Source organism: Segatella copri, assembly GCF_019249655.2.
Lineage (GTDB): Bacteria > Bacteroidota > Bacteroidia > Bacteroidales > Bacteroidaceae > Prevotella.
Genome location: NZ_CP137557.1, coordinates 570,687 through 628,357, shown reverse-complemented (window position 1 = coordinate 628,357; position 57,671 = coordinate 570,687). Strand labels below are relative to the sequence as shown.

The window sequence follows — 57,671 nt, the reverse complement described above, 5'->3', positions numbered from 1 at the left end:
CTCTGCGAGATAGCGCTTCTTGGTTACCTCGTCCAATGGCTTCCAGAGTGTATCGTAAGCACGGAGGAAACTCTCGGCGATGTAGGCTGCATCTACCAGGTTCTGACCACCGATACCCCAGCAGAGATAGTCTGGATTCTGAGGGTCAACGGCATTCTTGTAGGAAGCCAAGGCCCACTCGCGGAGCTGCTTGCGCTGCTTGCCCTCGGCTGTGGCATCATCCGGAAGGGTGAGCCATGGAGCCACACCTGCCATCAGTCTGCCGAAGCACTCCATATAGAGCACCTTCTTGTTGCGGTTGTCGAAGCTAGGACTGAACTCAGTCTGCATGTTCTTCTGCAACTCGCCCTTAGCCATGTTTTCGAGCACTGGCTGAGCCATCTTGTAGGCCAGCGAGCACCAATATTGGCGGTCGCTCTGCTGCATTACTTTCTTCTTGGCATTTACTCCCATGAAAGGAGCCACAGCCAAGACTACCATGATGATCGTTCTATATATATAATTCATAGACAGTTGTTGTTTGTTGTTTAATGTTTGTTGTTTTGTTTGTTCTGTTTACATTTGGTGGCACATAGATGCCAACATTTAATGAGTGTTTGCAAATATTTTGCAAATATAATCAAAAATAGTTAGAAACAAGCAGAGCGACCGTATTTTTTATTGTTTTTTCAACACTGGAGCACCATTTTCCCAAGAAATAGGCACCCAGAGATGCCGACTGTCACTTAATTGCTTTGGATTCCAAATATCTGCCATGAACACATAGTCGGCACCCTGGAACATCTTCTTCTGTGCGGCAGTTTCCACCTTATAGATAAAGGTACCCTGTCCACCGAAGGTTTTGTTGGCACCCTCGCCGCGGCAAGGGTTTGCCAACTGTTCCCAAGGACCATAGATATTCTTCGCCTTGAACATACGGGCTGCATTTGGAGCCCAACCGGTACATCCGCTGGTAATCATCCAGTAGGTACCATCCTGCTTGAAGATGGTTGGAGCCTCGTTCTGGCCACCAGCCGCAACACGAACATAGCTTCCGTTGTGCTGCATGTAGTCATCCGTCAATTGTGCGATTTGGAGCGTTAAGTTATCCTCTGATGAATAGATGTGGTATGCTTTACCATCATCATCGATGAAAATTGTCATGTCTCTCGACATCTGTCCTCCCTCAAAGTCTCTCATCCAGAACATGCCGCGCTCTATCTGCTTGCGCCATTCTGGAGTCCACCATGCCTTCAGTTCTGGGAATAGAAGCTGATGCTTGAGGTCGGTGGTATCTGGTTTTGAGAATCCCACAGGATAGATTCCTGGATTCACTCTACCTGAGCGAATGAACTTGAAAGGTCCGAAAGGAGTATCGCTGGTTGCCACGCTATAGCGGGCAGCACCATAGCCCCTACCCTTCAATTCGAGATGGAACCACATGACGAACTTCTTGGTCTTCTTATTGTAGAGAACCTTAGGGCGCTCGATGATGCAACCACCTTCGATGTCGCTGCCTGGCTCATCTGTTACAGGAAGTACCAAGCCATGATTGGTCCATTTCTTGAGATCCTTCGAGGTGAAGCAGCTTACACCCAATGAGCTGTAAGGTTTGCCATCAGCCGAACGGCTCTCGCCATACCAATAGTAGGTACCTTTGTAATTGAAGATGTTGCCACCATGCGCATTGATATGCTTGCCGGTATTGTCTTTCCATACACCGCCGTCCATCGGAGCTTGAGCCAATGAAGGCAGACAAGACAGCATCCACAACATCAGTAATGTGAATAGTTTATTCATTTGCGTTGAATTTATTATTAAGTTTGTAATACTCTAACTGTTCGTTGCTGGGTGCAAAATTAGAGATTTAAGCCTACTTTATAGGGCAGAATTCGGTAAAATAAGGATTCAAATCGTTAAAAACTGCATTTTAGGCACTTTTTTGGCAGATTCTTTATACCTTTGCAACGAATTTTGGAATTTAACTAACAATAAATAATAGACATGAAATCTGCCATATTACGCATCCTCGTCTGTCTGATATGCTTTGCCGCCTCGGTAAAAGCACAAAACTTCCCATATCGTTACCTTCCGCCCATCCCGATTGCACCCACCGAAGAGGTGAGCTGCATGTTCTTTGCAAGCAACGGCATCATGTGGGTAGGAACCAATGCCGGCGTGAAATCCTACGACGGATACGTGGCCAAAACCTATAAGTCGAGTGCCTACCAGCCAGGCATCCTGCCCAACAATACCATCCGCTCCATAGCCGAAGACCATCAGGACAACCTCTGGCTGGGTACGAGAAACGGATTGGTGAGGATGAACAAGCGTACCGGAAAATTCAAGAGTTTCTTCCTGCCCGAAGAATCCCAACGCATCATCTATACCCTCTACGTAAGCAAAGACGGAACGCTTTGGGTAGGAACAGACGGAGGACTCTCATATTTCAATCCAAAGACGGAGCGCTTCCATACATACACCCCCCAGAACACATGGCTTATTGATGAAAACGGACACAAGCAGAAGATTTCCAGATACAGCGTGAAAGCCATCGTTGAAGACCAGAACGGCGACTTACTCATCGGCACCTGGTCGTCGGGACTCATGCGATTCAAGCGTGGAACCAATATCATGTATCGCTATCCCAAGCTCAACGCCACCAACTCTGCCTACTCGCTCTTCTTCGACAAGCACCATCGTCTGTGGGTGGGAACCTGGGGCTATGGCGTGGTGCGACTGGACAATCCGGGCAATGTGAAGCAGCCTGGAGCACACCAGTACCCTTACAGCGCCAACCATTTTGATACCTTTTACAAGATTGTGCACGACCCAGTGACCCGAACACTCTGGGCATGCACCCGAGAAGGTGTGTGCTATCTGGAAGAAGATATTCCTAACGCAGAATGGAAGGGATACAGCTCCATCGGCAATAATCCACTCAACTTCAACAACGATATCGCCACCGACGGACAGGGCAACATTTGGCTCTGCACGCAGAACAACGGTATCCTGCAAGTAAATACCCAGCCTTCGATATTCAAGCTATGGAATCTTGACAAGAGCCATACCCAGCTCACCATCAACTATATATATTCCATTCTGACCACCGACGGCGAGAATTTCTGGCTGGGACTGAACCCATACGGCATCGCCCTGCACAACCGCAAGACCGGCAAGACTCTCTTCAACCACGAAATACCGGGCCTCGCCAATATCCAGCAGAGAGCACTCACCACCAGCATATCGGATATAGCCAAAAGAAGCAACGGGGAAATCTGGTTTGCCAACAACAGCTATGGTGTCATCGTCAAGCCTGCCGCCGAAAAGCCAGCCTTCCTGCTGACACACGAAACTCATCCATCTATCATACAGGATAATTTCGTGAATACCCTCTTCGAATCAGACGATAAAATCATGTGGATAGGACAGCGCAACGGTCTGAGCATCGTATATCCCAACAACCAGGGCACTGCAATTACCATGAAGGAGGGAAAGAAAGACCTTACTTCTTGCGACATCCGCCATATCTCGCAAGACAAGGAGGGAAACATCTGGCTTGCCACCGACAACGAGGGTATCATCCGCATATCGGGCAACGCCAGAAACCCAAAATCTTTAAGATGCAAGCAGTATAGTCTTGCACAGCGGAATTTCGACATAGAAGATGCCACCGCCTGCCTGGAAGATTCAAGGGGAAGACTCTGGGCTATCTCCAACAGCGGCGGACTCTTCCTATATAATAAGGTGAAAGACAAGTTTGAGCCGAAGAACCAGGAATATCATCTGTCCGGCGACCGCATGCTCACCATCAAAGAAGATGAGAATGGAAACCTCTGGCTCACCACCGACTATGCCCTCGTCAACATCGTCTGGGGCAAGGACAGCAAGAAGCCGCAAGACATCATCTATTTCACCAACGAAGATGGCCTGGGCAATGTGCTCTTCGTACCCAACACGGCTTGCCAGTATGGCAAGGAACTCTTCTTCGGAAGCCGAACCAGCTTCTTCTCGTTCGTGCCGTCGATGAAGCCGCAACTGGGCAAGAACAGAAAAGCCAAACTGGTGGTTACCGACGTTATTGTTGACGACCAGCCTTTCGCCAAGCTCGATTCTGCCGAAAAGGCTGATATCTCGAAAGAGATGCCTGCCTATACCCGACAGCTCATCATTCCGGCTGGAGTGAAGAAATTCAACGTGGAGTTCGCACTCCTCACCTACGGCAATACCGAGAAGAATGTATATGCCTACCAGCTGGAGGGGTATGACGACGACTGGCAGTATTGCGACAAGGGGGTACACAAGGCAGCCTTCCAGAACCTCAGTTCAGGAACTTACTATCTGAAAATCAAGGCTACTGACGGCTACGGCAAGTGGCAGGAACTGCCATACACCATCACCATCCAGGTGCTGCCCCCATGGTATGCTTCCCGAATAGCCTTCATGTTCTATATCCTGATGCTCATTGGCAGCTTCTTTGCTGCTGCCAGATGGTATAAGGAGCGGGTGAAAACCCGAAACAGCCTGCAGATGGGAGTTATCCTTACCAATATCACCCACGAGCTGCTCACCCCGCTCACCGTCATCTCTGCTACCATCTACAAGCTCAAGGAGGTGGCACCACAGTATGAGGAAGACTATCTCGTGATGGACAGCAACATCAACCGCACCACCCGACTCCTGCGACAGATTCTGGAAGTGAGAAAGTCGCAGGCAGGACAGCTGCATCTGCTCGTGAGCCGCAGCAACCTGGTTTCCTTTATAGAAGAAGCCTGCGAGAATATCCGTCCGATGGCTGAACACCAGAAGATTTCGCTATCCCTGGAGAAGCCGAAGGCAGAAGGCTTGGCATGGTTTGATGCCGACAAGATGGATAAGATCATCTACAACCTGCTCTCCAATGCCATTAAATATAATAAGGTGGGAGGCAAGATTGATGTATCGCTCAGACTCAGCAAGGAGCAGGCGGTCGTCACGATTGCCGATAATGGCATCGGTATGTCGAAGGAGAAGATGAAGCATCTCTACACCCGATTCTTCGATGGCGACTACCGCAAGCAGAACATGCCGGGAACCGGTATCGGACTGTCGCTGACCCACGACCTGGTGAAACTGCATCATGGCAACATCCAATGTGAGAGCCTGGAAGGCGAAGGCACTACCTTCACCGTTACCCTGCCTATCAAGAAGAGTGCGTATGCACCAGATGAAATTGACAATTCTGACAAACCAAATGCAGTAAATCAGGAAGCCATCAGACAGGCAAGCCAGGAAACGAAGCAGGAATCCCAACCTGCTTCTGAAGACAAACCTAAGCTGGCACCTGTCCACCAGAGCATCTTCATCAAAAAGAATGCAAGCAAGATTCTGGTGGTTGAGGACAACGAGGAATTGTTAGCCCTGATGCTGCAGGTATTGAGCAAAAACTATCATGTGTTTACGGCAAAGAACGGAAAGCAGGCAATGAACATCATCATGAAGGAGAAACTAGACCTCGTGGTGAGCGATGTGATGATGCCGATTATGGACGGTATCGAACTGACCAAGCTGCTGAAAGAAGACAAGCGCTTCTGGCAGTTGCCTGTTATCCTGCTCACCGCCAAGAACAAGGAAGAGGACAAGACCGAGGCCTATGCCGTAGGAGCAGACGCCTATATCACCAAGCCGTTCAAGTTTGATGAACTGGAAGTCCGCATCAATGCCCTGCTTGCCAACCGCAAGAAGATGATAGAAAAGATTCAGGCTGAAATTTCGCTCCAAACCAGCACGGAGAGCGAAGCACAGGCTGCGTTACATTTGAGCAACCCAGATCAGGCATTCATCACCCGTGCCACTGAGATTGTGATGCAACATCTTGCAGATGGCGATTACAACCGAGAGGCATTCGCCAAGGATATGGCGATGGGCGAATCCACTCTATATAATAAGGTGAAAGCCACAACAGGGCAAACGGTCATTGCCTTCATCACCAGCATCCGCCTGAAGGAGGCTCAGCGCATCATCCGGTCGAACCCTAACATTCTGATCAGCGATGTAGCCACCCAGGTAGGTTTCAACACGCCGAAGTATTTCTCGAAATGCTTCAAGAAGGAGTTCGGCATCTTCCCGAAGGAGTATGCCGAGGAACTGAAAAAAGGTTAATTGAAGTCCTCAGGAAATTTCGCATTCCGGGGTAACATATAAAGAAATCTGTCGCAATCTCGCTTTTTTATTGAGGTTACGACAGATTTTTCGTTTAAAAGTTGTCGTAATCTCATATTTTTTGTAACTTTGCGGCATGGATTTTTAAAACAGATGATTATGAAGCAGGTAGAAGAAAGATATATCAGCTTGCTGACCGATTTCGGTTTCAAGCGAATTTTTGGAACAGCAATGAACAAGGATTTGCTCATTTGCTTCCTCAACAGCTTGTTTAATGGCAGACAGGTTGTGAAGGACGTATCGTATCTGAATCCAGAGCATGTGGGAGATGTATATACCGACCGCAGAGCCATCTTTGATGTATATTGCGAGGGCGAAAACGGCGAGAAGTTCATCGTAGAAATGCAGAATGCCTACCAGACGTATTTCAAGGACCGCTCCCTCTTCTACTCAACCTTTCCTATCCGTGAACAGGCACCTAAGGGGAGTGAATGGGATTTCAAACTCAATCATGTCTATACCGTTGCCCTGCTCAACTTCAGCATGAACGAGGATGCATTCGACAAGGAGAAAATCCGCCATCATGTGCAGTTGTGCGACACAGCTACCCACAAAGTATTTTACGACAAGCTCGAATATATTTATGTAGAGATTTCCAAGTTCAACAAACCCCTGGAAGAATTGAATACGCTTTACGAGAAGTGGCTCTATGCACTGAAGAACCTCTATAAGCTTACCCAGCGTCCGAAGGAGCTGTGCGACTAGGTCTTCGACCGCCTCTTTGAGGAAGCCGAGATAGCCAAGTTCACTCCGCAGGAGATGAGGGAGTACGAGACCAGCAAGATGGCATATCGCGACATCAAGAATTCCGTAGACACTGCCAAGCGTGAAGGTATAGCTGAAGGCATGGAAAAGGGAATGGAATTAGGTATGGCGAAAGGTAAGCAAGAAGGTCTTGCGGAAGGTATGGAAAAAGGTATGGCGAAAGGTATGGAAAAAGGTATGAACCAGAAAGCCCTGGAAATAGCTAAGAATATGCTGGCAATGGGACTTTCAGCCGAACAGGTTGCCAAAGCTACCCAGCTCCCTTTGGAAATCATTAAGAATCTGAGCAATTCATAAAAAACAGAAAGCGGAGATGTAGATTACGAATATCACCATAAAATCAAGGGTCTATACGCCACCTTTTCATCGTGGCATATAGGCCCTTTCTATTTCCCGTGAAAAAAGTTTTTGGCGAGGAAAAGTATCAAAGTCTCATTTTTTGTAGCAAAAGTCCGTTTATCTAATTAATAATCAATATGTTGACACAAATGAGACTTTTCTGATAATTTTACATAAAGTATCATAGAAGTATCATAAAAGCAGCATAAAGTATCACAGAATGTATCATTGAAGCATAATAGAAGCACCACAAAAGTATCACAAAAGCAACATTTAGCGCCAATGCATAATTGCAACGCAGCTTGCTAATATAGTGCCCAAAAACAGTCCCAAACGTTGGGCACTCTATGCCCATGGTATGGGCAACCAGTGCCCAGTACATAGTCTCTCGATGCCCAGTACATGGTCTCTAAGTGCCCATGTAACGGGCATCAAGAGACCAGCCGATGGACCTTATTTAACCGAAATAGTAGACACTTCTCTACTTTTATTCCTGCTTTTCTAGACATAAATTCCCCGAATGGGTAGTTTATGATACTTCTATGGTAAGCGGCTCCGCGTTTATACCATTGTAGTCTTCTCATTTGTTCGTACCTTTGCACCATCATTTTAAAATCAAACAAATTATGACAGCAAACGAACGTTTTGAGAAGGCTTGGGATTCCTTCTTAGTCTATCTGAATCGAAACCCCAAGGCCCAACTTACTCCTTTCTTGAAGGAAAGACATGTAAATCATCGCACCATGATGAACTGGATGTGCGAAAAAGGATATTCAGTTTTACGTGCCAAGCAGGAAATCCGCCAAGCCCAGGAGGCAGCCCGCAGAGAAAAAGCAGAAGCATCTGCATCAAGTACAGGCATGATGTTCGTGCCTATGGAACCTCCTACCATAGATCTTCCTATGGAGGACCTCCTTTATGGCATAAACATAACCTTTCCAAATGGAACTTTGGTTTCCGTTAAAAAAGGATGTGCCAAGTCTGTTATGGCGTTGATGAAACTTTATGAGAAGGAGGATGCAGTATGTTTGGATTGAATGAGAGTACCCAGTACTATGTCTGCCAGAGATACGTACGAATGAACATGGGCATAAATGGCTTGTATCAGATAGTGAGAACCGAGCTGGAACTTCCGCCACTTGGTGGTGCGGTATTCATCTTCTTCTCCAAGAACCGCCAGCAGGTAAAAATGCTCAAGTGGGATGGCGATGGTTTCTTGCTGTACCAGAAGCGATTGGAGCGAGGAACCTTTGAATTACCATTCTTTGACCCCAAGAACAAACAATGCAAAATGCCGTACAGGACACTATCGGCCATCATGAGCGGAATTTGCCTAAAAAGCATGAAATATAGAAAGAGACTCAATCTATAGTAGCGGCAGGAAAATTCTAACATATTGTACATCAATAAAATAACTAAAAATAATATATAAGAATACTTGCATATCTCGATATTTTTTCGTATCTTTGCACTATGACAAAGGACGAAATTATAGTACTTTTGAAGGAACAACTTCAGCTTGCCAACGAACAACTTCAGCAAGCTAATACTACAGTGAGTTCGCTGACCCTACAGGTCAACGAACTCATTATACGTATAAAGTCATTAGAAGAACTACTCGTCCAGAAAGGAATCGCCATAGACAAAGCGAATCGTCAGAACAAGGCACTCGGCAAGCTCGTTTCAGGCAAGAAGTCCGAACGTCAGGAGAAGAATCCACAAGACTCGATGCCCCAGGAGGAATTTGACAAGAAGAAAAAAGAGCAGGCCGAAAAAAGAAAGGCACGCAAAAACAACGGAGCCAAGCGTGACATGCATTACGAAATGAAAGAAGTGCATGTTACGATAGATCCAGTCATGGATGCAGAGCTTTTGAAGACGTTGCGTCTCTTCGGGACTCGTACCTGTATACGTTACAGCATGGAACCCATCAAGTTCATCAAGACCGTGTATCACATCAACACTTATACGGATGGAAGTATCATGTATCCGGGGAAGACTCCGCCGGCTCTGTTGTTGAATTCTTCCTATTCACCTTCCTTTGCAGCAGGTCTCCTGCAGATGCGATACATCTATTCCATGCCGGTAGAGCGAATTACCAAATACTTTGCCGACAATGGGTTTACGTTAAGGAAAGCTACGGCAAACAAGCTGATTGCCAGAAGTGCCGATGTACTGGAAAACTTCTATAAGGCTATCTGCCAAGTAGTGTTGCAGCAGGATTATGTCTCGGCAGACGAGACATATCATAAAGTGCTGTTAGCCAAGACAAAGCCTACGGACAAGGGTTCGAAGAAAGGCTACCTCTGGGCTGTAAGTGCGCCTGAACTGGGACTTGTCTTCTTCGTATATGAGGATGGTTCACGTTCTGAGCAGGTCATACTTAACGTATTCTCTGATTATAAAGGTACCATACAGAGTGATGCATATGCTCCTTACCGGAAACTGGAGTCGGATGCTTATCCTGACATTATGAGAATCGCCTGCCTACAGCATGTCAAGAGAGACTTCATCGACTGCGGCAAGGAGGACAAGGATGCTCAGAAGGTCGTAGATATCATCAACAGATTTTATCGAGAAGACAAAAAACATAAGGTTGGGGTAAATGGATGGACCGTTGAAGACCATCTTGCCTATCGGCAGTCATACGCACCAGACATTTTACAGGATTTATTGGAGAAACTGGAGGAAATATCTTCCAGGAAGGATTTGCTGCCCAAGTCTACCTTGGCGCAGGCGGTCGGCTATGCCCTTAATGAATATAATGCCATTTGTGACATCTTCAAAAGAGGTGATACGGCTCTCGATAACAACTACATTGAGAGAATCCAGAGGTACATATCACTATCAAGAAGAAACTCTATGTTCTTTGGCTCGCACGAAGGAGCAAGACGGGGAGCTATCCTATATTCTATAGCTATTTCATGCAAGTTGAATGGCATCAATCTGTTTGAATACATTAGCGATGTCATAGAAAAGACCATTGAATGGCAACCGAATACCCCACTGGAGAAATATAGAGACTTACTTCCTGACCGATGGAAAAAGCAGTAACAGCATTTGTTTAATCAGCTGTTACTGTTTTTTTTGAATTATGCAAGGTATAAACGCGGAGCCGCTTACCTTCTATGAGACTTTAATGATACTTCTTGTAAAAACATCAGAAAAGTCTCATTTTTATATCTTACTATCAATCAAACAATTACGTCATTATCCACTCCCAAAAATGAGACTTTGAGACTTTTTCTCACAAAAAAACTTTTCTGCCTGTACGGTTGAAACGAGCTGAAAGCCCAAAAGCTAATGTGATTACGAATATCACCATATAATCAAGGGTCTATACGCCACCTGTATTCATCATGGCATATAGACCCTTGTCGTTTTTTAAATTCTTTAGCACTCCGTTATTTTCCACAAGTCATTACCTTTATAGATGATGGCTATCTTGTGGATAGGCTTTCCATTCATCAGCTGTGGCAATCTTGTGTCTTGCGCATATTGCTCCAACTGAGTCCTTGCTTCTTCCAAGGCCTTGTTTCCTTCTTCATCGGTATCGCCCGTTTTCAGATATTTCAACTCCAAGAGGTAGGCATGGGCAACCTCTGGAAAACGGGTGAGGTCCGGAATCATCGTCAAGTCGCAATAACCACCATTCAACTCCATTTCCTGGATGATGTAGTAATAACCACTATGGTTGAGATAAGCGGCGATGAAACCTTGCAGATTGCGCTCTGCCTGGATGCTGGAGTGAATACTTGTGCAGTTTCGGTAACCTTCGGCGATGTATTCGATGGCTGGCTTGATGTTACCATCCAAAGCCATTACATCGTATCGGTCGGCAAGATGATTATTGTTGATTTTGGCATCCCTGTTGTATTCATCCAACACATAGCCGTAATATTGGCGGCGTACATTCTCGTTAGGGATTCCCAACTTTACTCTTCTGCCACGCTTGCCAATGATGGTCAGCATGCCATAATAGTAGAGCAGACTTGGGAACAGGTCAGGGTCAACCAAGTCTTCAGCAGGGAAACTTTCTCTCAGCTCCGCCCAGATGTAACCTTGGTTGATGATTTCTTTCAGCACGCTCTTGCGGTCGCCCTGCAGCTTGTCCAGGAAGATGATCTTCTTCATCTTGGCATAATCGGTCATGGTGTTTGGGTCTACCATCTCGTCCGGCGCTTTGCCAAAACGGATGAAATGGCGGAGATAATAGATAACCATATCCGAATTGAACATCTTTGGATCTGTGACCAGACTGTCCTTTGCGAAACAATAGTTGTCATACCAAGGCTTCATGTCGGTAATCAGCTGGTCGGTCGGAACCTTGATGAGTCCTACTTCTCTGTAGTATTCTATCATTTCCCGTACCTCGTTCTCGCTGAATCCCAACATCATGTTGAACATGGGGTCCATGGAGAGATTGGTGCCGATGTTATAGCCACTGTTGAGGTCGTTCACGGTGACAGGACTTACTCCCATCATCATGATGCGTTGGAACATTCCCTTGAATAGCTTGAAGAAGTCACGGTAGAAGCCTTGTGCATGAGTCAGGGCGTGATATACAGCTTCTCCTTCCTCGCTCAGGATATTGTTGGTGAAGTTGTCATACTCGTCAATGATGAGATAAAGTTGCGTACCTTTGCTTTTGGAATAAACATTCAGTGCATTTAGCTTATAGGAGGCACCGGAAAAACCAAGGTATTCCTCCATGTTGAAATCTTCATCATAATAGGCAGCATACTTTTTGATGAAGCCATCCAATACGCTGTTACAATATAGATTGAAGTTTTCCTCCAAAGTACTAGGACCTGCTGCAGCTCTGGAGAAATCAAAGTATAAAACTTGATATTTGCCAAGTCCTTCGGTTGGGTGCGACTCAATCCAAGTATCCTTGAATGTGGTATGGAACGAGTCTTTCTTCTCGATGTCGTAGTAGGCTTGAAGCATCGTGAGGAAGACACTCTTGCCAAAACGGCGTGGGCGGATGAGATAGAGAAAGTCTCCTGCTTCCTCCATCTTAGGTATAAACATTGTCTTGTCAGCACAGTATCTGTTCTGACTCTTAATCCAGGTATAATCAGCAACGCCGTATGGTAATCTCTTGTAATCCATATCTTCTTCGTTTTATCGAGTACAACTAATTCAATTGCAAAGATAGTGGAAATAATCGGGAATAGCAAGGCTTTTCTCAAAAAAAATCATTTCACAAAGCGATATTTTACCTTCGCCATCGGATAATTATCGTTCAATCGCAAGATGATGCGATAAACGTTATCCTTCCACTGGGTCTTCATGATGCCATCCGTCATCTGCACCTTTTCTACCGATGCCGAGAGATACTGTGCATCATACTCCAACCGCACATTGCCACCCTGAAGCAGGATTCTTCCTGTCTTCTGCACCACAGGCTTGCCGAAAGCCATCAGGATAATCTGATTATCAAATACCTGACCGTTCAGTCGATCCTTCTCTATCTGCAGGGAATCGAGCTTATACTGTTCGGTTACTTCCACCCAGTTGTATTCCCTATCCAGGACGATGGTACGCAGCCATTTATCCACATGCGCCGCCTCAGTATATGCCTTTTCGAGATTCAGGGTAAGAGAAGAGATGCCCTCGCTGAATACATGGCTCACCTTGTCGGCACGATACTTCCTGCCATCCTTCTGCTCCAATCCGTTGATGATGGGAACATTGTGATATGCCGAACGGCAGTTCATCAGTTCAAAACGCTGATTGCTGAATGATTTCGAGGTATAGGTATCACGCCCCAGGTCTATGACCACCGGCTGATTGTTGTGATAGACAATAAAGTTACCGATGTCGTTGTGATTATGGCTTTCGGCATTGTTACCACCTTTTGCAGCCACAAACCAGTTTTTGTTGCTCGCCACCATAATCTGGGAGTTTTCCAGATAGGCATCTTCCGTCTTTGGCTCCACAGCAGCTGTAGCCTGATACTTCGGCAACATGGAGAGGAGCATCAGTTCCCTACCCAGTTTAGGATAATTGCCCGATTTCTGGAAGAGCGTAGTAGGCTTGAGGGTATATTGATATTTATTACCCACGTATGCCGCCAGCTGCATCATCTGTTCATTCTGGAGATAGGCTCCATAAGGAAAGAGGATGTTAATGTTCGGAATATTCTTTGCCTGGGCATCCGAGAAATTCACGAAGGTAAGGTCGTTGATATACATCGTAGTGATGAATCTGCCCATGTTCTCCACCTTCTTCTTCTGAGCATCAGTCAAAGTAAGGACGGCTTGCTTCGGCGCAAACTGCATGAAGAAAAGCGACTCGAAGAACGAGGCTCCGGCACAATCCCAATAGCTTACGCCTTCCTCGCAACCGCCATCATCGGGATAACCCTTCAGGAAGGTTCGCAGACACTGCTGCACTCCCTTGAAGGCAGCATCTCGCTGCTTGGCATCTGATTCGCAAATCAATACCGTTTCCAACCAGTTGCTCGTAATCCAGGTATTCCAGTTGTTGGCATTGCTCTTCCAGCCCTGCGGCTGGTTCAACACCGGTTGCAGGAATCGGCGATTTATCTCACTTCTCACCTGATCACAGAGTCCCTTTTCCTTCCTGTTGATTTCATCTTCCAGCATATAAAGGGTCCAGGCAAGCATGCCTGCCGTCTCTGCATTGAAGAGATCTACAGGCTGGATATCCTTTTCAGGATGGTCTTTCGGATAATGTGCCGGGATTCCCCACCATGGTTCCTTCTCTATAAAATAATGTAAGCCCTTGCGGATGGAAGGCAGAAACCGTCCCCTGCCCTGCATGATTTCTGCCATCACCAGACAGACAAACTGTTTTCTGATACCAAAGCTAGCCTCCTCGTATCGGGTACGGTTACCATTGGTTCGAAACTCGGCAAAAGTTTCAGCAGGGATGGCATTCCAAGGCTTCTTCTGATAGAGATTGCCCAACCGGATATAGTCGTTGCGCATCGCCACCGGCACCTGCTTCTGCCAGTATTTATCACCCGCCTTCGGGAAAGGCATAAAAAAAGCCTGGGCTTTCATCAACATGGATGAAAGCACCAAGCCTATTATCATTATCAATTTCTTAGTCATATCGTTTACTTTTTGCGTACAAAGTTACGAAATTATAACAAGACCGAAGTCTAGAAAAAGATAATTTTAGATGAAATATCGTTTAAAAGCGATATTTTGAGAGAGAATTCCACATTTTCCAAAGCTTATGCATCAAGAACTTACTACTTTCTCAAAGAATTGGCAGTCAGTTCCAGAAGACTCTGCAGATATTCATCGTCTGTATCCTTCTTCATCTTATTCAGCGAAGTGGCACAGAATTTCTTCTCGTCAGCATTCAGCAACTTGCCGTATCCCTTACAAAGCTTGACTATTTTGTTGGCAATACCCGTCTGGAGGGTACGCCGAGTCACCTGATTTCCGAGATAAGGGTATAAATCCTTGGCATTCTTAAAGGCTGCACGGAGCGTATTGAGTTGCATCATAAACTCTGCCGCATCCTTTGGAGGAGTCTCATCGAAATAATAACTGCCAGCCAAACTCTTGTCAAACTTGAAGTTCTTGACCCGCGAGAAAAGAGAATCCAGACTTTGAACAGACGGTTTCGTATAAGAGAATGGCTGCGTATAAGAGAATGACTTCGTATTGGCGGATGGCTTCTTATAGGTTTGCGGATCCTTGGAGTAGAACTTATACACACTGCCCTTTACCGAACGATCCATTCCCTGATACCATACCAAGGCATAAACATATCGCATGGTAGAATCCTTACTGTCGCGGAAATACTGCAAGTTATAGTTGCGGTCCTTGTGAGCACCAAATTCGTAAGTCATGGAATTATCCTTGCCATACCCCACCCGATTCGTTTCAAGACTGAGAGAACCCGCTTTCTTGGTAAAACTAATATAAGCGAGGCGACTATTGCTCAATAAAGCCTTTTGAAAGGTATCCACCATTTTCTGCTTTCTCTCAGGAATAGCGAACTCAAATCCCTTCATCATACCAATATTATAGGTATTCATCGAGGAAGAAGTAACGAGGTCGTCTTGCAACAAATCCTGTACGAATTTATCAAAAGCCTGGTCGATAGCCGGTATAGGCTTCTGGGCATGGCAAGCCGAAGAGAGCACCATCAGGCAAGCCACAAATGCTAATTTAAAAGTTGTTTTCATATTCTTCTTCTTTTTAATTGTTTCTTGTTAATAAACCTCCTGGTCATCACTCACATGGTCCTCATCATGCACATTCTCCTCGCTTTCGAACGAGGCACTGGCTACTTCGGCATTGAGCGCCTGGGTCTGAAGAGCATTGATGAGATAGAGTTTGAAGAACATTTCATTCTGCTGTGCCTCCATCTCACAGAGATGCTCATCGGCAAGCTTTTCCGGCTCTGCCAACAAAGAATCGGTAGCAATATTCTGAGCTATCCAAAGCTTTGGAGGAGCAGGAGCAAATAGATGCTGACGATATTTCCTCTGCTTGTGCTTCCTTGTTTGGGGAGATACGAAATCACCCGACTTTTTTACCTTTTCAGGCATGGAGAGATCGGCATTTGTCGATTTCTCCTTGTGGACAACAGCAGAATCTGTATCCTCCGGAGTCGTTCTGCCATCGAGTTGAGCCATCTTAGAATCATCCTGACGCCCTGTCTGTCGCCCTACCCAAGGAATAGCAAACCCTATCAGCAGGGCGATGGATGCAACCAAACTAAGCGGCAACCATAGGCGGCGCATTCGTGCCTTAGCCTTTGGATGAGCATTTTCTACACGCTCCTCCGCCTCATGGTCAAGAGGCATACCCTCGTCGAAATATCTAAACATCATCTGGTATTCCTTCAGGTCATCGCTCACATCGGGATGCTGGCGAAACCACTCCCCTAGCAGAGCCTCCTCTTCAAGAGTAGTCTCACCAGCCATAAACCAATTGAGCAACAAACGTATATCTTTTTCTTTTTCGTTCATATCATTTTTTCCTCCTTTATTGATTATACCTATTTTATATATAAGGGCTATCGACATCTTTTTCTGATTTCCTGCAACATCTGCTTTCTTGCCCTCGATAGCAACACGGATACAGATTCTGTGGTGATGCCCACGATTTGCGCTATTTCCTCAGAGCTCTTCTTCTCTACTTGCCGCAGATAAAGCACCTGATATTGGTTGGAGGGCAGCGCCTTGAGGCGTTTTTGGAGCCACTGTTCGTTCTCCGAGTTTTCCACTTCCACATCGGGCGGCGCATAGTGGCTAGGCGACTTATCAAAAGGCTGGGCATCTATCGAAATCATCTTCCGCTTGCGAAAGAAGTCGATGCAAAGATGCTTGGCTATGCAGCCCATCGAACCTTTGGCATGAGCAGCAGACTGAATGTCTTCCTTGATAGCCCAGAGCTTGAGCATCGCATCCTGTGCGATGTCCTCAGCCTCTTCGCTGCCAACGCCATAACCCTGACTGATTTGCAAGGCTATCTGCCGCAACTGCGGAACGATATGGATGAATTCATTCTCTGTCATTTGCTCTCTATTGTTTTATTTGTTCAAAACTACAACATAAACGGAAAAGAAGTGTATTTCTTAATGGGATTAACCTATATTAACAAGAAAGCCTGGCAAACGACGTTTGCCAAGCTTTCTTGATAAAAAAACTATTTATTACTTATCCATAAACGACAAGCCCTGATAGAACCAGACATTCATCTGGTTGGCACCACGATGATTCCAAGCATAGTAAGGAATCAAGGTGAGAGGTGTGCAATCAACAGCGACCACTCCCTCCTTCTTCTGGTAGATAATATGGGCAGGAGAGGTAACGATAGCCTTTACGGTGAAGGCTGGGGCTCCCTTGGTCTCCGTGTTCTGGATGCTGTAGTTGTCAACGAGAGTGAAGCTTGGCTTCTCTGGCATAACGGCATGGAGCACAGGTTCATTGCTATTATCCACAGCCTCAGCGCAATATACCAATGGACCGCGCTCTACAGCTATCTTGTCGTTGTCATCAGCAACCTTAGCATTTGCCACTACGGTGCGAACAGGCATATCGAAGTGGATACGAATCACATCACCCTTCTTGATATTCTTGACAGGCAGATAACCCTTGTTGGCATTGAGGTCAGCCTCTACAGCCTTGCCGTTTACGGTTACGCTATAAGCTGGCTTCTCAGCATCGCTATACTTGTAAAGATCGCTAGGCACCACCTGGTTGCGAACCCATCCAGGAATACGGACCAGGAGGTTGGCTTTCTTTACGCCACTCTTCTTCACAGCAATCTTGATATCGCCGTTCCAAGGATACTCGGTAGTCTCCTCCAGAACCACATCCTTGCCATTCACCTTGATGGTAGATGTATTGCCGGCAAAGAGATTCACATAGATATTGTTATCCTTCACGCCATAGAGATAACCCGGAACAGAAGGGATGAAGCGGCACAAGTTACTCGGGCAGCAGGCACATCCGAACCAAGGCTGGCGGGTGGTGTTGCCATCGGCATTAAACTTATACTTGCCATCGCTAGACAATGGGTTTGGATAGAAGAATCTACCTCCGTCCATGCTCATACCTGATATTACACCATTATATAAGGTACGCTCCATGCAGTCGATATACTTGCTCTCGCCGTGAAGCAGGAACATGCGCTCAAAGAGATAAACCATAGAAATGGCTGCACAGGTCTCGTTATAGGCAGTCATGTTTGGCAACTCATAGTTATCACCGAATGCCTCACCGGCATGGCGGGCACCTACACCACCTGTAAGATAGTATTTCTTGCCAACGATGTTTTCAAAAATGCGGTCAATCACCTTCATATAGGCAGAATCCTTGGTCAAGGCAGCCACATCGGCAATACCGGCATACATATAGCCGGCACGAACAGCATGACCTACCGCCTCTTTCTGCTCCAGGATAGGAGCCTGACTCTGAGAATATGGGTTGCGGATATGAGTCTTGCCACGATAATCGAGCAGATACTTAGCCTCATCCAGATATTTCTTCTCACCGGTCAAGGTATAGAGACGAGCCAAAGCCATCTCTGCAATCTGATGTCCTGGCACCACGGTAGCCTGACCAGCATTAGGTCCCACCTCCTTTACCACGCAATCGGCATAGCGCTTGGCGATGTTCAGGAACTTGGTGCTACCCGTAGCCTGATAGTGAGCACAGGCTGCATCTACCATGTGACCGAGGTTGTAAAGCTCGTGGCTCAAATCCTCGTCCTTGACCCAACGTTTATTTCCCGACCATCCGTGTGGATGCTTTGGGTTGATGGTACGGGCGGTATAGAGATAGCCATCTGGCTCCTGTGCCGCACCTACCACATCGAGCACGCTGTCGATATAAGCCTTCAACTTCTTGTCCGGATAAGTCTGGAGGATGTAGCTGGCACCTTCGATGGTCTTATAAACATCGGTATCATCGAAAGAGAAGCCCATGAACTTGCTCACGTCCCACTCCTTAGTGTTCAAGCCCGGATGGTTAGGATGCTGCAGGGTATAGGCAGCCATCTCAAAGTTCTTGTAGCGGTGCTCGCTCTCGCACTTGCTGAAAGCCAATGGCACGGTTACCTCTCGGGCAGCCTTCAGGCGGGCACCCCAGAAGGTGTTCTGTGAAATTTTCACACTGGTAAAAGGAACCTGAGTAAATGGATAGCCATTGCTCAGTGTCTTCTGCTTCTGCGCCATCGTAGGCATTGCCACAGCTGCAGAAAGCAATACTGCTGAAATTAATCTCTTCATTATAAATAGGTTTAATTATTTGTTGTTTATTTATGGGTGCAAAGATACAAAAAGTTTTCGATTATAGTGTAAGTTAAACAACAAAAGATAGGTACTTATCGTTAAAATGTAACGAAAGCACCTATCTTTTACCTTATTTTATATACCCTTGTGGGTAGGAACTACTCGCTTGATGGTTCCATCGGCATTGAATTCCAACTTGTCGATGCAAACCTCACGGTGAACACCTGGCTGGAAATGGATGTAATCCTTGTTGATGCGATGATATACGATGTACCACTCATCTGTGCCAGGCTTCTGGATGACGGAGTTATGGGCTGTGCCATAAATCTCGTGCTGAGGGTCCTGAATCAGAACGATAGGATCCTTGGCTACCTCGATAGGACCGAGCGGAGACTTGGATGTTCCATAAGCCACATGATAGTTGGCTGCACCCGTATCGTCCACCGACCACATGAAGTAGTAGAGTCCGTTGCGATAGAACACGTATGGAGCCTCGCGATAAGCATAGTCTCGCAGGCTTCCACCCTTTGGAGTCATCACGGTTACGGTTTCGTCCTTAATTTGAGTCATGCTTGGCTCCAACTCGGCACCAGCCATAAAGCCGTTGCCCCAATAGAGGTAAGGCTTTTTGGAAACCGGGTCGATGAAAACATCCACATCGATGAGCTGACCGTTGCAACCTGGATGATTCTTCGCCAGAAGAGGGTGCCCCAAATCAACGAATGGACCTGTAGGAGAATCAGAAACCGCTACACCCATCTGCTTTCTGCCGTTGTCATTAGGACGGGCACTGAAATAGAGATAGTACTTGTAGCTGCCGTTCTTCTGCTTCACCTCTACGGCTGCCGGAGCCCAGAGATTGCCATTGGCCCAGGAAATCTGGTCGCTCTTGGCATCGAGCGCCACACCTTCGTTCTTCCACTCCTTCAAGTCGGAAGAAGAATATACGTAGTATTTATATCCACCCCATCCCGGTTTTCCATCGGTGGTAGAATAGATGTAGTACTTACCCGTCTTGTTGGAATACAGGATTTCCGGATCGGCATGGAAACCTGGCAGGATAGGGTTGCCCAAGCCACTGGCACCCTTGGTGGTTGGAGCGATAGGACGGATGGTTCCATCGGCATTGTAAGCCATCGGTTCGATGATAACACTGCGCTTGTAGCTTCCGCCATCATGCAAGGCACCATTATGAGAGAAGAAGAGCCACTGGTCGTTATAGTTTACGATGGCTGGATGGGTGGTATTGCTGTTGCCGGCAATCTCACTGATGATGCCCTTGGCTGTCCAAGGACCCATGATGTTGTCCGCCATGGCGTATGCTATCTTCTCTGGCCAGCCCGAAGCATAACTCAGATAGTACTTCTTGCCATATTTGTGAACCCAAGGAGCCTCGGTGAATGGGAACTCGGTTCCTACGTCGATGCGCTTGATTTCGCCATCAATCTCCACCATATTATCCTTCAGCTTGGCGATGTAGCACTGTCCATTACCCCATATAATATAAGGTGTATTGTCATCGTCAATGAAGATGGCAGGGTCGATGCAAGCCCATCTGTGCTTGGAATCGAAGCAATCCTTGTTGGTCAACAATGGCTTGCCCAGTGCATCCTTGTAAGGGCCTGTAATCTTATCGCTCACAGCCACACCGATGCCACACCAGTTGGTAGAAACGTACCAGTAGTACTTGCCGTTTCTTTCCACCACATGTCCGGCGTATGCCTGCTTGCTCTTTGCCCACTTGAAATCAGAAACCATCAGTGGGGTTGGATACTGAGTCCAATGCTTCATATCGGTGGTAGAGAAAATCTTCCAGTCGTGCATTTCGTAGCTAGGATGATTGCCCTTGGCATCATGACCAGCGAAAAGCCACAAGGTGTCCTTATCTACCAAAACGGCAGGGTCGGCAGTATAGATGTGAGAGAAGAGCGGATTGCCTGTTGCCACGAAGTCGTGCTTCAACACATAGCCCCACTTCTGCTGCAATCTCTCCATCTCATCCTTGGTTACAGAGCAAACCGTGCCATGACGAGGGAAGAAATCCTTGCGGAATGATTCTGGCTTGGTAGAGAAAGTGTTCAGATCCTTGGAGGTCTGATACTCATATCTGCCCGAACCGTAGAGGTCGTACATCAATACATACTCATCCTTATCGTTGAGTTTAAATACGCCGGAACCTTCTACACCCGTCTTGCTGTCTGCGTATGCATCAATAAACTTGAAATCTTCCTTCCAAGGTCCCTTCAGGTTCTTGGCAGTAGCCTGCTGAATACCATTCTGTATCTCCTTGCCTTCGGCATTCTTGATGTTTCCCTTGTAGAACATGTGATAAACGCCGTTGCGCTCGATGATGTCGTTATCGATGCAACCATACTTGGCATTGAAGAGCACCTTTGGCTCACTCTCGAAACCCGTAAAGTCCTTGTTGGCATAAGCATAATAGGTAACGAGACTCTTTCTGCCATCACCCGTACGCTGAAGAGTGAAGTAAATCATATACTTCTTTGCCTTCTTGTCGTAGATGGTCTGTGGAGCCCATACCCAGTAGGCATCGCTGAAGTGCTCCTTGTAGTCTTCCTTCAACACGATTTTAGAGTGCGTCCAGTTCACCAGGTCCTTCGATTTCATCAATACGATGCCCGGATTATCCTTCCATCCATTTTTCACGGTGTTCATATCAGTAGCCACGATATAATAGCAGCCATCTTCACCACGAAGGATGTGAGGATCACGGATACCGCCACTGGTACTGATAGAATCGCTGGCGATGACAGGCTGGTTATCGTTGAGCGCATACCAGTTCTTGGCATCCTCGCTGATAGCAAAGCGAAGATGCTCCTGCTTGTTACCACTTCCTTCGAAATAAGCGAAGAGATAGCCTGCAAAATTCTGCTTGGCAGCCTTTTTTGCCGCATGGGCATTCATAGGCATTCCGAGAGCCAATGCTGCCATCAGCATCCCGCCGAATGTTAGTTTTCTGTTCATCATTATCTTGTTATTAATGTTAGTGTTCATAAAATGAATATTAGTCTTCACAATTTGCCTGCAAAGATACATCATTTTATACGAACAAAGGTATGTAAATTCTGATAAAAACAGAGCAATTTCATTCAAATGGCAGTATTTTCGCCCTTAAACCAGTAAATCTTCCTAGTTTCTTTTTACCTTTTTACCCTTTTACCTTTTAACAATCAATCCACCCTTAGGCTGCATCTCCACCTTGAGGTTTCCCTTTTTATCCACCTTCACGGTCTTTACATGAGAGTCTGGCCAGAGAGCCTTCTTGTCCTTGCTTGCCGTCTCATAATAATAGGTAATGGTCTTGCCTGCGAGCATAGGTAACTTCAGGGTGAGCTTCATCAGCTGGTCGGTGCCATTCAAGCCAGCCACATACCATTTGTCGCCATGGCGACGAGCAACAACCGCATATTTTCCAGGATAACCGGCAATGAACTTCGTCTCATCCCATGTAGTAGGAACGCTCTTCAGGAAATCAATCTCGTGCTGAGGAAGCTCAGAGAGATTGTTCGGATAGATGGCGATGCACTGGATGGCCGCCTGGTTCATGATAGCCGAAGCCATCTCGAAAACATCGGTGGTATAACGGCGATGACGACTTTTGTTATCCTTGGAAAGATACTTGTTCATGATGGTACCACCCCAATCCATCGCTCCCACGGCATTGCGGCAGAATGGATGCATGGTCAGCTCGAAACCCTCCTGCTTGGCATGATAATCAGAGAAGAATACATTCTCTGAAGCCAGTACAGCCTCGCTGGATACATAGTTTGGATACATACGCTCCCAACCTCTTGGCAGGGTGCAGCCATGGAAGATAACCTGAATGCCATAATCGTTGGCATCGCTGAGGATATCCTCATACTGCTGCATGGTGTGCTGCTTGTCACCACCGAAGAAATCCACCTTGATACCCTTGATGCCGATGCTCTTCATCCAAGCCATCTCCTTCTTGCGGGCCACGATGTTATCCATGATACCACGAGGTCCCTGAGGTGCATCGTTGGCCACACCATTGGAATTATACCAAAGCATCAGACTTACATTCTTACTCTGCGCATACTTGCTCAATTCGGCAATCTTGTCTCTACCAATCTGAGTATCCCAGAGTGCATCAACCAGCACATATTCATATCCCATAGTAGCAGCCAGGTCGATGAACTGCTTCTGGTCTTTATAGTTGCAGGAACCATCCTGCCAGATGAGCCAGCTCCAGGCATACTTGCCTGTGCCGTATTTCTGAGATGCCTCGAATCTTGGATCCACTACATCGTATGGAATGGTGGTCTCTACCAGAGGCTTCAAATCAGAACCCACGGTGATGGTGCGCCATGGAGTGGAACCCGGAAGAATGAAGGCACCCGATGTAGCCCCGATGCCATCAGCCTCTTTCTCCATTGGGAAGGCTATCTGATAACCCTTGGCTGCATCGTAATCGCTGATGTGACAACCCGGATAGTTGCCGTGAGTACCCGTCTCGCTGACCAATACCCATCCATCGCCGCCTACCTTGAAGAGGCATGGGAAGGTATAGCCATGACCATAACCCGATTTGGCAGACAGAGGCTGATCCACCTTATAATCCTCCTCATAACTTGGTTTGGTACGGGCAAAACCGATGAGCGGATCCGACTGTGGACAAAGGTAAGTGGTGGTTATCTTTGGCAGATTGAAGGCAGTCTTCTCTTCGTTTACGATGAGATGCTGCGCCTTCAGCTGGTCAAAAGTATAACGGAAAGCCACATCGTTGTTGCTCACATTGAAGGTAACGGTCATCGGCTGCTTATTGCCGTTGATGTATGTTACATGGAGCTGATTGGCATGATAATCTACATGCGATACCTTGGCGGTGCGAAGGTCATAACTCTTCTCCACCTTCGCCTCTTTCTTACTCTGAAAGGTCAAGCCTTGGCTGAAATCGCCTACATTGGCAAGGAGGCCGAGCTGCGATTCCTCCATCATTCGCTTGCCAGCATAGTCGATGGAATAATAGAGTTTGCCATCGCGGTCTTCTACCACGACATTCAACTTACCATCAGGAGAAGTGATGGTATTCTTTTCGGCATAGGCACCGATGCTAGCCATCAATGCCAGCGCTACTGCTAAAACGTTTTTCTTCATTTCCGATTGCGTATAGTTTAGTTATGATTATTTTTTTGATTGCAAAGTTACTCAAAAACATCCACAAAGAGGGCAAGAAAACAACAGAAAAATAACACGATTCGTGATTTTGTAACAGCCAACAAACATTTTGCAACAATTTACGCTGCATAAAAAACCAAAAACAGGACAAACTGCCCCATTTTTCAGATAATTATTGTATCTTTGCAGAAAGTTTGCAGTATTTTTAAACGAAAAATAGCATAATCATATAGAACAATGGAAAAAGCAAAACAGATTCCTTATCGTGCCATCGCCCTTGATTTGGATGGCACCTTAACCAACCACGAGAAAGTGGTTACCCCCAAGACCCGCGAAGCCTTGCTCAAGGCTGCAAGCGAGGGAGCCGTAATTATCCTTGCTTCCGGTCGCCCTACCTACGGCATCGAACCGGTGGCAGAATGCCTGGAACTGAATCAGCGAGGAGGTTACATTCTTTCTTATAATGGTGGCAATATCGTGAACGCCCAGACTGGCGAAAAACTCTTCTCGCAGTTTCTGCCGGATGAAGTGATACCGGAATTATATGCCTATGCCAAGGAGAAAGGGCATGCCCTGCTGGGATATGCCGGCAACGAAATCATCACAGAGATGCCAGACGATGAGTATGTGAAAGAGGAGTCGCGCATCAACAAGATGAACATCCGAAAGGTGGACAACCTGTTTGAAGCCCTGGAGCCTCATCCTACCAAGCTCCTCATGACTGGCGACCCTACCCTCATGCTCAAGGCTGAAGAGGATTTAGTAGAAAAGTTGGGAGACAGAATGGATATCTTCCGCTCGGCTCCTTTCTTCCTGGAGTTGGTACCTAAGGGGATAGACAAGGCAAAGTCGCTGACTCGCCTCCTGGCGAAAATCAATCTTACTCCTGCCGACATGATTGCCTTCGGCGATGGTTACAACGACCTGAGCATGCTGAAGCTTGCCGGCATGGGGGTGGCGATGGAGAATGCAGCCCCAGAAGTAAGAGCCGAAGCCGACTATGTTACGCTATCAAACGAAGAGGATGGCGTAGCCGCAGCCCTCGAACATTTCGGAATGTAAAGATTCCAGCACATACGCCAGCACGCCCTGAAAGGGCAGAAGCTCCTAGCCCAGGGCATCGCCCTGGGTATAATAGCAGTCAACAAGGCGCCCTGTAAGGGCAAAAGCTTCGTATATTGCCTGGTACTTGAAAGCTTTTGCCCTTACAGGGCGACAAACTTGCGTCAATGATTACCCAGGGCGATGCCCTGGGCTAGGAGCTTTTGGGCCTTCAGCCCGTACCTGAACCACATGCGAAACTTCTGTTATATTACAAGAACCTTAAATTCCGTCCCTTTTATTTTCTAAATTGTTCATTATTAGACGTTTTTATATTTTTTCGAAAACCAATTATATAAAAACGAAAGCATCCAACGCCAAAAATCACTAACTTTGCGCCCGTAAAAAGAATATAGAATTTCCCAATAAACTTCAACTAAAATACTGTTTTTTTGAATAAGGGTGAGGCGATGAGCCTCATCCCCTATTGGAACAAACCTGATTACAATAGGCAATCCAAAAATAATTGCGAGAACGGGGAACTTGCAGGAAAGAGCAAGCTCCATGAAAAATGGAGCTTACTGGTATTCGCTCGGCGAAACGCCGAACTGCTTCTTAAATGCAACGGAGAAATGGGCCGCAGTACTGAATCCTGTCAACACGGCTATCTCTGAAACATTAAGTTTGCCTTCACGCAACAAAACAGCTGCCCTGTTGAGCTTGTATTTACGGAAGAAGGTGCCAGGAGTCTCACCTGTAAGTTCCTTTACTTTATAATTAAACTTAGCCGGACTAATCAGCATATCCTTACACATGGTAGAAACACTCAAATCCTGTTCTTTAGAATGCTTCTCCATCAACTGATATAATTCATCCATAAACTTCCTGTCCTGCTCAGAGAGAGTATCCGCCACTTTCTCCGACAAGGTCTGAGTTTCCGTACTCTCACCCAAACGCTGACGGAGCGTCTGCATGTTCTGCAACTGCGAAACCACAAGCGCCTTCAGGTAAGCCGGGTCGAAAGGCTTGGTAACGTATGCCACTGCCCCCAACTTCAAGCCCTCTATCTGCTCGCTCATCTTCGACATCGCCGTAATCAATATCACAGGGATATGACTGAACATCAAATCATTCTTCAATACCCTGCAGAATTCATAGCCCGACATCTTGTCCATGATGATATCGCTGAGTATCAAATCTGGCTTCACCTCTTCCAGGTCTGCCAGTGCCTCTTCTGCCGAATAGCGGTTCACCACCTCATAGTCGGCAGCAAAGATATAATGCAGATATTGTGCCACATCCACATCATCATCCACCACCAGAATCTTAGGTCTATTCATCTTCTTGTTTTCTTCAGGTTTTGCTTCCATAGAGCAATCTGCACTCAAAGGAATCTGCATCACCCGCTTCTCCTGTTCCGCAATTTCCACCTTATTATATATAGACCTATCCATCGGCAGGCAGAAACAAAACTCCACACCATTCCTGAGCGAAGCCTCAGCAGAGATCTCGCTCACCGCATGCACATTCTTCACCGTGACAGAACCATGATGAAGCTCCACAAGGCGCTTTACATAATAAAGTCCGATGCCCGTACCCCAACCGTAAAGATTAGAATTCTGCGTATCTGCCAACTGGTAATATCGCTTGAACACATCCTGCAACTTATCCTCCTTTATCGCCTTGCCGCTGTTGAAGACAGATATTTCCAGCATCTTATCCTTCACACCAGCCTGTATTCGGATAACACCTCCAGGTTCAGTATGCTTCAAGGCATTGGTAAAGAGATTGCCCAGAATCTTTTCCAGTTTATCAAAATCCAGCCACATCCGATAGTCGGCACTCTGTTTCACCAGTTCCAGTTTGATGCCCTTGATTCTTGCCGAATCCCCAAAGGCAGTCACCTGCTGGCGCAACGCCTCGATAACATCTACCTCTGCCACCTTCAGGCGCAGCTCATCCGTCTCCAACTGGTTGAAGTCGAGCATCTGGTCGATGAGCCTCAGCATTCTGTTCACACTCATGCATACATGGTTCAGCGTGCGATGCACCGACTGCGGCAAAGCCTTGTCGGCATTCAGCGTCATCAGCGGACCGGCGATGATGGTGATTGGGTTTCTGAACTCGTGGGCAACATTAGCAAAGAATCTCATGTTCATCTCCTTGGCAAGCTTCTCACGTTCACGTTCCTGCTGTTCCTGCAAGAGATGAAGCCGGTTGGTACGTGCCCTGAGATAGAACGTATTGAGGATATGAAGCATCAGGGCGATGATGCCGAAATAGAGCAACCATGCCGCCGACGACTGCCAAGGGGCAGGCTTGATGATGATTTCTATCTTGCGCTCAGACAAGGCAGGCTTATCGGGAGCGGATATCAAACGCAAGCGGAATGTATATTTTCCCGGGGTAAGGTTGGAGTAATGAGCCTCCTTACCATAGGTAGGCATCTGCCAGTCATGGTCATACCCCTCCAGCTTGTACTGGCACATCAGTGCCGAACGGCGACTGAACGAAGGATAATAGAAATTAAACCTCAGGTCGTTCTCGTCATAGGCAAAAGTATAGCTATCCAGATGTGATATCTCGTCGGTAGCGGCAAGCACCTTGCCATCCGTCTTCTTCACCTCCATGCCATAGATATTCAGCAATTCGGCTGCATGAATACCGGCTGGGGTCTGCATGAAATCGGTGTACATCGCCTCTTGCGGCATAAACTTGCAACCCATAGAACTGCCAAACACCACGTCACCGTCAGGCGACAGGCAGATGGAATTATTATAAAACTGCCAGTCGTCACGGTCTTGGCTAGCCGAGAGCAGACCGTTCATCATAAAAACCTTGCTCTTGAAGGTGACAAAGAAGGCATCACGCATAGTGGTTACCCAAAGCTGGCGATTCCTGTCTTCTACCATTCCTTCAATATGAGTATCGTTCAGTACCTTGGCACTGCGCATAGACTTTCTCTTCATATCGATGAGGTAAAGTCCATCACGCTTGGTACCCAGCCACACCATTCCATACGAATCCAGCTTAGCGAAGGCAGGGTCGAAGTTGCCGTACTCAGGCATGCCAGCCACCTTCATCTCCTTTATCTTTCCCGTTTTAGGAGAAAGGATGGCGAGATGCATACCCTGCATAAACAGCAGGATATTTCCATCGGCCAGTTTCTCCATCTTGGTTTCATGGTCATAATAGGCACTTGGGACCGGGATGGTATCAGGCTGCAGGTTATCAAAGCGGAAACGCAGGAGCTTTCCTCCCTCGCTACATACATACAGAGCATCGCCCACCTTCAATCCGTAGCCAAGCAAAGACTTCAACACGGGAGATTTGTGGAGCACATCGGCACATTCATCGCTGATACGGCAACTCGCCACCTGGTGTCCGCTCACCATCCAGGCATGCTCATCATCATATTTCACGATGTTGTTCAGATTGATTTTCTGGGGTGCGGGAACAGAATCGAAGATATTTCGGAATGGTATCTGTCCGATGCGACGGTTTTGCAAATCATAGATAAACACCCGCAGGGCTGTACCAGCCAGCAGATGATTTCCCACCGCAGTCATGCAGAGCATCGCCATTCCCTTGGTAGCCTTTGCCAAAGGATTATCGTTGGCTTTCTTGTAAGCAATACGATTCTGCGAAATAACCTGAAAGCCCGAATTGCGGTAACCCACCCAGAGATTATCACCATGATCCCTGAAGGTAGCACTCACCACCTCTACGGGTTTGCGCAAGATAGAAAGGTCTTCAGGAAGCGGAGTCTGCAAATGATTGGGCTTTATCTGCCTATGGGATGGCGTAATCTTCTCATCCCCACTGATATGAAATGTACGGCTGCCGTCACTCACCAGCACCGCCATCGAATCATCCTTTTCCCTGCTATCCTCTATAGCCACGATGTTATCATGATCATCGGGCAGGGCGATGCGATGGAAGCGGTAAGCTCCCACATATCGGGCAAGTCCGTTCTGCGTTCCCACCCACATTCTGCCGGCTCTGTCGAGATGCAGCACATTGATATAGTCATCGGGCAGGGCTGTGGTATCCTTGATGTCGTGACCGAACTGCACGAAGTTCTTGCCATCATATACATTGACACCAGCCGATGTACCAATCCACATCAACTCTCGCCTATCGCAAGCGATAGACGTAACGCTCTGCGACGAGAGCATATTGTCTTTCGTCGTCTGTTTACCTTTTTCCTGCAGTGCCCTCAGCGTAGTACTTCTGCCCAGGTCAAAATAATAGCTGGCAGCAAGCAGGCAGAACATGACTGCGAATATGATAACTATCGCCTTTTTCATGCCTACAAAATTACACATTATTATCGAATAAACAAAAATTAATTTGAATTATTTTGTGTTTTCTTGAATTTAAAGTATCTTTGCAGGCAAAATCACTCAGGAGAGTATTTCCTGACAGACTACAGAATAAAAGCATATCAACCATTATGTTACAACTTGACAATTTCTACAAGGCTCGCTTCGTGCTGAGCAAGGTGATTAGAAAAACTGAGCTGGTTCACACACCAAGAATCAACCCAGAGAGTGATGTTTATCTGAAACCGGAATGTCTACAGAAGACAGGTTCGTTCAAGATTCGTGGTGCGTATTATAAGATTTCTCAACTTTCTAAAGAGGAGAAAGAAAAGGGAGTGATTGCTTGTTCGGCAGGCAACCATGCACAGGGTGTGGCGCTCGGAGCCACTGCCATGGGGGTAAAGAGCCTCATCTGCTTGCCTGAAGGTGCACCTATCTCGAAGGTAGAAGCTACCAAGCGACTGGGTGCCGAAGTCTGTCTGGTTCCAGGTGTCTACGATGACGCTTACCAGAAAGCTTTGGAGTTGAAGGATGAATTTGGTTATACCTTCGTGCATCCTTTTGATGATGAGAACGTGATTGCCGGTCAGGGAACCATCGGACTGGAGATTCTCGACCAGTTGCCTGATGTAGAAGCGGTCGTTGTACCAGTAGGTGGTGGCGGTTTGATTTCAGGAGTAGCCTTCGCCATCAAGTCATTGAACCCGAACGTAAAGGTTTATGGTGTTCAGGCTGAGGGAGCAGCCAGCATGGTTCAGAGTCTCCACGACCACAAGCAGGAGAAGCTGCCTTCTGTGGCAACCGTTGCCGATGGCATCGCCGTGAAGGAACCTGGAAAACTCACCTTCGAGACCTGCTCCAACTACGTGGATGAAATCGTGACCGTGAGCGAGGACGAGATTTGCGCTGCCATCCTGAAACTTCTTGAAAGCGAGAAGATGGTGGCAGAAGGTGCCGGGGCGGCAAGTGTAGCAGCCGTAATGTACAACAAGGTGCCGGTGAAGGGCAAGAAAACCATCTGCGTGGTTAGTGGCGGTAACATCGATGTTACCATCCTGAACCGTGTCATCAACCGCGGTCTCTCGAAGAGCGGACGCCTCTGCACCATAGAGATGGAGCTTGACGACAAACCGGGCGAGCTGGTAGAGGTAGCCTCCGTCATCGCAAGCCTGGGCGGCAACATCACGGGAGTTCATCACGACCGTTCTGCCAATCGCAACAAGGTGAATGCCTGCGTGCTCCGACTCACGATGGAGACCCGCGACTCAGCCCATGTCAAGGAAATCAAGAGTGGCCTGGAACAGAAAGGTTTCCATCTCTGGATTGTATAATAGTATAATAGCAAAGAGAAATGCTATAAACTATAAATTGTAAATTATAAATTATATATTAAAGATCATGAACGCAATTCACACAGACAATGCGCCTGCAGCTATCGGACCATATAGCCAGGCTATCGAAGTAAACGGTTTCGTATTTGCATCAGGTCAGATTCCTATCGACCCAGCAACAGGTAATTTCGTTGAGGGTGGCATCAAGGAGCAGACTCGCCAGAGCCTCACCAACGCCCAGAACATCCTGAAGGCAGCAGGTACCGACCTTTCTCACGTGGTTAAGACCACAGTTTATCTGAACAGCATGGACGATTTCGCAGCCATGAACGAGGTTTATGCTGAGTTCTTCAGCCAGCCATATCCAGCCCGTTCTGCCGTAGCCGTAGAGAAGTTGCCAAAGGGCGCTCTCGTAGAGGTAGAGGTTTTGGCTGCCAAGTAAATCCCTGTCTTTGCTTCGCAGGTATAAAAAATTTGAAGAAAAAGGATTTTGATGGGAGCTACAATCACATTCAAGAATCTAACGATAGGCTATCGCTCAAAGCACCAGCTCAGAGCGATAGCCTCATCTATCTGTGCCTCACTCCAGGCCGATGAACTCACCTGTCTCATCGGAGCCAACGGAGTGGGTAAATCCACCTTACTCAGAACTTTAGCCGGATTCCAGCCGGCATTGGAAGGCGAAATCCTGCTATCCGGAAAATCTCTCTCGGCTTTTTCTGCCCAGGAACTGGCGAGAATCATCGGAGTGGTTTTAACCTCGAAACCCGATGTAACCCAACTCACAGTAAAAGAAGTAGTTGGCATCGGTCGTTCCCCCTATACCAATTTCTGGGGAACTTTATCATCATCCGACCATCAGATAGTAGATGATGCCATCCGGCAGGTTGGCATCCCCCACCTGGCATCCCGCTATATCCATGAATTAAGCGATGGAGAGCGCCAGAAGGTGATGATAGCCAAAGCCTTGGCTCAGCAAACCAGCATCATCATCCTGGATGAGCCTACCGCCTTCCTCGATTTTCCGAGCAAGGTAGAAACCCTCCAGATGCTCCGCCGCCTGGCACACGAGCAGCACAAGTCCATCCTGTTATCTACCCATGATGTAGAGCTGGCCCTCCAACTGTCCGACCGTCTCTGGCTGATGGAAGAAAACCATCTCTCCATCGGCACCCCAAGAGAGTTGGCTGCCAATGGATCGCTATCGAGATTCATCAATCGGGATGGCATCAGATTTAATGAGCAGAAGATGAGGATAGAGTTTGAAACTTTCCACAACTCTTTCCCAAATCCACCTGCACACCCACATTAAAGCCGAAGAAGCCATTGCTTCCGGAAGAAACCGACATGCCGGTGCCTGCTACACCACCCATAAATTCACTGGTGATAACCTGATACGACATATCAGCATAAACGCTCAGGCGCTTCTTGATCTTATAGGTTCCACCCATACCGACGCCCACTGTAGGGGAAGCAGAATGGATGGCAAAATTACATCCCAAGCCAGCTCTAGGATAGACATAGAAATTCCACTTCTGGTCGGGGTTATAATCCATGAAAATGTTTTTAACGCTGATAGGAACATCCACGCAGAATACGGCATAACCGCCTTCATCCATATTGCTCTGCGGATCCTCAGCCGGCCCTATCCATTCCAGGTGCTTGTTCTTGAAGATAGAGAGTCCGTTCTCCCAATTCACCTTTCCTCGCAAAGCCACATGCGGCGTAAACCATTTTCCCAACGCCACATCCACACCGAAGGTCTTTCCTTTTGGGAACACCTCCGAGAAATCGCATCCATAAGGATTCTGCAAAGACATATCCAAACCAGCCTGTATAAACCAATTATCCCAAAGGGTACCAGTAAGCACCTTCTGGTTTTGCGCATTCACCCCCAGGCTACATGCCAGGGTGCATAATATAATCAAGAAATGTTTCATGATGTTTCACCTTATTATATATTGTTCTTTCAATTACAGGATTATTCTCCCACCTTTTTAAAAGTCTTCGTCTTGGAGATATTGAAAGTAACTCCCAGCGAAATATCAAAGAATCCGTTGCTGTTGGAGCCTGTTCCCGTATCCTTCTCCACGCCAACAAATCCACTTGAAACCATATTGTAAGCCACATCAAAGTAAAGTCCCAGCTGGTCATTCAACTTGAATGTGTTGCCAATACCGACTCCTACAAGAGGGGTACCCTTAGAGACACCGAAATTATATGCACCTCCGGCACGAGGATACACCTGCATATTCCACAGTCGGTCTTCCCTGTATCCCCATATCAGGTTATGCAGGTCAATCTGGATATCCCCCACCACGGTCAGATATCCACCCTTATCCATGTTTTTTCCAGGCTGATCAAAAGGAGCGAGCCAGTTGTCGTGCCCGTTTTTCAGCAATTTGATACCATTCTCCCAGTTTACACGTCCGCGGAGTCCGAGGACAGGAGTAATCCACTTTCCCATGGCCACGTTCAATCCGAACGACTTACCATTAGGAAATACATCCCCCAAGAAGTCATGTCCATAAGGATTCTGGAGCGACATATCGAGTCCTGTCTGCACATACCAGTTGCTCCAAAACGAATTGACATAAAAGACTTCCTGTTTCCCCTGCGCCTTCATTCCAGTGAGGCACAAGCAGAACATCAGCAATAAAGTTAGTCTTCTCATAACAATCAATTATCTTATATGTAATTTTACCGTTCTTAATCCATTCTCTCTTACAACGCCTGCAAAGTTACGCTTTTTATTCCACACGGCAAAATAAAAGAAGAAGTTTTTATGGAGGTTGGGGAGATAAAACTTTTCCTCCCTTTTCCTTGCCAATATCAAAAAAACAATGTATCTTTGCAGCGGAATCAATTAAAATAGGAGGATTAAGCTATGGATATAAAAGAAAGAAGAAAGCGAATCTATCGCAAACGCATACCATACGGCATGCAGAATTTTGAGGAAATGAGAGAAAGGGATTGTTACTACGTTGACAAAACTCCTTTTATTGAAGATATAGAAGGATCAAATATGTACTTCTTCTATATACGCCCTCGCCGTTTCGGCAAGAGCCTTACCCTCTCTATGCTCGAAAATTACTACGACATCAATAAAAAAGATGATTTCGAAACCATCTTCGGAGGTCTCTATATCGGCAAGAATCCTACACCTGAGCACAACACCTATCTCGTCATACACCTCAACTTCGCAGAGGTAGATAGCGGACTTGACGACTACAAGGAAGGCCTCGATACTCATTGCCGACTGGTGTTTGAAGATTTCTGTACCCGATACGCCGCCCTGTTGCCACAAGGCACCAAGGAGGAAATGAAATCAGAGCAAGGAGCCATCGCACAGTTAAGATTCCTGTGCCAGAAGTGTGCCGAGGTGAAGCAAAAGATTTACCTCTTTATTGACGAATACGACAACTTCACCAACATGATTCTTTCCAGCGAGGAACACCTCGAAAGATACAAGGGACAGACTCATGGAGAAGGCTATCTGCGCCGGTTCTTCAATACCATCAAGGGGGCTGCAAATACTTCACTGGGCCGTATCTTCGTTACAGGAGTAAGCCCTGTAACGATGGACGACTTAACCAGTGGCTTTAACATCGGCACGAACTATTCCTTAAAACCCCGTTTTAACGAAATGACAGGATTCACTGAGGAAGAGGTAAGGGATATGTTAAGCTATTACGCTGGCGTATTGCCTTTTAACCATACAGTGGATGAACTTATAGAAATCATGAAGCCTTGGTTTGACAACTATTGCTTCGCTATTAACAGCTACGGCAAGACTACCATGTACAACTCTATCATGGTACTCAATTTCGTAGATAACTACATAGAAAACGACTGCAATATTCCAGACAAAATGGTGGAACCCAACATCCGCATCGACTATAGCAAGATACGTATGCTCATCCGCCACGACAAGGAATTTGCCCATGATGCCAGCATCATCCAAGAGTTAGTAACAAAGGGATATGCTACAGGAAATCTCGTAGAGAATTTCCCTGCCGACCGCATCAATGACCCGGATAACTTCCTGAGTCTGCTCTTCTATTTCGGTCTGGTAACGATAGATGGAGAATACAAGGGTTCTACCAAGTTTATCATCCCTAACGAAGTGGTGCGCGACCAGATATACACTTATCTTCTGGATACTTACAGGGAGAACGATCTTACTTTCGAGCAATACGACAAGAACAAGCTGGAGAGCCGTTTGGCATACGATGGCGATTTCAAACCCTATTTTGACTATATCGCCGACTGCCTGAAACGCTATTCCTCTCAGCGAGACAAGCAGAAGGGAGAAGCTTACGTTCACGGTTTCACCCTGGCGATGACCAGCCAATGCAAGTTCTACCGTCCTATCTCGGAATTAGACAATGATGGCGGCTATGCCGACATCTTCCTCTTACCTCTCTGCGACATCTACAGAAGCATGGAAGATTCTTACATCGTGGAACTGAAATACTGCAAATCGAGCACCACGGACGAACAGGTGAAGCAACTCTTCAAGGAAGCCTCAGCCCAGATTTGCCGATATGCCGACAGCGACATCGTAAGGGAATCTATCAAGACCACCAAGCTGCACAAGCTCGTGGTGATTTATAGAGGAGCCGAAATGGTGGCTTGCGAAGAAGCGGAGGAATAACCCCTACCCCTCCACCAGCCAGTCGAGCACATATATCTGCCTGATACCATCATGCAGCACTTCAGGGTCATTATCCATCGTAAGGAGATATTTAGGATAATGATCCTGAATGGCTTGCAGGGGAGCCAGTTCACGATTCATCGTATTCTCATCCCTCACACTCAACGACACCTGATAATACTCCTTGTACTCACCTTTTATCACTACAAAATCTATTTCGGCATCACCCACTTTACCTACATAGATTTCTCCGCCCCGACGGGCCAACTCCAGATAAACTACATTTTCCAGGATATGTCCCAAATCGCCACCTTTCGTACCATTGATTACGTTGCGCAAACCGATATCAGCCAGATAAAGTTTCTGGCCTGTCTTCAGCAGCTGCTTTCCTTTGGTGTCAAATCGGGAGACGGAATAGAAGATATAGCTATCTATCAATGCAGAAACATAATTCTCTACTGTATGCGAGGTAATCTTGCGCCCCAGGGAAGTCATCGTATCACTGATACGCTTGATAACAGAGATATTGCCGATATTATCCGCCAGGAAACGAACCACACTCTGCAACATCATCACATCCGTAATCTTCCTTCGGCTCACCACATCCTTCAACACAATGGTATTGTATAATCCCAAAAGGTATTCACGCACCATCTCACGGTCGTGGTTAATCTGCAATATATATGGAAAAGATCCGTCCTCAATGTATCGGCGATATGCCCTTTCCAGATTCATATCATCAGACTGCGCCGTCAGATATTCCCTGAAGGAAAACGGGAACAGTTTGATTTCCACATATCTGCCAGTTAACAATGTTGCTATCTCTCCAGAAAGAAGATAGGCATTAGAACCCGTTACGTAGATATCTACATCATCCAGCAAGAACAAACTGTCTATCACTTTCTGGAAATTATCCACCATCTGGATTTCATCAAAGAAAAGATAGTTCATCTTGCCTTTCACGAGATGTTTCTTGAAATAAGCATACAGCACCTTATAATCAAGGTATTGTTCATTATCCAAATCCTCGAAATTGAGCTCCAGCACCTGATTCTCGGACACACCTTCAGCCAGAAGCTTCTCCCGAAACATCCTCAACAAAGAAGATTTGCCACATCGCCTGATGCCAGTAACCACCTTTATCACTTTCTTGTCTCTCCATTTTTCCAGAAGAGCCATATATTCCTTGCGCTCTATCATATTTCCAATCGTATATTAGCCAATAAAAAATGCATTGCGCTGCAAATATACAAAACTTTTCTCAGAAATTTGCAGCGCACTGCAAATTTCTTCCGTTTTTAGGCATTTTTTGCAGTGCGCTGCATTTTTCGCGTTTTTTTACGAAAAATTTCGTAACGAAGTATTTCGTTTATAATTGGATAAGAACATCTGCCCCCGCATACGTAGAACAAAGTTTTCAACCCATCTATCACCCATCACGATTTATAGTTGAAATCCATATTAACTTACTCATATACAGATACTTTAATAGCGTGACTAATACTCCCGAAAACGGAAATATCCATCACGCTATCACTCACGATTTGGCTCTATCCCTCACGATTTTCGCACCACCAGGTATCGCATGCCGTCATTAAAACGCTTGCGATGGATGGATGGCATCTGCGAAAGCTTGCGACCGAAGCTGATGAGATTGCTCAACTTCACCGAAGATCCGATATGACTCTTCAACTCCTGGAATATCTCGGCTGCCGTAAGATACTCGCCCAGTTTGACATCATCGGTCAGGTCGAAATAGAGATTGAAATACTGGTCTACCGGAGAAATCACCTCAAACTTTCTGTTGCTCGCCATAATCAGCTTGGTCTGCTCCGCATCAAAATAGGTCTTCTCGCCAGCCTGCAATGCCGCCAATGCCTGCGCATAGAGTTGTTCATAATTCGGAAGCTGACTCACATCGATAGGACCCGTCAGTTCCACACCCAGGAATCTGCGATTGCCGGATGGGTCGGAGAGGATATCCTCCATGTTGCTAGTGGCGATGAAGGATGCCATTCTCGGAAACTCCTGCACATGACTGCCATACGGCGGCTTCATCTTCACACTCGGCAACTGGATGATGTTTTTCAGAAATCCCTGCTGCACCTGAGGAGATATCTGATTGAACTCATCCAGGTTGAGAAGCAGCGCCTGGCACATCGCCTGAAGCACCTGCCTTTTTTCTGACAACACAAGGTTATCATTATACCCCCACTGCAACTCGGGCGGAACCAGAGATCTGCAGAAAGTACTCTTGTTGTAACCCTGCTTGGAGATGAGAAGCGGCGCCACGGAATTGCCATATTTGCGATGACTATAGGAACGCCACTGGTTAACCATCGCCAGGAACCAGGTGTAGAACCAATCCTCCCAATAAGGATTATCGGTAGGCACCGTATGCGCCAGGGCACGGATATAATCCTTGCCATCCCACTTGCCTGCGCACTTGAAAAGGAAGTCTTCCACAGGATTATAGGTAGAGAGAAGGTCTGACTCCAGATAATTGCGTACATCCTTGATACTCACACGAATATTGGCAAGTTGCACCTCCAGCGTCATGCGCTTCTGCACACGGGCATCCACCGGTTGATATCCCCAATAATCCTTATCTTTCGGTCGATATTCTGTGAATTTCATCACCGAATTATATCGGAAATCATACTTTTTGCACAGAAATCCAATCATACGCATAATATTATCACTCAACTCCTTACCATCTTTATCCACATCCTCTTCCGAGTTATCCACAATGGCATCTTTCAAGTTATCCACAGGTTTTTCAACGGTGTGGATAACCTCATTCAGCACCAAAGGCAACGCATCCTCGCGATAATAGGGCGAAGCATCTTGGGTGAACAGGAAATCAGAGTAGATGGAAGGCTCGGGCATCTGCATCGTTGCCTTTACCAGAATCTGATAAAGCGGAGCGAAAGTCTGGAATGCCTGCTTATAAATTCTGTCAGCCTCCACCTCATTATCTGGCAGACTTCCCTTAGCCAAAGCATATTTCACCAAGACATTCAGACTGATGCCGTCGGCTCCCATAAAGGCTGCGAGGGTGGAAGGCAGACTAGCCACTTTCTGCTTGACGGCATCCACGCCTCCATCTTCCTCTATATTAACAAACGTAAGCAGCAGAACACCGTTATTCTGCTTCATCTTCAGGAGTCCGTTTTCCGATTTCTGAAATTCGGCAGCAGGGTGAACATGCATCCAGCTTGCCATGTTCTTGTACCCGTCATAGCCATTGGTGAGCCAAGGCACATATTCACGGAAGTTGGCTACGGTATTCTTGGCATCATCGTTCACGATGCGCTCCAGGAATCGTTCCAGACTCTTGGTGCTGACCAGGAGCTGGTTCTTATTATTTCTATGTGTGATTGTAATTTTCATTGTCAATTATTTAAAGTTTATTCAAAAACTGTTTCAACTGTTTCTGACGTTGAAACACTTTGTGCCATGCCATGAAACCCTTCATGCCACTAGTTGACTCACTTTGTGCCAACGCGTGGAACAAAATCAGATTACTCGTAAGTGAATCCGATTTCTTCGGCATAATGGTCGTAGGTAGGTTCCCCATAACCATAGCTGGCAAAGAGGTTCTTCACCTGCTCCTGCTGCTCTGGCGTAAGATGCTTCTCGCCTCGGTGCACACGATAATAGGTGGTACGGTTGCCCACGATATCCATTACCCGGAACTTGATGGTCTGCACATCACTATGCTTCACCTGGTCGTAGAGGTGAGTGAAGCCCCATGTCGCCTTAAACTGGCGCACACGCATAAAGTTGGTGCAAGGTCCGTGGAGGTTTGCATCGGGATAAACTGCATTGCCGGAAGTAACATCGGCGGGCTTGAACTTTGCCGTAATGAATCGGATGCACTCAGCGGCGCGAGGACATTCGGCATTGAAACAGTACATCCAATGGTAGTCCACCAGACTGTTGATGAACTTTGGATCATTAAGATTTAACTTCATAAAAAAATAAATTGAAAGTTGATTAAAAGGTTTCGCAGTGGTAATTAGCCATTGTGGAATCTATGTTGACTACTCTCTGAAAAGGAACATAGGGTATCATCCGTGTGAGAGATGGCTCCGTATAACCTTTCAACTGCAAAGATACAAAATTTTAAAGCCGAATGCAAGCTTTTTCCCAAAAATTTTCGACCTTGTCCCGGCTTTCGTGCATTAAAGAACGTTTTCTGGAAGAGAGGAAGCCGGAAATCGTGAGGCATGAGGGCAAATCGTGACCGATAGCGTGATTGATATTGTAAATATTTCGTCTATCTATCACGCTAGACTAAAGAGATAATAACCTAATTATCAAATGGTTAATATTAAAAAAAGAGAAAACGTGAGGGATGTGATGGATAAAAAGAGAAAAAAAGATAAGTGATCAGTCAAATAAAAATGGGGTGCGTACCAGACGCACCCCATCCCATAAGACAATCCTAAAAAATCAATCTTTAATAGTGACCATAGGTAAAGAAGTAAGTAGAACTTCCATAAGTGATGTAATAATTTCCATCTGTACTCAAGAAAGGAAGAATATGTACCTTTGAGGCCAATATGTCTTCCTGGTCACAATAATAAATATCTCCCAAATCAACGGCATAGAAATGATCCACGATATATTTCTTATCAGTTTCAAAACTATCCTGAGAGTTATATTTGACCATAATCTTAGTCACTTTTCTTGAAGTCTTGTCATAGTCGAACTCAATGGCTGAAGCTGTAGGCTCGAAACTAGGCTTCTTATAAAGAATACCTGCAGAATTATTGGCTAAGTCAGCCTGTACATCCGGATTGCCATATTTCTCCAGCACATCATCAACACTTTCATATACTTCTGCCGCATGAACATCAACAAGTGATGTCACGGTTATCTTCATAGCCACCCGCTTGTCGCCATCCTTGGCCACCACGAAAGTAGAACCTATGCCACAAGCCGTAACGCATCCGCTTTCATCAACAGTAGCCACATTATTATTGAGCACCTGATACTCAGAAGGCGTAAATGATGATATTTGAGAGATATCCATCTGAGCCGTCTGACCGAAAGCCAACTCCCTGCTATCCACAACCTTATAAAAGACATCAATGCAGTTGAACTTCTTGCTGCATAATTTCAGCGTACAGTCATCAACATCTGTCAACAGATAATCCACACTGCTTACTTCTTCGCTTTTCAGAGAACGAACCTGCATTCTGATCATATTGGAAGCCTTATAATAGGAGAAGAAGCCATACTGAGAATCATAGACATTCATATTGGAATAAATATCCGTGAAGATGGTAGCTCGATAGGAATTTCCTCTGTCCACCAACTGCATATCTATTGCAGAAGTCCCGTTCTCCCCGTCATAGCAAAGCCATTCTCCATCAAAATCGCTACAGGTAAAAGTTTTCCTGATGACATCATCATCCGAATCACATGCCACGCAACAGATGGCCAAGAACAAAAAATATATTATTTTCTTCATATCGTTCACATTTTAATATCTCACATATTTCACCTGAGTATGTCCATTCTTATCGGTGCCCACCGTTACGAAAATAACCTTACTCATGTTCCACCAATCCTCTCGTTCGCAATAGCCCATGTCTTCCACGAAAACCGGATAGCTAGCCTTCACGAGATCCAATACTTCCTGTTGTGTTACACCCTCCTTGCAGGTAAAGGCCACAATTTGTGGAGTCAACGTTTCTGTATCATATAACACTTGCGCTTTTTCATACATATCACCATCGTAAAGACGGACACTAATGAGTCCATCGTCCTCTTCTGTCAACTCATAGCCCAACAGCTTGGCAATTTCGTCAGCCGTAGACGAGACGCAACCATCATATTTCTCGAAATCACTCTCGATTTTCTCATAACCAACAGTAGAAGTCTTGACATCTGTATAAGCATAATAATTGCATTTGTCACCATGGACAACAAAGGCATTAAAGCCTTCATCCTCAACACCAACCCGTTCATATTTATTCTCAAACGACTGGGTAATCTTGCTCAGATCGATATCCGTCCAATATTGGGCAGTAACCTTCTTTACCTTGTCGTTCTTATCGAAAACGAACATAACGGCATTGATATCCACATAACCAGGATAATACAGCCAGCCATTCAAAGCAGGCAGCTCCAAGTAATTCTTGCCATACTTCTTTGCGATTTCACGCTTGCTCAATGTCAAATCATCTCCATACTCATCGGTGGCATACTTTCTGTCGGAAACGATAATCTTGATGGTAACAGCTCCCACATCTGCACGAGCCGTGATATAGGTAGTACCACGCTTCAAGGCAGAAATTTCTCCCGTTTCAGAAGCCAAGGCAATCCTTGAATCAGAAGAGACATAAGAAGTTGCCGAAAAATCAGGATCTTCGTAAACAAAATTAGTTACATCACCCACATTGAGATAATAGGTATCTACGATTCGGCTATAGGTTTCTACCGCACCATAAGCCTCATTTTCCACCGTGCAAGTATATTTATCCAGATAATCTACCCTAAGCTTCTCAGTGGAACTAGAGCCCATAGACCAATTATACAAACACGACAGCACCTTTCCATCATAGGTATAGGTACTTGTATCTGCTTCCTTCAGATTAATTTCTTCCTTTACGGAGCTGGTAACAGTACAATAGGCGAAAGTACCATCTCCATTGAATGTCATCTCATTCCACATCGCCTTATCCGAGGAGCTCCAGTCTAGGAACCAGCCTCCCAGGATGCCGCTACGCGATGCAGACTCCGCCTCATCATCGTCGCTGCATGATGTACAAACCATCAATGGCAGCAGCAGGAGCGGAAGTAGCCATAATCGATTTATCAGTCGTTTCATAAGCATATTTCTTATTAATGATAGATTTATAAAATTAATATCTCAGAACGTAGCCCAGCTTCACCTCGATGGAATTGATGCGCTGCTTGTAACCGCTCATATTGTTATCACCTGTCAAGCCATTGAACATAGGAAGACGGGTACTCTCCCAATATTCCTTGTTTGCCATGTTAGACAACATCAGATTATAATTAACACCCAACTGGAAGCCCTTCAACTCATAGGCTACACCAAACTTCAAGCCATAGTTGAAACGATTGTATGGAGACTTGTCAAAAACATGTTCCACCTCGTTATTGGCACCTAAGCTTCCGCCGCTTTGAACCGTCTTCTTCAATGTCATGGTCTTGCTATACAAATCAAGGCTTGAATTAAACTGCTCGTTGTTGTTGAAAGTACCAACAGGCGAATCCATCAGCACATCCTGTCCGATACGGGTATATACATTACCATAAGTATTGGTAGAGCCAGATACCTTCAAGTTGGCCTTCAAGCCATAGCTCACGAATGGACCGGCATTGAGATGCAAGCTTCCCGTCTTGGTCAGCACGAAACGGTAAGACAGCAAGAGAGGCACCTCAAGCGTATGCATCGTATAATCCTCCTCCACATCAAAGTCGTTGTTGCCGATATAAACAGCCGACTGGGTGGCACGGCAAGTATAATCCTTCAGCGAATTATTCACTGCATTCTTATATTTATAATAGGTGTAGTTCACACCCGACATCAGGTAGAAGTTCTTATAAAGACGAATATCTGCCAGGAGTCCTACCGTGAAGCCCTGCTCCGACTTATAGTTGGCATTCTCACGAGAATCAGCAAAAGAATAGTTCAACGGACTACCCACGAAGCTGCCACCTGCAGAAGTAGACACCGTAGGCATCAGATAACCCGCAGAAACGCCAAAGGAAACTGCACGACCACCCAAACGGCGATTGTAGAAAAGACTATCGGCAAACGAAGTCAAGGTACAGGTATAATTGGTAGTCTCTGCCTTGCGCACGGTGATAAGCGTATCCTTGGCATAATACTTGTTCTTCTCCAGTCTCACCTGATATTTACCAGGTTCCATCTTCTCACTCTGGTAAGGAGACTTACCCACATTCTTTCCATTGAGGAAGACATCAAATCCTTCTACAGGAAGAGTATAGAGAGTGAACTGTCCGAAGAGAGGCTTCAGCTTGGCATCAACACGCACGATATCGTTGGTAACCTCAAAATCTCCCTCCTGAGGAGCATACTTGTCTGCCTCAACCTTGTAAGTATGCTTACCCTTGCTCATCATAGCAGCAAACACACCATTCTCTGATTTCACCTCAACGCCGTCAACAAAGACAGAAGCATCATCAGGATTATGGCTCAAAACAAACATCTGGGTGTTGGTGCTGCTTCCTGCAGCAGTCTCTGCTGCAGTATAGCTCTTCAGGCGCAATTCATAAACCACACCTTCGTCAATATTTCCCTCATACTGATACACTACAGGGAAATAACCCTCATGAGCGAAAGACAGACTTCTGGCGCCATAAGGCACATAAATCCACACCTCGCCATTGTGCTGCTCCGTCTTTACTATGCCCAAGGCATCAGCACGAAACTCGATGTCCTTCAAATTGGTTATCACACGAATCAGCGCACAAAGCTTACCCTCATCATTATCTCTCACAGGTTTAGTGATACGCGCCGTCAAGTCGTTATCCAAACGGGTGAACTTGCTCACATCCATCGTTGATTGAGCCTTAGAAAAAGCGGTGATGAAGAGAGCCATCACCAACAACAAAATTAATCTACATGTTTTCATAAAAAAATCTATTTTATTATGTTGAAATTATCTGTCCTATTTTATATCAATATTCTTTCAATAGAGTTCTACAGCTGGAAATCCTGCATACCGATTCTTCCATCTCGTGCATTCGGATCCTTATCTGGCTGCCAGGTTCTTACGTGAATGATAGGCAATTTCGGATTCGCGAAATCTATCAGGAGGAAGAGATAACCCGTATCACCATAAGATGACGAGTAATAATCCTGCTTAATCTGGATGCCATAGATATTAGGATTAGATGCAGAACGGCGGATGATATTATCGGCAAAATGAATATTCACATACTCATTGCTGGCAAAACACGCCTTCAGGCTCTTCATATACTGCGCCTTGGTCTGGCGGGTATATTTCACATGCTTCAGATTGGTAGGTCCCACTTCCCTGTTACCGGAACTCTTCACGATAGAACCCGTGATAATCAGCGCATCATTAGAGAAAATGCTACTGATATAATCCAGACGTTTCAGGGCATACGCCGTCTTGTAGCTCTCCAGGAAGTTGACCATAACCTTTCTGGCCTCATCGCTCCAGGATCCTCTCTGCATGATGTCAACCACAGCAGCCTTGTTGAGTCCGAAGGCCAACTCATCAACCTTTCCATCATGGGTAAGATGAAAAACCACATCCTCCACGAAAGTACGGCGATTACCTTGGAAAGAGAAACTCATCGGGAAACTGCGACAGATTACTTCCTCACCATTTTTCTGGAAAGTAAGCTGAGGAGCTCTCAGAAGCTTGGCCTTTCCATAGTTGATGAGTTTGGTAAACATCGCATAGCCATCGGCTGTAAAACAATCCTTTACTCCAGCATAGTTCTTCTCTCTGATGGCAACCTCTATCTTCTGCATCGTGGCAAGATAAGGAGACACCTCGCCATCTCCCAGTGTAGAAGGAATTGAATTCAATGCGGCCGTAGATGGAGCCAAAACAGCCTGATACTGATTGTTGTTAGCCATCACAGGCTTGATGCTCTTGTCTTTTTCCAACTTCAGATGTGCCGTACGGAAAGGAACAGCCGAAGTATTGTCGAGTACCTCACACAACTCTCTGTCGTAGTTAGCTTCATCCTCACAGATATACTCTGCCTGCACATCCAGCTTGTTAAGATTCAACGATTTAGGTATCGTTATATCGCCCATGCCATCCTTGGCAGAACAGACATCAGATCTGCCCTGTCCATTATAATATGTATAATTAAAATTGGTAGCCGGCTTACCTTTATAAAGCACATTGATAACCATGGTTCGCTCGTCACCGTCATCTTCCATTGATTCAGTCGAAATAGAGATATTATTAAGAATATCATTTACATTCTTTGAAATCAGAGGCATCAGCAGCTGCTCACCACTGAACCCCAGACGAATCTTCAGTTCGCTTCCATCAGGCAAACTGCGCAGCAATGCCAAGGCAGCATAATAACTGGTCAGGGCATCAGCCACCTTGCCGTCTTTCTCATATTTCTCGGCATTAGATGCATATTCCATCACTTTCATCTTACGCTGCTCGAACAGTTTATCAAGTTCCGACTTCTTGATATACCTGAGAACGGTGGCATTAGGCTCATCTTCGATGACCAACTCTGTGGTGTTGCGCAAAGTGGTATGCGAATAGGTCTTGATAATGTTATCCACCTTGGTATTGGTCTTGACATTCTGCCCCTGGCTCTCATTGGTCATGAGATAAGTGAAATTAGACTCAACGGTAGTTGAAATCTGGCCAGCCAAAGCAGCCAAAGCGCTATTACTCGCCTGCTTCAGATTGGAACCATGTCCCAAACCACAGATATAACTATCATCTGCCTGAATGGCCTGCGCCCGTTTCAGATTCTCCTTATTCGCTTGAGCAACGGCCCAAAAGGGAACCAGCAACATTAAGAGTAACACTACATTTTTCTTCATAATTTGCATATCTTTATTTCTACTTAATTAACTAAATAAGTGCAAAGATATTAAAAAAATATGAAATGCGCAACGGGCATTTTGGTGATTTGCGCCCATTTGGTCACCCCAAGTGTTCATTGCGCTAAAAATAATGTTCAAACGGCTTCATTTTGTTTGAGCAAGGAAAAACATGGCGTTATCCTAGGAAATGTGTATTTTTGCACCATCTGAAACCTAGGAAACGTGTAAAATACAGGATTACGAAACCTAGGAAACGTGTAAAATACGGCATATTAAAAGCTAGGAAACGTGTAATAAAAAGAATATCAGTCTGTTACAAAACGAAAATCTCAGTCAATTATTAAAATGAAAAAATGTCATGAATACACAACCATAGCGATTTGCCAGATTTCCTATTTCCGTTTTTGCTGTTCCCGTATTATCCTGAACGCCAAATCGGCAAACTTTTTCATGGCCGCCTGAACCTGTCCTCGTCCGAAAGCCCAGAAAATGAGGGCGGCAGAGGCTGGTGCAGCATGTGTTCCTACATACTTGTACTTCCCTGAAGGACACTAACTTTTAGCAAAATAAGGCATTCTGAACACCCCAAAACTTGTAAAATAAGGCATTCTGAGTTTTTTAGTAGTAAATTGGTAGCGAATAAAAAATGCTATTTGAAAGAATATTGGAGTAAAGATTTTCTTGGATAAAGAAAACGACGAAACGCATTATCTGCATTTCGTCGCTTCCTTTTTATAAGTCTATCAGATTCCTGAAGAATCTAAAACATTAAAAATCACCAGGTCCTTTTCCCCTTCATTCCCCCACCATAATCCTCACTTCATAAAAGCTGGAGCCGTAGCCTTGCCAATAGCCCAGGGCACCATGCACATTCGACTCCAGATTGGTATTCACTGGCATCAGGGGAATTCTGGATAATGCCAGCATATCCTCGAAACTGCGCCAGAAGGCATACCCCTCATCGGTTAAGGTGGATAACTTTACCCTTACAACCTCATCCTTCTTGAAAAAGGGGGTGAAATTCTTCTGCAGATTATCCCTGCCACGCTTCACGGACAACTTGCCATCCTCTCCTATCATCCCATCATCAAAAAGCCCCAACTCTGCTGACGACATTTCCCTTTGCTTACCAACCACCTGCGTAAAAAGCTTGCACTTTCCACGATAAGAAGTATAAGCATAAAGCTGGAAAAGACTGTCCACATCCGTAGGCTCTACACGAAATGAATCTATCTTTGCCGACACAGGTATGCGGGTTCTGGCTTCAGCCACCTTGCCATCCGAAGCCTCAACCCGCAAGCTGTACTCCCTGCCCTCCTCGCCACGCATATCATAAGTGGTATATATAAAAGGTGGAAAATACTTTTTATCATATCGCCCCGCCAATACCTCTGTTCTCTCGCCATCAGAAATGGTGACCTTTGCCCAACGGTCCATATAACGGGAAAGACTATCCAGCGACAACGCATCATCACTCAACGGTATCGTGCGGGTCAACTTTACCACTGGGAAGCCACCTGCATCTATCCACCCCTCAACCACCAGTTGCGACTGGCTGGAAGTGGAAACATCCTGACTGCATCCTCCCAACAGAAAAGATAAAGACAAGACTATCATGACGATGTAACTGCGACTGATTTTCATAACCGAATTGATTAAAATTTATAATAATAATTGATGGATGGCATAATGGGCATCAGGAACTTGAAAGAACCATATCTCACGTGATTATCATACACCTTGATACGGTAGAACAAATCGTTTCCATGCAGGGTTGCATTGTAGAGAGAGAAATTAATGCCACTGCGACGGGTTCCCCTGGCAACGAAATCATAACTCAACGACAAATCGAGTCGCATATAAGGACTAACCCTGTTTCCATTGTGAGATCCATACTCCGTAACGATATTACCCGACATCAGATAGGCGTAATTCACTTTTGTATAAGGAGTTCCGGATGCCAGAACATAGGTTGCCCCTAAATTGAGACGGCGGTTAATGCGATAAATAGCCACGGCATTCAATTCGTAAATACGTTCATGTCCGGCAGGATACCATCCCTGATATTGTGCGCCATCAAACTTTCGCATGGCTCTTCCCAGGGAAGCGCTCAACCATCCCGTGAGTTTTCCCCTTCTCCTTTCAAGAAGAAGATTCAAGCCATAGTTGTAGCCCTTGCCATGCAACAGGGATCCATCAAAGGAATAAGAAGAGAAGAGTATGTCAAACATGTTGCTGCTATTCTCCATCTGGTGCTTCAGCCATTTATAGTAAGTTTCAACACTCAACCGATATTCCCTCTCGGCAAACCAGAACTCTCCCTGCAGGGCTACGTGATAGGCATACTGCGGACGATGGTCCGCATCGGCAGCAAACCAGAATTCCGTAGGAAGTCCTGCTGAAGAAAAACCTGTCTGGAAAAGATATTGGTTCCGGATACCCAGATTGAGATTCAGCTTTGCCGATGGCGACAGATTGTAATCAAACTTAAGATGAGGCATCACCCGATAGTAGGATTTCTGACAATGATACCCCGAAGCCCTTGTTCCCAGTTCCATCAGGAGCTTTTCACCCAAAGGTTGGCAATACTGCAGATAAGCACTGGTTTCCATCGCCTTCTGGCGCTGTGTATCAGACTGATAATTAGCCAGATTACCCGATATTCCGACATTTTGCGGCAACAATTGATGGCGAATCACTTCAGCACCCATCTTCCATCTTCCCCAGGAAAGATTTCCCTTATATCCAAAATCGAAGATATAGGAACGCATTCCTACCTGGAAGGAATATTCATCGATGTTCAGGCGATTGGCATAGCGGGAATAATATACCGTCTGCTCCATCGTCCAATCACTCTTTCCTTCATCCGAAGTTTCCTTCGAACGCGAATACCAATGGAGTGCTGCCATCGTATTATCCCATTTCAGTTTGCCCAGCAAGCCATGACTTGCCTGCCCCAATTTCATGTTATCAAATCCCCAGTAGCCCTCCAGTTTCAACACATTGGCATCATCAATCTGGGTGATATAAGAGAGATTATAATCGGAGAAATCATACTTCACTTCATCGCCATCTACCTCAAGCCACTTGGAATAGAGCAGATTGAGATAGGCGGCACGAGCTGAAAGCAAAAGCAGGGAGCGTCTGCCAAGAGGCAAGCGAAGAGTACCCTGCGAAGACATCGGACCTACCGACAGTTCACCATGTGCACCACCCGCCGAAAGACTATCTTCTGCCCCAAGCCAAGTAGGGGTCAACATATCCACGCTACCCCCAAGCCTATTGGGAAAAGAAGCGGAAGCAGGAGATTTCAGCAGACTCATCTCGTTGAAATGTCCGGCATTGAAGATGGAGAAGAAACCCAGCAGATGTGCCGCATTATAAATAGGTACACCGCCGAGGGAAACAGAATTATGGGAATTATCGCATCCCTGGATATGCAGACCGGCATCATATTCAGAATTGGTCTGTACCCCAGGCAAGAGTTGGGCATAATGCATAGGGTCGGCATTGCCCAGAATATGAGGCATATCATCCATGAGCTGCATGTTGATGATGCTGGCACCCTCTATCTCCCTCAACTGAGAGCGAAGGCGCTTGCCCCGAATCTCCACATCCTGAAGTCCATAATGATTGAGCGTGTCGGTCAATTCAGCCGACACGCCCTTAAATATGCAGAATGCTACATAAATAAATATGCAGAAAACTCTTTTCACTATCAAATAATTCCCTGATAATTCAACAATAGAAATAATGAATTCTCTTAATTATACATTCTGATGAAATCGTCCACGATGCTCTGCACCTTATCCACGACACTCTTGAATGACTTCTCGTTGAAGTAATCGTAGTAAGAATACTTGGAACCGTCAGAGAATTCCAACCATGGCTCAGCATACCAATAGTGGTAGTTGCCATAGCCATCGTCTACAGGTGCGAGATAAACCTTAGAGCTGCTCTTTGAGCTGTTGTTGAGGTATAACTTGGCATCAATCAGCTTGTTGGCATTCTCAAGATACTGCTTAAACTGCGCCTCGTTTTCATCATTACTGCCCGCCTTGTCAAGGTTTTGAATCAGCAGATCAACATCCGAAAGCGTAGCAATCACCTTAGCCTTACCCAAGATGTCAACCGACACAGAAACCTTGCCGTAAGATCCCTGCAAATCATTGCCGATAGAACCCGTAGCACTGGCAGCAACCGTAATCAGCGTTTCGTTACCCTTAGAGACAGTTGCCTTAGCCTCAGCCGACTTTCCTGCCTTGAAAGCCACCTTGTTAACCACTACCTTATAAGCACCAACCTGAGCTGTGGAAGTAATCTCTACTTCATCCTTGGTCAGGTCAATCTCACCACTGGTCTTCACCTGGGTTTCAACCGTGGTCATGGCTCTTACCTCGCCATTTCTAGTTAGAGTAAGTTCCATCTTCTTAGGCAAGAAAAGGCGATATTCGTCTTTATACTCCTGCCACTTGTAGCCATCCCAATAGCCATCCTCTTCGTCGAAGCAATCGTGATGAATTTTCGTACCCTCTTTGCTGGCCTTCAAGGTAAGCACGCATTTGTTGCCCTGCTTGTCGTTGAAGATGAAAGAAAGATGATCGCCACCCTTCTGAGTCTGTTTCCACACTCCGTTCTGAAGCGTAAACTCACCTACGAAGTTAGATGCAATGATCAGGTATTTGGTACCATAGTCGCTGCTTGAAACCACAGAAGCATCTCTACATGCCTCGAACCAACGAGACACGGCATCGTCTTCTTCGAACTCAACGCCATCAATCATGTTCTTGAACTCCTGCAAATCACTCACGTTCATCTTGCCCAACAATTCCTGGGCTGTAGCTTCCAGACTCTGCTTGGCTTGTGCGGCGGTCATATCTGCCGTTCCGCTGCCACCGCCAGGATTATCACTTCCTCCGCCAGGGTTCTCTGTGCCACCACCCGGATTCTCTGTACCTGGGACATTAGGATCATCACTGCTACTGCAAGACACCATGGAAAAGGTCATTGCCATAGCCAAAAAAGATACCAATAAGAAATTATTCTTTTTCATACCAGTTAGTTCCATGCTTGTCTATCCTCAAGAACAAGCGGTTAAATGAACATAGGTGGTGAGGACATCATTCCACCTCTTTACAATTCTCCTTTATTATTTTATTTTTTCTTTATTCTTTTCTTCACGATTCTTCCCTGGTTTTCTTGTCTGCCACATACATGCCCAGCAGGATGCAGGTGGCGCCCACCAGGAAATAGGGGGTGATTTTCTCGTCGAGCACCCACGACGCAAATATCATGGTGGTGATAGGGTTGAAATACACCCAGTTGGTAGCCTTCACCGTTCCCAGTTTCGAGATGCACCAGTTCCAGGTGAGGAAGCAGATCATGGAGGCGAGACAGCCCAGAAAGAGCAGGTTGCCGAAGACCTGCGGACGGATGAAGACCTCTATCGGCGGGAATCCCGGAATGAAGAGATAATAGGGCAGAATGGTCAGCACACCATAGAAGAACACCTTCCGGGTGATGAATGCCGCCCCATAATGATTGCTCACCGACTTCATCAGCAGCGAATAAATCGCCCAGCACATGCAAGCCGTAAACGCCAGGGCATCGCCCACCGGAGAGAGATGGAGCACGAATCTGCCGTTCAGCACCACGATGATCATTCCCACAAAAGCCAGCAGCGAACCGAGCAGCTGCACGATGTGGATGCGGGAGGAATCCTTATAGACCATACGCACCAGCAGGGTGGCGAAGAGCGGACAGGAGCACACAATGAGCGAAGTATTCGTGGTGGTGGTGAAGTTCATCGCCTCGTTCTCGCTGTAGAAATAGAGCGAACCGCCCGTAATACCCAGCAGTGCCATCTTGGCCTCATCCTTCCACGAGTCGGCAAGGAAGCGGCGATGGTTGAAGCAGAGCATCAGCACGTAGGCGATGGAAAAGCGCAAGGTGAAGATCTGGGCTGGCGAAAGCCCATTGAGCATCAACACCTTGGTAGCGACAAAGGTGGTACCCCAAATCGCCACCGTGAGGAAGGCGACGAGGTGATAGAATATATTGCTATTTCTTGTCATTCATTACTAATTTTTCGTTTTATTATGCAAAAGTAAGATTTTTCCGTGGATAAACCAAGACTTCTGCACTTTTTTTTGTAACTTTGCAGTATGATTTTGCATTCCATAGACCAAGCCCTGTTATCAGGCATCGACATTCCCGAGCGCATGAACAATCCGCTCGATTATCAGCCTCATCCTCTTTGCATCGCCGTATGCAAGGAGCTGCAAACCTATCTATCTGAGCGTGAAGACTGGCGAGAGGAGATAGATAAAGGAAAAATGTTTGGCGTACTCATCGTTGAGAATGCCAAACCGGAACCTGGTGCCTCAGAAATAGGCTATCTTGCAGCCTATAGCGGACAGATAGGCGGAAGAAGCGACTGGGATGACTTTGTGCCAGCCGTATTCGACTATCTGCAGCCCGACGGATATTTCAAGACCCATGAGGCTGAAATATCCGATATCAACCAGAGAATCAAGCAATTGGAGGGCAATGAGCATATAAAGGAAGCCAAGAGCCTCATCCTGCAACTGCAGGAAGAGCGGAAGCAGACCATCGCTGCCTATCAGGAAAAGATGAAGGAGGCGAAGGCAAAGCGTGATGCCCGGAGAAAGACAGGAAATCTTACCCCGGAGGAAGAGGCTGAGATGGTGAAGGAAAGCCAGTTTATGAAGGCTGAACTGCGCCGACTCAAGAAATCGCTTTCCGAAAAGACTACCCTGGAAACGGAATATGAAGTCTTTCAAGCGGATATTCTTCGCCTGAAGCAACTGCGCAAGACATTATCTGATGCCTTGCAGCAATGGTTGTTCTCGCAGTTCCGCATGCAGAATCATGAAGGCAAGATGAAGGACCTGCTGGAGATTTTCAGGGATGCAGCCCTCAGGGATTATCCGCAATCCACCATTGTAACGAACAGAATAGCTGCCCTGAAGATGGTGCCGCCAGCCGGAAGTGGCGAGTGCTGCGAACCGAAACTGCTGCAATATGCTTACCTGCATGGTTACAGGCCTTTGCAGATGGCGATGTTCTGGTGGGGCGAAAGTCCAAAGGAGGAGATTCGCCATCATCTGCAGTTCTATCCTGCCTGTAATGGCAAATGCAAGCCGATATTGCATTGGATGCTGCCGGATAGGGTATTTGATTCTAAAATTGCCGAAAAGCAGGCTTTGGAAATCTTATATGAAGACGACCAGTTGGCTGTCATCTACAAGCCTTCGGGATTGCTGTCTGTGCCGGGCAAGGATTCATCCCAGCCATCCGTCTATTCCATCATGCGGAAGAAATATCCAGCAGCAAGCAGTCCGCTGATAGTCCATCGTCTCGACATGGCGACGAGCGGTCTGATGATTATTGCCAAGACAGATTTCGCTTACCATCGTCTGCAGAAGGAGTTTCTTCACCATCGGGTTCAGAAGAAATACATTGCCATCATCGGATGCAAGGATCAGAAAGCCTGCGATAAAATCTGGGAAAAAGCAAAGAAAGAAGAATTGAAGGAAGAAGGAAAATCTTCTATTTCCGCAGAAAAGCAGAAGATTTCCCTTCCGTTGATGCCCGATTATCTGGATCGTCCCCGCCAGATTGTGAATCATGATCAGGGCAAGGAGGCGATTACGGAGTATGAGGTTCTGGATCGCATCGATGCCACCCATCTCCGCCTGGCACTCTATCCCAAGACGGGCAGGACCCATCAGCTCCGTGTGCATTGTGCCCACCACGAAGGCTTGAATGCTCCCATCCTTGGCGACCCGCTCTATGGCAACGAGAAGGCAAGCCGCCTTCATCTCCATGCCGAGGAGATTACCTTCGAGCATCCTCTTACGGGGAAGGAAATCAACATCAAGCGAGAGGCTGATTTTATTTACCCTTAAGGCAAAAAATATTTTCCCTTAAGGGTAATAATATTTAGCCTTAAGGGAAAATTTTGTGCTATAAAAAAGTCTATTATATAAAGTCTACTATACAAAGTCTATTATACAAAGAACATGATAATAACCTGGGCGATGATGACTCGGATAAACATTCCCAGCGGATACACCGTGGCGTAGCTGATGCTAGGGGTGTCGCCATCCAGCGTCTCGTTGGCATAGGTGAGTGCCATCGGATTCGCCATGCTTCCACAGAGGATTCCGCAGATGCTTCCGAAATCATACTTCTTGGTCTTCAGGATGATGAAGCCCACGATGACCACAGGAACCACCGTGATGAGGAAACCGATGCCTACCCACATCAAACCCTCGGGACGAATCACCGTCTCGAAAAACTGTCCACCAGCCGACAAGCCCAAGCAGCCCAGATAGAGAGCAAGACCCAGTTCGCGCAGCATCAAACCCGCACTTCGCGTCATATAAGAGATAAACTGCACACGAGGACCAAGGGCACCAATGAGAATACCCATCACGATAGGACCGCCGGCAATGCCCAGACGCACAGGCGCCGTCATGCCCGGAATATGAAGCGGAATGGTTCCTACGGCAAGACCGAGGATGATTCCCAGGAAGATGGCACCCAGATTAGGCTCGTTGAGCGTCTTCACGGCATTACCCAGGAACTGCTCCACGTGGTCGATGCTCGTTGGGTCGCCCACCACGGTAAGGCGGTCGCCGTATTGCAGTCGGAGGTCGTCGGTGGCAAGCAGTCGGATATCACCACGCAGCACTCGGCTCACGTTCACACCATAGGTGTTGCGCATTTGGAGGCTTCCCAGTCGCTTTCCGTTGAGTCCCGGACGGGTCATCACGATGATTCGGCTTTCCAGTTTGGCATCGATGGCATTCCAGTCTACCTTATCATTATTCCACTCCTTATCCACCTTCTTTCCGAAGAGAATCTGCATGGCAGCTGCCTCATCCTTGTTGGTAACCACGAGCACATTGTCGTTGGTATGGAGCACGGTATCAGCTTCCGGCACGATGACCTGTTCGCCTCTCCATACTCTTGAGATGATGAACTTGCGATGGGTCATCATCGAGATTTCGGCGATGGTATTGCCATTGAGTGCCGGGTTCACGATGACGTACTGTCCGATGGCTGTATGGTCGTCTTCATCGGCACGTCGGATTTCCAGGTCAGCCGGCTTGACGAAGAGCTTGCGCAGGAACATCATCGCCAGGATGACGCCCACTACACCCAGCGGATAGGTGACGGCACAGCCAAGTGCCGCTCCGCCGCTAGGCAAGCCCAACTGCTGCAATGCCTGCTGGGCAGCACCCAGGGCTGGCGTATTGGTGGTGGCACCGCAGAGGATGCCCACCATATCAGGCAGACTTACGGGCAGCACCAGGCAGAGGAGGAGGGAAAACAGAGTTCCCACCACGATGACCGCCAGACTCCAGAGATTGAGCGCGATGCCTTCGTGGCGCATGGAGCCGAAGAAGTTAGGGCCCACATAGAGTCCCAGCACGTATACAAACATGGTAAGTCCGAAGCTCTCGGCAAACTCCAGCATGTCAGGGTCGATGGAGAGTCCGAGATGGCCCGCCACGATGCCCACGAAGAAGACGAAGGCGATGCCGAGGGAGATACCTTTTACATGGAGCTTGCCGAGGGCAAGTCCCAAAGTACAGATCAATGAAAGAATGACGATGCCTTGCACCGCCGAATGCACGTTGATTAAATTATCAAACCACATAGTGTTGTTTAAATTTCAATTCCCGAGATAATGTTCGTTTATTCTATTTCGGCTGCAAAGGTACATTAAAATAAGTATTCTACAAAAGAAAAATGTTCTTTTCTTCCCAATAATTCCAACAAAAGTAGAAATAAAAGAAGAGACGTTGCCCTGAGTCGAAGATTTTTTGTAACTTTGCAGGCGTTTTAAAATAAAAATGATGAAAGATATTTGTTGTATTGGACACGTAACGAAGGATAAGATTGTTACTCCCCACCGCACGGTTTACATGGCAGGCGGCACTTCTTTTTATTTTGCCTACGCCATCAACCAGTTGCCCAAGGACGTAAGTTTCTCGCTGGTTACGGCAATGGATCCTACAGAAACTGAACCGATAGAGAAGATGCGCCAGGCTGGCATCGAAGTCACCCTGAACCCATCCCGCAACACGGTGTTCTTCGAGAACATCTACGAGGAAGACCAGAACAAGCGCAAGCAGCGCGTGCTTGCCAAGGCAGACCCTTTTACCATCAGGCAGCTGGAGAAGGTGGAGGCGAAGGTTTACCACCTGGGCAGTTTGCTGAGCGATGATTTCTCGCCAGAGGTAGTGGAGTTCCTCTCACGCAGCGGCAGGGTTTCCATCGACGTGCAGGGTTATCTGCGCGAGGTGAGAGACGAGAAGGTTTATCCCATCGACTGGAAGGAGAAGCTGGAGGTGCTGAAGCACACCTATTATTTAAAGGTGAACGAAACGGAGATGGAGACCATCACGGGACTGAAGAATCCCCGGGAGGCAGCCAAGCTCATCCATTCGTGGGGCGTTACCGAGGTAATCATCACCCTGGGCAGCGAGGGTTCTCTGATTTATGTAGATGACACCTTCTATGAGATTCCCGCCTATCCTCCTCACGAGGTGGTGGATGCCACAGGATGCGGCGACACGTATTCGGCAGGTTATCTCTACAAGCGACTGCAGGGTGCCACCCCTACCGAAGCAGGCAAGTTTGCTGCAGCCATGTGCACCATCAAGCTGGAGCACAACGGTCCGTTCAACCGCAGCATCGAGGATATAGAGCAGATTATCAAATAAACATGTTATTTCAGAACCCCAAATAGGAATATAAAGCCTGTTTGGGGTTCTGTTTTGTTATATTTTCCGCTTATTTGTATCAAATTGAGGTTCATCATGAAAGAAAAATCAGAAATGAACCATTATGAACTTGTATAGTTTCCCATTTTTCATTATCTTTGCAAGCAAAAATCATAAACTAATAATTTAAACTACGAACAAATGAAAGCAATGAAGCAATTCGGAATCTTAGCATGTAGCCTACTCGCTCTTGCAGCATGCTCATCGGGAAGCAGCAGCGACCCAATTCCATCAACAGGTCAAGAGAGCAAGAAGTTGCCTATCCATATCAGCACCTCTGTTGATACACGGGTCATCAACAACTCCTTCGAGGAAGGAGACAACATCGGTTTGTTTGTAGTCAACTACAATACAGACGGTTCTGCAGCCACCCTCAAGGCAACAGGCAATCATGTGGACAACATGAAGTTTACCTATAACGGCACATGGACTCCAGCCTCTCCTATCTACTGGAAAGACAACACCACCCCTGCCGACTTCTATCTGTATTATCCATACACCGCCACTATCGGCGATGTAACTGCCCTGGTATGGAGCGTGAATGCAGACCAGAGCACAACCGAGAAATACAAGGCAGGCGATCTGCTGATAGGCAAGACCACCCATGTGGCTCCTACCGAGAATGCCGTGAAGATCGATGCGAAGCACGTGATGAGCCAGATGGCCATTTCCCTGAAGCCAGGCAATGGCTTTACAGAGGAATCGCTGGGCAAGGCAAAGATCAGCGTAAAGATTAACCAGCTGAAGACCCAG

The 57,671-nt window shown here is 46.5% G+C and carries 36 protein-coding genes and 3 pseudogenes (2 of these 39 cut by a window edge); 13 read left to right on the top strand and 26 right to left on the bottom strand.

Annotated elements, in window-relative coordinates:
- Positions 1-507 carry the beginning of a DUF2264 domain-containing protein gene (locus tag KUA49_RS02505; protein WP_218413000.1) on the bottom strand. It extends 765 nt beyond the left edge of the window, so only the first 507 of its 1,272 coding nucleotides appear in the window; it begins with the start codon at positions 505-507; the stop codon falls past the left edge of the window.
- A 150-nt stretch (positions 508-657) separates the two neighbouring features.
- Complete coding sequence (locus KUA49_RS02500) at positions 658-1,779, bottom strand: glycoside hydrolase family 43 protein (RefSeq protein WP_218413001.1); 1,122 nt, start codon at positions 1,777-1,779, stop codon at positions 658-660.
- A 204-nt stretch (positions 1,780-1,983) separates the two neighbouring features.
- Between KUA49_RS02500 and KUA49_RS02495 the strand changes: the two genes are divergently transcribed.
- From KUA49_RS02495 to tnpC, 5 genes and pseudogenes are all read left to right on the top strand, one after another.
- Entirely contained in the window at positions 1,984-6,120 is a 4,137-nt protein-coding gene (locus KUA49_RS02495; RefSeq protein WP_218413002.1) for a two-component regulator propeller domain-containing protein, read from the top strand.
- 153 nt (positions 6,121-6,273) lie between these two features.
- A pseudogene (locus KUA49_RS02490) lies at positions 6,274-7,242 on the top strand (Rpn family recombination-promoting nuclease/putative transposase).
- A 668-nt stretch (positions 7,243-7,910) separates the two neighbouring features.
- The gene (locus KUA49_RS02485; RefSeq protein ID WP_270532637.1) at positions 7,911-8,321 is read left to right on the top strand and encodes a hypothetical protein; all 411 of its coding nucleotides are present in this window, start codon (positions 7,911-7,913) and stop codon (positions 8,319-8,321) included.
- Positions 8,309-8,656 (top strand): IS66 family insertion sequence element accessory protein TnpB, encoded by a 348-nt coding sequence (tnpB, locus tag KUA49_RS02480; protein WP_218413625.1) that lies wholly within the window; start codon positions 8,309-8,311, stop codon positions 8,654-8,656. The genes KUA49_RS02485 and tnpB overlap by 13 nt, the downstream gene beginning before the upstream one ends.
- Before the next feature lie 101 nt (positions 8,657-8,757).
- Positions 8,758-10,338, top strand: a complete 1,581-nt coding sequence (tnpC, locus tag KUA49_RS02475) for an IS66 family transposase (RefSeq protein WP_318331635.1) — start codon at positions 8,758-8,760, stop codon at positions 10,336-10,338.
- A gap of 339 nt (positions 10,339-10,677) precedes the next feature.
- On the opposite strand, the gene KUA49_RS02470 is transcribed toward tnpC, so the two are convergent.
- The 9 genes and pseudogenes from KUA49_RS02470 to KUA49_RS02435 all read right to left on the bottom strand — a co-directional run bounded on the left by KUA49_RS02470 (position 10,678) and on the right by KUA49_RS02435 (position 24,156).
- The gene (locus KUA49_RS02470; RefSeq protein ID WP_218412010.1) at positions 10,678-12,399 is read right to left on the bottom strand and encodes an AAA family ATPase; all 1,722 of its coding nucleotides are present in this window, start codon (positions 12,397-12,399) and stop codon (positions 10,678-10,680) included.
- 86 nt (positions 12,400-12,485) lie between these two features.
- Positions 12,486-14,369 carry a heparinase II/III family protein gene (locus tag KUA49_RS02465; RefSeq protein ID WP_218412009.1) on the bottom strand — a complete coding sequence of 628 codons (1,884 nt, stop codon included), beginning with the start codon at positions 14,367-14,369 and terminating at the stop codon, positions 12,486-12,488.
- 143 nt (positions 14,370-14,512) lie between these two features.
- The gene (locus tag KUA49_RS02460) at positions 14,513-15,460 is read right to left on the bottom strand and encodes a hypothetical protein (protein WP_218412008.1); all 948 of its coding nucleotides are present in this window, start codon (positions 15,458-15,460) and stop codon (positions 14,513-14,515) included.
- 27 nt (positions 15,461-15,487) lie between these two features.
- On the bottom strand, positions 15,488-16,249 hold the full coding sequence (locus KUA49_RS02455) for a hypothetical protein (protein WP_218412007.1): 762 nt from the start codon (positions 16,247-16,249) through the stop codon (positions 15,488-15,490).
- 47 nt (positions 16,250-16,296) lie between these two features.
- A complete protein-coding gene (locus tag KUA49_RS02450) occupies positions 16,297-16,797 on the bottom strand; it encodes an RNA polymerase sigma factor (RefSeq protein WP_218412006.1) in 501 nt (166 codons plus the stop codon).
- A gap of 138 nt (positions 16,798-16,935) precedes the next feature.
- Positions 16,936-19,014 carry a glycoside hydrolase family 127 protein gene (locus tag KUA49_RS02445; RefSeq protein ID WP_218412005.1) on the bottom strand — a complete coding sequence of 693 codons (2,079 nt, stop codon included), beginning with the start codon at positions 19,012-19,014 and terminating at the stop codon, positions 16,936-16,938.
- 138 nt (positions 19,015-19,152) lie between these two features.
- Positions 19,153-20,115: pseudogene (locus tag KUA49_RS17610) on the bottom strand (family 43 glycosylhydrolase); the annotation flags it as partial.
- Between the two features lie 24 nt (positions 20,116-20,139).
- Positions 20,140-21,942 (bottom strand): annotated as a pseudogene (locus KUA49_RS17605) (family 43 glycosylhydrolase); the annotation flags it as partial.
- A 252-nt stretch (positions 21,943-22,194) separates the two neighbouring features.
- A complete protein-coding gene (locus KUA49_RS02435) occupies positions 22,195-24,156 on the bottom strand; it encodes a glycoside hydrolase family 97 protein (RefSeq protein ID WP_218412004.1) in 1,962 nt (653 codons plus the stop codon).
- A gap of 276 nt (positions 24,157-24,432) precedes the next feature.
- On the opposite strand from KUA49_RS02435, the gene KUA49_RS02430 reads away from it, so the two are divergent.
- Positions 24,433-25,239: a Cof-type HAD-IIB family hydrolase gene (locus KUA49_RS02430; RefSeq protein WP_218412015.1), complete on the top strand. Its 807-nt coding sequence runs from the start codon at positions 24,433-24,435 to the stop codon at positions 25,237-25,239.
- A gap of 557 nt (positions 25,240-25,796) precedes the next feature.
- On the opposite strand, the gene KUA49_RS02425 is transcribed toward KUA49_RS02430, so the two are convergent.
- Positions 25,797-29,546, bottom strand: a complete 3,750-nt coding sequence (locus tag KUA49_RS02425) for a response regulator (protein WP_218412003.1) — start codon at positions 29,544-29,546, stop codon at positions 25,797-25,799.
- Between the two features lie 128 nt (positions 29,547-29,674).
- Here KUA49_RS02425 and ilvA point away from each other — a divergent pair, with 128 nt between their 5' ends.
- From ilvA to KUA49_RS02410, 3 genes are all read left to right on the top strand, one after another.
- Positions 29,675-30,874: a threonine ammonia-lyase gene (ilvA, locus tag KUA49_RS02420; protein WP_218412002.1), complete on the top strand. Its 1,200-nt coding sequence runs from the start codon at positions 29,675-29,677 to the stop codon at positions 30,872-30,874.
- A 67-nt stretch (positions 30,875-30,941) separates the two neighbouring features.
- On the top strand, positions 30,942-31,316 hold the full coding sequence (locus KUA49_RS02415) for a RidA family protein (RefSeq protein ID WP_006848032.1): 375 nt from the start codon (positions 30,942-30,944) through the stop codon (positions 31,314-31,316).
- 51 nt (positions 31,317-31,367) lie between these two features.
- A complete protein-coding gene (locus KUA49_RS02410) occupies positions 31,368-32,186 on the top strand; it encodes an ABC transporter ATP-binding protein (protein WP_218412001.1) in 819 nt (272 codons plus the stop codon).
- Here the strand turns inward: KUA49_RS02410 and KUA49_RS02405 are convergent.
- Positions 32,110-32,814: a hypothetical protein gene (locus tag KUA49_RS02405; RefSeq protein WP_218412000.1), complete on the bottom strand. Its 705-nt coding sequence runs from the start codon at positions 32,812-32,814 to the stop codon at positions 32,110-32,112. The genes KUA49_RS02410 and KUA49_RS02405 overlap by 77 nt on opposite strands.
- Before the next feature lie 41 nt (positions 32,815-32,855).
- Positions 32,856-33,548 carry a hypothetical protein gene (locus KUA49_RS02400; protein WP_203041585.1) on the bottom strand — a complete coding sequence of 231 codons (693 nt, stop codon included), beginning with the start codon at positions 33,546-33,548 and terminating at the stop codon, positions 32,856-32,858.
- A 213-nt stretch (positions 33,549-33,761) separates the two neighbouring features.
- Between KUA49_RS02400 and KUA49_RS02395 the strand changes: the two genes are divergently transcribed.
- Positions 33,762-35,531 (top strand): ATP-binding protein, encoded by a 1,770-nt coding sequence (locus KUA49_RS02395; RefSeq protein WP_218411999.1) that lies wholly within the window; start codon positions 33,762-33,764, stop codon positions 35,529-35,531.
- 3 nt (positions 35,532-35,534) lie between these two features.
- On the opposite strand, the gene KUA49_RS02390 is transcribed toward KUA49_RS02395, so the two are convergent.
- The 11 genes from KUA49_RS02390 to KUA49_RS02340 all read right to left on the bottom strand — a co-directional run bounded on the left by KUA49_RS02390 (position 35,535) and on the right by KUA49_RS02340 (position 52,172).
- Positions 35,535-36,731 carry an ATP-binding protein gene (locus KUA49_RS02390; protein WP_218411998.1) on the bottom strand — a complete coding sequence of 399 codons (1,197 nt, stop codon included), beginning with the start codon at positions 36,729-36,731 and terminating at the stop codon, positions 35,535-35,537.
- Between the two features lie 357 nt (positions 36,732-37,088).
- On the bottom strand, positions 37,089-38,924 hold the full coding sequence (locus KUA49_RS02385) for a VapE domain-containing protein (protein ID WP_218411997.1): 1,836 nt from the start codon (positions 38,922-38,924) through the stop codon (positions 37,089-37,091).
- Between the two features lie 131 nt (positions 38,925-39,055).
- Positions 39,056-39,508, bottom strand: coding sequence for a DUF6078 family protein (locus KUA49_RS02380; protein ID WP_218411996.1), 453 nt, complete (start codon positions 39,506-39,508; stop codon positions 39,056-39,058).
- Positions 39,509-39,996: 488 nt separating this feature from the next.
- Entirely contained in the window at positions 39,997-41,013 is a 1,017-nt protein-coding gene (locus KUA49_RS02375) for a hypothetical protein (protein WP_218411995.1), read from the bottom strand.
- 12 nt (positions 41,014-41,025) lie between these two features.
- The gene (locus KUA49_RS02370; RefSeq protein WP_218411994.1) at positions 41,026-42,375 is read right to left on the bottom strand and encodes a hypothetical protein; all 1,350 of its coding nucleotides are present in this window, start codon (positions 42,373-42,375) and stop codon (positions 41,026-41,028) included.
- A gap of 34 nt (positions 42,376-42,409) precedes the next feature.
- Positions 42,410-44,173, bottom strand: a complete 1,764-nt coding sequence (locus KUA49_RS02365; RefSeq protein WP_218411993.1) for an outer membrane beta-barrel protein — start codon at positions 44,171-44,173, stop codon at positions 42,410-42,412.
- A 68-nt stretch (positions 44,174-44,241) separates the two neighbouring features.
- Complete coding sequence (locus tag KUA49_RS02360) at positions 44,242-46,095, bottom strand: LPP20 family lipoprotein (RefSeq protein WP_218411992.1); 1,854 nt, start codon at positions 46,093-46,095, stop codon at positions 44,242-44,244.
- A gap of 798 nt (positions 46,096-46,893) precedes the next feature.
- Positions 46,894-47,742 (bottom strand): DUF4249 family protein, encoded by an 849-nt coding sequence (locus tag KUA49_RS02355; protein WP_218411991.1) that lies wholly within the window; start codon positions 47,740-47,742, stop codon positions 46,894-46,896.
- An 11-nt stretch (positions 47,743-47,753) separates the two neighbouring features.
- The gene (locus tag KUA49_RS02350) at positions 47,754-49,760 is read right to left on the bottom strand and encodes a TonB-dependent receptor plug domain-containing protein (RefSeq protein WP_218411990.1); all 2,007 of its coding nucleotides are present in this window, start codon (positions 49,758-49,760) and stop codon (positions 47,754-47,756) included.
- 101 nt (positions 49,761-49,861) lie between these two features.
- The gene (locus KUA49_RS02345) at positions 49,862-51,112 is read right to left on the bottom strand and encodes a hypothetical protein (protein WP_318331662.1); all 1,251 of its coding nucleotides are present in this window, start codon (positions 51,110-51,112) and stop codon (positions 49,862-49,864) included.
- 163 nt (positions 51,113-51,275) lie between these two features.
- The gene (locus KUA49_RS02340) at positions 51,276-52,172 is read right to left on the bottom strand and encodes a DMT family transporter (protein WP_218411988.1); all 897 of its coding nucleotides are present in this window, start codon (positions 52,170-52,172) and stop codon (positions 51,276-51,278) included.
- A 90-nt stretch (positions 52,173-52,262) separates the two neighbouring features.
- On the opposite strand from KUA49_RS02340, the gene KUA49_RS02335 reads away from it, so the two are divergent.
- Positions 52,263-54,029: an RluA family pseudouridine synthase gene (locus KUA49_RS02335; protein ID WP_218411987.1), complete on the top strand. Its 1,767-nt coding sequence runs from the start codon at positions 52,263-52,265 to the stop codon at positions 54,027-54,029.
- 101 nt (positions 54,030-54,130) lie between these two features.
- Here KUA49_RS02335 and KUA49_RS02330 read toward each other — a convergent pair whose 3' ends face one another.
- On the bottom strand, positions 54,131-55,789 hold the full coding sequence (locus KUA49_RS02330; RefSeq protein ID WP_218411986.1) for a putative transporter: 1,659 nt from the start codon (positions 55,787-55,789) through the stop codon (positions 54,131-54,133).
- Positions 55,790-55,988: 199 nt separating this feature from the next.
- Here KUA49_RS02330 and KUA49_RS02325 point away from each other — a divergent pair, with 199 nt between their 5' ends.
- On the top strand, positions 55,989-56,858 hold the full coding sequence (locus KUA49_RS02325) for a PfkB family carbohydrate kinase (RefSeq protein WP_218412014.1): 870 nt from the start codon (positions 55,989-55,991) through the stop codon (positions 56,856-56,858).
- Between the two features lie 210 nt (positions 56,859-57,068).
- A protein-coding gene (locus KUA49_RS02320) for a fimbrillin family protein (protein WP_218411985.1) crosses the window boundary here: on the top strand, positions 57,069-57,671 show its 5' portion. 309 nt of this gene lie beyond the right edge of the window; the window shows 603 of its 912 coding nt (coding positions 1-603); its start codon is at positions 57,069-57,071; its stop codon lies beyond the right edge, outside the window.

Excerpts from the sequence above, each read along its gene's own strand:
- KUA49_RS02500 (WP_218413001.1), bottom strand. The coding sequence starts at position 1,779 with ATGAATAAACTATTCACATTACTGATGTTGTGGATGCTGTCTTGTCTG.
- KUA49_RS02495 (WP_218413002.1), top strand. The coding sequence starts at position 1,984 with ATGAAATCTGCCATATTACGCATCCTCGTCTGTCTGATATGCTTTGCC.
- KUA49_RS02485 (WP_270532637.1), top strand. The coding sequence starts at position 7,911 with ATGACAGCAAACGAACGTTTTGAGAAGGCTTGGGATTCCTTCTTAGTC.
- tnpB (WP_218413625.1), top strand. The coding sequence starts at position 8,309 with ATGTTTGGATTGAATGAGAGTACCCAGTACTATGTCTGCCAGAGATAC.
- tnpC (WP_318331635.1), top strand. The coding sequence starts at position 8,758 with ATGACAAAGGACGAAATTATAGTACTTTTGAAGGAACAACTTCAGCTT.
- KUA49_RS02470 (WP_218412010.1), bottom strand. The coding sequence starts at position 12,399 with ATGGATTACAAGAGATTACCATACGGCGTTGCTGATTATACCTGGATT.
- KUA49_RS02465 (WP_218412009.1), bottom strand. The coding sequence starts at position 14,369 with ATGACTAAGAAATTGATAATGATAATAGGCTTGGTGCTTTCATCCATG.
- KUA49_RS02460 (WP_218412008.1), bottom strand. The coding sequence starts at position 15,460 with ATGAAAACAACTTTTAAATTAGCATTTGTGGCTTGCCTGATGGTGCTC.
- KUA49_RS02455 (WP_218412007.1), bottom strand. The coding sequence starts at position 16,249 with ATGAACGAAAAAGAAAAAGATATACGTTTGTTGCTCAATTGGTTTATG.
- KUA49_RS02450 (WP_218412006.1), bottom strand. The coding sequence starts at position 16,797 with ATGACAGAGAATGAATTCATCCATATCGTTCCGCAGTTGCGGCAGATA.
- KUA49_RS02445 (WP_218412005.1), bottom strand. The coding sequence starts at position 19,014 with ATGAAGAGATTAATTTCAGCAGTATTGCTTTCTGCAGCTGTGGCAATG.
- KUA49_RS02435 (WP_218412004.1), bottom strand. The coding sequence starts at position 24,156 with ATGAAGAAAAACGTTTTAGCAGTAGCGCTGGCATTGATGGCTAGCATC.
- KUA49_RS02425 (WP_218412003.1), bottom strand. The coding sequence starts at position 29,546 with ATGTGTAATTTTGTAGGCATGAAAAAGGCGATAGTTATCATATTCGCA.
- ilvA (WP_218412002.1), top strand. The coding sequence starts at position 29,675 with ATGTTACAACTTGACAATTTCTACAAGGCTCGCTTCGTGCTGAGCAAG.
- KUA49_RS02415 (WP_006848032.1), top strand. The coding sequence starts at position 30,942 with ATGAACGCAATTCACACAGACAATGCGCCTGCAGCTATCGGACCATAT.
- KUA49_RS02410 (WP_218412001.1), top strand. The coding sequence starts at position 31,368 with ATGGGAGCTACAATCACATTCAAGAATCTAACGATAGGCTATCGCTCA.
- KUA49_RS02405 (WP_218412000.1), bottom strand. The coding sequence starts at position 32,814 with ATGAAACATTTCTTGATTATATTATGCACCCTGGCATGTAGCCTGGGG.
- KUA49_RS02400 (WP_203041585.1), bottom strand. The coding sequence starts at position 33,548 with ATGAGAAGACTAACTTTATTGCTGATGTTCTGCTTGTGCCTCACTGGA.
- KUA49_RS02395 (WP_218411999.1), top strand. The coding sequence starts at position 33,762 with ATGGATATAAAAGAAAGAAGAAAGCGAATCTATCGCAAACGCATACCA.
- KUA49_RS02390 (WP_218411998.1), bottom strand. The coding sequence starts at position 36,731 with ATGATAGAGCGCAAGGAATATATGGCTCTTCTGGAAAAATGGAGAGAC.
- KUA49_RS02385 (WP_218411997.1), bottom strand. The coding sequence starts at position 38,924 with ATGAAAATTACAATCACACATAGAAATAATAAGAACCAGCTCCTGGTC.
- KUA49_RS02380 (WP_218411996.1), bottom strand. The coding sequence starts at position 39,508 with ATGAAGTTAAATCTTAATGATCCAAAGTTCATCAACAGTCTGGTGGAC.
- KUA49_RS02375 (WP_218411995.1), bottom strand. The coding sequence starts at position 41,013 with ATGAAGAAAATAATATATTTTTTGTTCTTGGCCATCTGTTGCGTGGCA.
- KUA49_RS02370 (WP_218411994.1), bottom strand. The coding sequence starts at position 42,375 with ATGAAACGACTGATAAATCGATTATGGCTACTTCCGCTCCTGCTGCTG.
- KUA49_RS02365 (WP_218411993.1), bottom strand. The coding sequence starts at position 44,173 with ATGAAAACATGTAGATTAATTTTGTTGTTGGTGATGGCTCTCTTCATC.
- KUA49_RS02360 (WP_218411992.1), bottom strand. The coding sequence starts at position 46,095 with ATGAAGAAAAATGTAGTGTTACTCTTAATGTTGCTGGTTCCCTTTTGG.
- KUA49_RS02355 (WP_218411991.1), bottom strand. The coding sequence starts at position 47,742 with ATGAAAATCAGTCGCAGTTACATCGTCATGATAGTCTTGTCTTTATCT.
- KUA49_RS02345 (WP_318331662.1), bottom strand. The coding sequence starts at position 51,112 with ATGGCAATGACCTTTTCCATGGTGTCTTGCAGTAGCAGTGATGATCCT.
- KUA49_RS02340 (WP_218411988.1), bottom strand. The coding sequence starts at position 52,172 with ATGACAAGAAATAGCAATATATTCTATCACCTCGTCGCCTTCCTCACG.
- KUA49_RS02335 (WP_218411987.1), top strand. The coding sequence starts at position 52,263 with ATGATTTTGCATTCCATAGACCAAGCCCTGTTATCAGGCATCGACATT.
- KUA49_RS02330 (WP_218411986.1), bottom strand. The coding sequence starts at position 55,789 with ATGTGGTTTGATAATTTAATCAACGTGCATTCGGCGGTGCAAGGCATC.
- KUA49_RS02325 (WP_218412014.1), top strand. The coding sequence starts at position 55,989 with ATGAAAGATATTTGTTGTATTGGACACGTAACGAAGGATAAGATTGTT.